Origin of the sequence: Kitasatospora phosalacinea, assembly GCF_000717185.1 — a bacterium.
Taxonomy (GTDB): Bacteria; Actinomycetota; Actinomycetes; order Streptomycetales; family Streptomycetaceae; genus Kitasatospora; species Kitasatospora phosalacinea_A.
Window position 1 is genome coordinate 114,044 of the sequence record NZ_JNYE01000006.1, and the last position, 48,665, is coordinate 162,708.

General features: G+C 72.6%; 56 protein-coding genes and 2 pseudogenes (1 of these 58 cut by a window edge). 53 read left to right on the forward strand and 5 right to left on the reverse strand.

Annotated elements, in window-relative coordinates; genetic code table 11:
• The 23 genes and pseudogenes from rplB to OO57_RS47320 form a co-directional block, all read left to right on the forward strand.
• Positions 1-98: the end of a 50S ribosomal protein L2 gene (gene rplB, locus OO57_RS04370; protein ID WP_033214016.1), read on the forward strand. Its footprint begins 739 nt before the window's first position; only the last 98 of its 837 coding nucleotides appear in the window; the start codon falls outside the window, past its left edge; it ends in the stop codon at positions 96-98.
• An 11-nt stretch (positions 99-109) separates the two neighbouring features.
• Positions 110-391 carry a 30S ribosomal protein S19 gene (rpsS, locus tag OO57_RS04375; protein ID WP_014136283.1) on the forward strand — a complete coding sequence of 94 codons (282 nt, stop codon included), beginning with the start codon at positions 110-112 and terminating at the stop codon, positions 389-391.
• Between the two features lie 67 nt (positions 392-458).
• Complete coding sequence (rplV, locus tag OO57_RS04380) at positions 459-806, forward strand: 50S ribosomal protein L22 (RefSeq protein ID WP_033250909.1); 348 nt, start codon at positions 459-461, stop codon at positions 804-806.
• Entirely contained in the window at positions 806-1,645 is an 840-nt protein-coding gene (rpsC, locus tag OO57_RS04385; protein WP_033250910.1) for a 30S ribosomal protein S3, read from the forward strand. Before rplV ends, rpsC begins: the two co-directional genes overlap by 1 nt.
• 5 nt (positions 1,646-1,650) lie before the next feature.
• Positions 1,651-2,070: a 50S ribosomal protein L16 gene (rplP, locus tag OO57_RS04390; protein WP_014136280.1), complete on the forward strand. Its 420-nt coding sequence runs from the start codon at positions 1,651-1,653 to the stop codon at positions 2,068-2,070.
• The gene (gene rpmC, locus OO57_RS04395) at positions 2,070-2,294 is read left to right on the forward strand and encodes a 50S ribosomal protein L29 (protein WP_014136279.1); all 225 of its coding nucleotides are present in this window, start codon (positions 2,070-2,072) and stop codon (positions 2,292-2,294) included. Before rplP ends, rpmC begins: the two co-directional genes overlap by 1 nt.
• On the forward strand, positions 2,294-2,566 hold the full coding sequence (gene rpsQ, locus OO57_RS04400; RefSeq protein WP_014136278.1) for a 30S ribosomal protein S17: 273 nt from the start codon (positions 2,294-2,296) through the stop codon (positions 2,564-2,566). Before rpmC ends, rpsQ begins: the two co-directional genes overlap by 1 nt.
• 102 nt (positions 2,567-2,668) lie before the next feature.
• Complete coding sequence (rplN, locus tag OO57_RS04405; RefSeq protein ID WP_030300391.1) at positions 2,669-3,040, forward strand: 50S ribosomal protein L14; 372 nt, start codon at positions 2,669-2,671, stop codon at positions 3,038-3,040.
• Between the two features lie 15 nt (positions 3,041-3,055).
• The gene (rplX, locus tag OO57_RS04410; RefSeq protein WP_030457413.1) at positions 3,056-3,367 is read left to right on the forward strand and encodes a 50S ribosomal protein L24; all 312 of its coding nucleotides are present in this window, start codon (positions 3,056-3,058) and stop codon (positions 3,365-3,367) included.
• A complete protein-coding gene (gene rplE, locus OO57_RS04415) occupies positions 3,367-3,936 on the forward strand; it encodes a 50S ribosomal protein L5 (protein ID WP_030457412.1) in 570 nt (189 codons plus the stop codon). The genes rplX and rplE overlap by 1 nt, the downstream gene beginning before the upstream one ends.
• Before the next feature lie 3 nt (positions 3,937-3,939).
• The gene (locus OO57_RS04420; protein ID WP_008747480.1) at positions 3,940-4,125 is read left to right on the forward strand and encodes a type Z 30S ribosomal protein S14; all 186 of its coding nucleotides are present in this window, start codon (positions 3,940-3,942) and stop codon (positions 4,123-4,125) included.
• Positions 4,126-4,391: 266 nt separating this feature from the next.
• Positions 4,392-4,799 carry a 30S ribosomal protein S8 gene (gene rpsH, locus OO57_RS04425; RefSeq protein ID WP_030055831.1) on the forward strand — a complete coding sequence of 136 codons (408 nt, stop codon included), beginning with the start codon at positions 4,392-4,394 and terminating at the stop codon, positions 4,797-4,799.
• A 22-nt stretch (positions 4,800-4,821) separates the two neighbouring features.
• The gene (gene rplF / locus OO57_RS04430) at positions 4,822-5,361 is read left to right on the forward strand and encodes a 50S ribosomal protein L6 (protein WP_033250911.1); all 540 of its coding nucleotides are present in this window, start codon (positions 4,822-4,824) and stop codon (positions 5,359-5,361) included.
• Positions 5,362-5,364: 3 nt separating this feature from the next.
• Positions 5,365-5,748 carry a 50S ribosomal protein L18 gene (gene rplR / locus OO57_RS04435; protein ID WP_014136272.1) on the forward strand — a complete coding sequence of 128 codons (384 nt, stop codon included), beginning with the start codon at positions 5,365-5,367 and terminating at the stop codon, positions 5,746-5,748.
• 48 nt (positions 5,749-5,796) lie between these two features.
• Entirely contained in the window at positions 5,797-6,417 is a 621-nt protein-coding gene (gene rpsE, locus OO57_RS04440) for a 30S ribosomal protein S5 (RefSeq protein ID WP_014136271.1), read from the forward strand.
• Positions 6,417-6,599 (forward strand): 50S ribosomal protein L30, encoded by a 183-nt coding sequence (rpmD, locus tag OO57_RS04445; protein WP_014136270.1) that lies wholly within the window; start codon positions 6,417-6,419, stop codon positions 6,597-6,599. The genes rpsE and rpmD overlap by 1 nt, the downstream gene beginning before the upstream one ends.
• 2 nt (positions 6,600-6,601) lie before the next feature.
• A complete protein-coding gene (gene rplO / locus OO57_RS04450) occupies positions 6,602-7,054 on the forward strand; it encodes a 50S ribosomal protein L15 (RefSeq protein WP_033250912.1) in 453 nt (150 codons plus the stop codon).
• A 162-nt stretch (positions 7,055-7,216) separates the two neighbouring features.
• Positions 7,217-8,380, forward strand: a complete 1,164-nt coding sequence (locus tag OO57_RS38320; RefSeq protein ID WP_234337218.1) for a stealth family protein — start codon at positions 7,217-7,219, stop codon at positions 8,378-8,380.
• Positions 8,344-8,724 (forward strand): stealth conserved region 3 domain-containing protein, encoded by a 381-nt coding sequence (locus OO57_RS45125; RefSeq protein ID WP_234337219.1) that lies wholly within the window; start codon positions 8,344-8,346, stop codon positions 8,722-8,724. Before OO57_RS38320 ends, OO57_RS45125 begins: the two co-directional genes overlap by 37 nt.
• Before the next feature lie 75 nt (positions 8,725-8,799).
• Positions 8,800-10,431 (forward strand): hypothetical protein, encoded by a 1,632-nt coding sequence (locus OO57_RS04460; RefSeq protein ID WP_033250913.1) that lies wholly within the window; start codon positions 8,800-8,802, stop codon positions 10,429-10,431.
• Positions 10,432-11,021: 590 nt separating this feature from the next.
• Positions 11,022-11,522, forward strand: a pseudogene (locus tag OO57_RS47310) (Stealth CR1 domain-containing protein); the annotation flags it as partial.
• 109 nt (positions 11,523-11,631) lie between these two features.
• Positions 11,632-12,012: a stealth conserved region 3 domain-containing protein gene (locus tag OO57_RS47315; protein ID WP_051776545.1), complete on the forward strand. Its 381-nt coding sequence runs from the start codon at positions 11,632-11,634 to the stop codon at positions 12,010-12,012.
• A gap of 665 nt (positions 12,013-12,677) precedes the next feature.
• A pseudogene (locus OO57_RS47320) lies at positions 12,678-14,384 on the forward strand (glycosyltransferase); the annotation flags it as partial.
• Positions 14,385-14,394: 10 nt separating this feature from the next.
• On the opposite strand, the gene OO57_RS04475 reads toward OO57_RS47320, so the two are convergent.
• Positions 14,395-16,509 carry a PIG-L family deacetylase gene (locus OO57_RS04475; protein ID WP_081973446.1) on the reverse strand — a complete coding sequence of 705 codons (2,115 nt, stop codon included), beginning with the start codon at positions 16,507-16,509 and terminating at the stop codon, positions 14,395-14,397.
• 59 nt (positions 16,510-16,568) lie between these two features.
• On the opposite strand from OO57_RS04475, the gene OO57_RS04480 reads away from it, so the two are divergent.
• From OO57_RS04480 to truA, 12 genes are all read left to right on the forward strand, one after another.
• The gene (locus OO57_RS04480) at positions 16,569-18,704 is read left to right on the forward strand and encodes a PIG-L family deacetylase (protein ID WP_051776551.1); all 2,136 of its coding nucleotides are present in this window, start codon (positions 16,569-16,571) and stop codon (positions 18,702-18,704) included.
• A gap of 190 nt (positions 18,705-18,894) precedes the next feature.
• Positions 18,895-20,202, forward strand: a complete 1,308-nt coding sequence (gene secY, locus OO57_RS04485; protein ID WP_033250914.1) for a preprotein translocase subunit SecY — start codon at positions 18,895-18,897, stop codon at positions 20,200-20,202.
• Entirely contained in the window at positions 20,202-20,861 is a 660-nt protein-coding gene (locus OO57_RS04490) for an adenylate kinase (protein ID WP_033250915.1), read from the forward strand. The genes secY and OO57_RS04490 overlap by 1 nt, the downstream gene beginning before the upstream one ends.
• Before the next feature lie 116 nt (positions 20,862-20,977).
• Positions 20,978-21,814, forward strand: coding sequence for a type I methionyl aminopeptidase (map, locus tag OO57_RS04495; protein ID WP_033250916.1), 837 nt, complete (start codon positions 20,978-20,980; stop codon positions 21,812-21,814).
• Positions 21,815-21,922: 108 nt separating this feature from the next.
• Entirely contained in the window at positions 21,923-22,357 is a 435-nt protein-coding gene (mscL, locus tag OO57_RS04500; RefSeq protein ID WP_033250917.1) for a large conductance mechanosensitive channel protein MscL, read from the forward strand.
• 163 nt (positions 22,358-22,520) lie between these two features.
• Positions 22,521-22,742 carry a translation initiation factor IF-1 gene (gene infA, locus OO57_RS04505; protein WP_003956442.1) on the forward strand — a complete coding sequence of 74 codons (222 nt, stop codon included), beginning with the start codon at positions 22,521-22,523 and terminating at the stop codon, positions 22,740-22,742.
• 34 nt (positions 22,743-22,776) lie between these two features.
• A complete protein-coding gene (rpmJ, locus tag OO57_RS04510) occupies positions 22,777-22,890 on the forward strand; it encodes a 50S ribosomal protein L36 (protein ID WP_003956441.1) in 114 nt (37 codons plus the stop codon).
• 178 nt (positions 22,891-23,068) lie between these two features.
• The gene (gene rpsM / locus OO57_RS04515; protein ID WP_033250918.1) at positions 23,069-23,449 is read left to right on the forward strand and encodes a 30S ribosomal protein S13; all 381 of its coding nucleotides are present in this window, start codon (positions 23,069-23,071) and stop codon (positions 23,447-23,449) included.
• 72 nt (positions 23,450-23,521) lie between these two features.
• Entirely contained in the window at positions 23,522-23,929 is a 408-nt protein-coding gene (gene rpsK / locus OO57_RS04520; protein ID WP_014136257.1) for a 30S ribosomal protein S11, read from the forward strand.
• Between the two features lie 133 nt (positions 23,930-24,062).
• The gene (locus OO57_RS04525) at positions 24,063-25,085 is read left to right on the forward strand and encodes a DNA-directed RNA polymerase subunit alpha (protein WP_030457404.1); all 1,023 of its coding nucleotides are present in this window, start codon (positions 24,063-24,065) and stop codon (positions 25,083-25,085) included.
• A gap of 127 nt (positions 25,086-25,212) precedes the next feature.
• Positions 25,213-25,686: a 50S ribosomal protein L17 gene (gene rplQ / locus OO57_RS04530; RefSeq protein WP_033250919.1), complete on the forward strand. Its 474-nt coding sequence runs from the start codon at positions 25,213-25,215 to the stop codon at positions 25,684-25,686.
• Positions 25,687-25,793: 107 nt separating this feature from the next.
• Complete coding sequence (gene truA / locus OO57_RS04535; protein WP_199811193.1) at positions 25,794-26,699, forward strand: tRNA pseudouridine(38-40) synthase TruA; 906 nt, start codon at positions 25,794-25,796, stop codon at positions 26,697-26,699.
• Positions 26,700-26,740: 41 nt separating this feature from the next.
• Here the strand turns inward: truA and OO57_RS04540 are convergent, their stop codons facing one another.
• A complete protein-coding gene (locus OO57_RS04540) occupies positions 26,741-27,817 on the reverse strand; it encodes a hypothetical protein (RefSeq protein WP_033250920.1) in 1,077 nt (358 codons plus the stop codon).
• Positions 27,818-27,922: 105 nt separating this feature from the next.
• Between OO57_RS04540 and OO57_RS04545 the strand changes: the two genes are divergently transcribed.
• The 4 genes from OO57_RS04545 to glmM all read left to right on the forward strand — a co-directional run bounded on the left by OO57_RS04545 (position 27,923) and on the right by glmM (position 32,307).
• Positions 27,923-29,581, forward strand: coding sequence for an ABC-F family ATP-binding cassette domain-containing protein (locus OO57_RS04545; RefSeq protein WP_033250921.1), 1,659 nt, complete (start codon positions 27,923-27,925; stop codon positions 29,579-29,581).
• Between the two features lie 229 nt (positions 29,582-29,810).
• Complete coding sequence (gene rplM / locus OO57_RS04550; protein WP_014136251.1) at positions 29,811-30,254, forward strand: 50S ribosomal protein L13; 444 nt, start codon at positions 29,811-29,813, stop codon at positions 30,252-30,254.
• A 47-nt stretch (positions 30,255-30,301) separates the two neighbouring features.
• Positions 30,302-30,808 carry a 30S ribosomal protein S9 gene (gene rpsI, locus OO57_RS04555; RefSeq protein ID WP_033250922.1) on the forward strand — a complete coding sequence of 169 codons (507 nt, stop codon included), beginning with the start codon at positions 30,302-30,304 and terminating at the stop codon, positions 30,806-30,808.
• A gap of 134 nt (positions 30,809-30,942) precedes the next feature.
• Positions 30,943-32,307, forward strand: coding sequence for a phosphoglucosamine mutase (gene glmM, locus OO57_RS04560; RefSeq protein WP_033250923.1), 1,365 nt, complete (start codon positions 30,943-30,945; stop codon positions 32,305-32,307).
• A 44-nt stretch (positions 32,308-32,351) separates the two neighbouring features.
• Here the strand turns inward: glmM and coaA are convergent, their stop codons facing one another.
• Entirely contained in the window at positions 32,352-33,344 is a 993-nt protein-coding gene (coaA, locus tag OO57_RS04565; protein WP_033250924.1) for a type I pantothenate kinase, read from the reverse strand.
• A gap of 99 nt (positions 33,345-33,443) precedes the next feature.
• On the opposite strand from coaA, the gene glmS reads away from it, so the two are divergent.
• The 7 genes from glmS to OO57_RS04600 all read left to right on the forward strand — a co-directional run bounded on the left by glmS (position 33,444) and on the right by OO57_RS04600 (position 40,764).
• On the forward strand, positions 33,444-35,300 hold the full coding sequence (gene glmS / locus OO57_RS04570; protein WP_033250966.1) for a glutamine--fructose-6-phosphate transaminase (isomerizing): 1,857 nt from the start codon (positions 33,444-33,446) through the stop codon (positions 35,298-35,300).
• Positions 35,301-35,363: 63 nt separating this feature from the next.
• On the forward strand, positions 35,364-35,732 hold the full coding sequence (locus OO57_RS04575; RefSeq protein ID WP_033250925.1) for a holo-ACP synthase: 369 nt from the start codon (positions 35,364-35,366) through the stop codon (positions 35,730-35,732).
• Positions 35,733-35,927: 195 nt separating this feature from the next.
• Positions 35,928-37,367: an NAD(P)H-hydrate dehydratase gene (locus OO57_RS04580; RefSeq protein ID WP_033250926.1), complete on the forward strand. Its 1,440-nt coding sequence runs from the start codon at positions 35,928-35,930 to the stop codon at positions 37,365-37,367.
• A 189-nt stretch (positions 37,368-37,556) separates the two neighbouring features.
• Positions 37,557-38,741, forward strand: a complete 1,185-nt coding sequence (gene alr / locus OO57_RS04585) for an alanine racemase (protein ID WP_051776553.1) — start codon at positions 37,557-37,559, stop codon at positions 38,739-38,741.
• Between the two features lie 3 nt (positions 38,742-38,744).
• Positions 38,745-39,899, forward strand: coding sequence for an alpha/beta fold hydrolase (locus tag OO57_RS04590; RefSeq protein ID WP_033250927.1), 1,155 nt, complete (start codon positions 38,745-38,747; stop codon positions 39,897-39,899).
• 61 nt (positions 39,900-39,960) lie between these two features.
• Positions 39,961-40,473, forward strand: coding sequence for a tRNA (adenosine(37)-N6)-threonylcarbamoyltransferase complex ATPase subunit type 1 TsaE (gene tsaE / locus OO57_RS04595; protein ID WP_033250928.1), 513 nt, complete (start codon positions 39,961-39,963; stop codon positions 40,471-40,473).
• Between the two features lie 102 nt (positions 40,474-40,575).
• On the forward strand, positions 40,576-40,764 hold the full coding sequence (locus OO57_RS04600) for a hypothetical protein (RefSeq protein ID WP_033250929.1): 189 nt from the start codon (positions 40,576-40,578) through the stop codon (positions 40,762-40,764).
• Between the two features lie 43 nt (positions 40,765-40,807).
• Here OO57_RS04600 and OO57_RS04605 read toward each other — a convergent pair whose 3' ends face one another.
• On the reverse strand, positions 40,808-41,377 hold the full coding sequence (locus tag OO57_RS04605; protein WP_033250930.1) for a L,D-transpeptidase: 570 nt from the start codon (positions 41,375-41,377) through the stop codon (positions 40,808-40,810).
• Positions 41,378-41,541: 164 nt separating this feature from the next.
• Between OO57_RS04605 and tsaB the strand changes: the two genes are divergently transcribed.
• The 5 genes from tsaB to OO57_RS04630 all read left to right on the forward strand — a co-directional run bounded on the left by tsaB (position 41,542) and on the right by OO57_RS04630 (position 45,046).
• Positions 41,542-42,189, forward strand: coding sequence for a tRNA (adenosine(37)-N6)-threonylcarbamoyltransferase complex dimerization subunit type 1 TsaB (gene tsaB, locus OO57_RS04610; protein WP_033250931.1), 648 nt, complete (start codon positions 41,542-41,544; stop codon positions 42,187-42,189).
• Positions 42,190-42,258: 69 nt separating this feature from the next.
• Positions 42,259-42,747, forward strand: coding sequence for a ribosomal protein S18-alanine N-acetyltransferase (gene rimI, locus OO57_RS04615; RefSeq protein WP_051776569.1), 489 nt, complete (start codon positions 42,259-42,261; stop codon positions 42,745-42,747).
• Complete coding sequence (gene tsaD, locus OO57_RS04620; protein WP_033250933.1) at positions 42,740-43,828, forward strand: tRNA (adenosine(37)-N6)-threonylcarbamoyltransferase complex transferase subunit TsaD; 1,089 nt, start codon at positions 42,740-42,742, stop codon at positions 43,826-43,828. The genes rimI and tsaD overlap by 8 nt, the downstream gene beginning before the upstream one ends.
• Positions 43,825-44,085, forward strand: coding sequence for a hypothetical protein (locus OO57_RS04625; RefSeq protein ID WP_033250934.1), 261 nt, complete (start codon positions 43,825-43,827; stop codon positions 44,083-44,085). The genes tsaD and OO57_RS04625 overlap by 4 nt, the downstream gene beginning before the upstream one ends.
• 67 nt (positions 44,086-44,152) lie before the next feature.
• Positions 44,153-45,046 (forward strand): polysaccharide deacetylase family protein, encoded by an 894-nt coding sequence (locus OO57_RS04630; protein WP_033250935.1) that lies wholly within the window; start codon positions 44,153-44,155, stop codon positions 45,044-45,046.
• Here the strand turns inward: OO57_RS04630 and OO57_RS04635 are convergent.
• Positions 45,022-46,200: a class I SAM-dependent methyltransferase gene (locus OO57_RS04635; RefSeq protein WP_033250936.1), complete on the reverse strand. Its 1,179-nt coding sequence runs from the start codon at positions 46,198-46,200 to the stop codon at positions 45,022-45,024. The genes OO57_RS04630 and OO57_RS04635 overlap by 25 nt on opposite strands.
• Before the next feature lie 302 nt (positions 46,201-46,502).
• On the opposite strand from OO57_RS04635, the gene groES reads away from it, so the two are divergent.
• Both groES and groL read left to right on the forward strand, forming a co-directional pair.
• Positions 46,503-46,808, forward strand: a complete 306-nt coding sequence (groES, locus tag OO57_RS04640; protein ID WP_014136232.1) for a co-chaperone GroES — start codon at positions 46,503-46,505, stop codon at positions 46,806-46,808.
• Positions 46,809-46,922: 114 nt separating this feature from the next.
• Positions 46,923-48,557 (forward strand): chaperonin GroEL, encoded by a 1,635-nt coding sequence (gene groL / locus OO57_RS04645; protein ID WP_033250937.1) that lies wholly within the window; start codon positions 46,923-46,925, stop codon positions 48,555-48,557.
• Positions 48,558-48,665: the final 108 nt, after the last annotated feature.

Sequence of the window (48,665 nt, forward strand, 5' to 3'; positions counted from 1 at the left end):
TCTCGCCGTGGGGCAAGCCCGAGGGCCGCACCCGTCGCCCGAACAAGGCGTCGGACAAGCTCATCGTGCGCCGCCGCAAGACCAACAAGAAGCGCTAGGAGCAGGTCAGATGCCGCGCAGTCTCAAGAAGGGCCCCTTCATCGACGACCACCTTCAGAAGAAGGTGGACGTGCAGAACGAGGCGGGCACGCAGAACGTCATCAAGACCTGGTCCCGTCGTTCCGTGATCTCCCCGGCCATGCTCGGCCACACGATCGCGGTTCACGATGGCCGCAAGCACGTCCCGGTGTTCGTCACCGAGTCGATGGTCGGCCACAAGCTCGGCGAGTTCGCTCCCACGCGCACCTTCAAGGGGCACGTGAAGGAAGACCGCAAGTCGAAGCGTCGCTAATCGCGATTTGCTCCGCGAGCTGTAGCGCCAGAACGACAAAGTGACTTACTCCATTAAGGGGACAACCATGGAAGCCAGGGCCCAGGCGCGGTACATCCGCGTCACGCCCATGAAGGCCCGCCGCGTGGTGGACCTCATCCGTGGCCTGCCGGCCACGGAGGCCCAGGCGGTCCTGCGTTTCGCTCCGCAGGCTGCCACTGTGCCGGTCGGCAAGGTGCTCAACAGCGCCATCGCCAACGCCTCGCACAACTACAACCACTCCAACGTGGACGACCTCTACATCTCCGAGGCGTACGTTGACGAGGGTCCGACCCTGAAGCGGTTCCGTCCGCGCGCCCAGGGCCGTGCCTACCGGATCCGCAAGCGGACCAGCCACATCACCGTGGTCGTCAGCAGCAAGGAAGGGACCCGGTAATGGGCCAGAAGGTTAACCCGCACGGGTTCCGCCTCGGCATCAGCACGGACTTCAAGTCCCGCTGGTACGCCGACAAGCTGTACAAGGACTACGTCAAGGAAGACGTCGCCATCCGGCGTCTCATGACGAAGGGCATGGAGCGCGCCGGCATCTCGAAGGTGGAGATCGAGCGCACCCGTGACCGCGTCCGCGTGGACATCCACACCGCCCGTCCGGGCATCGTGATCGGCCGCCGCGGCGCGGAGGCCGACAAGATCCGGGGCAACCTGGAGAAGCTGACCGGCAAGCAGGTCCAGCTGAACATCCTCGAGGTCAAGAACCCCGAGCTGGACGCCCAGCTCGTGGCTCAGGGCGTCGCGGAGCAGCTGTCCTCCCGCGTCTCCTTCCGTCGCGCCATGCGCAAGAGCATGCAGTCGACCATGAAGGCCGGCGCCAAGGGCATCAAGGTCCAGTGCTCCGGTCGTCTCGGCGGCGCCGAGATGAGCCGTTCGGAGTTCTACCGCGAGGGCCGTGTGCCGCTGCACACCCTGCGCGCGAACGTCGACTACGGCTTCTTCGAGGCCAAGACCACCTTCGGCCGCATCGGCGTGAAGGTCTGGATCTACAAGGGCGACGTCAAGAACATCGCCGAGGTCCGCGCTGAGAACGCCGCTGCCCGCTCCGGCAACCGTCCGGCCCGTCCCGAGGGCGGTCGTCCCGCCCGCGGTGGCGAGCGCGGTGGCCGTGGTGGCGAGCGCGGCGGTCGCGGCCGTCGTCCCGCCGCTGCTGCCGAGGCCCAGGCCCCGGCTGCCGCGGTGGAGGCTCCGGCTGCTGCCGAGAACACCGGAACGGAGGCCTGACCGCAATGCTGATCCCCCGTCGGGTCAAGCACCGCAAGCAGCACCACCCGAAGCGCCGCGGCGCTTCCAAGGGTGGCACCGAGCTGGCGTTCGGCCAGTTCGGCATCCAGGCCGTGACCCCGGCCTACGTGACGAACCGCCAGATCGAGTCCGCTCGTATCGCGATCACCCGTCACATCCGTCGTGGCGGCAAGGTCTGGATCAACATCTACCCGGACCGCCCGCTCACCAAGAAGCCGGCCGAGACCCGCATGGGTTCCGGTAAGGGTTCGCCGGAGTGGTGGATCGCGAACGTGCACCCGGGTCGGGTCATGTTCGAACTGTCGTACCCGAACGAGAAGATTGCTCGCGAGGCGCTCACCCGTGCCGCGCACAAGCTTCCGATGAAGTGCCGGATCGTTCGGCGCGAGGACGGTGAGAGCTGATGTCGGCCGCTACCAAGGCTGCTGAGCTTCGCGAACTGGACAACGAGGGTCTCGTTGCCAAGCTCCGTGAGGCCAAGGAGGAGCTGTTCAACCTCCGCTTCCAGGCGGCGACCGGGCAGCTCGACAACCACGGACGGCTCCGGCTGGTCCGTAAGGACATCGCGCGGATCTACACCCTGATGCGCGAGCGCGAGCTGGGCATCGAGACGGTGGAGAACGCCTGATGACTGAGAACACCAACGAGACGCGCGGTTTCCGCAAGACCCGTGAGGGTCTCGTCGTCAGCGACAAGATGGACAAGACCGTCGTCGTCGCCGTCGAGGACCGCGTCAAGCACGCGCTGTACGGCAAGGTCATCCGCCGTACCAACAAGCTGAAGGCGCACGACGAGCAGAACGCGTGCGGTGTCGGCGACCGTGTCCTCCTGATGGAGACCCGGCCGCTGTCCGCGACGAAGCGCTGGCGCGTCGTCGAGATCCTCGAGAAGGCCAAGTAACAAGGTTGTTCGCGGTACGGCCGTATGTGCACCAGGCCCCCAGGGGCGCGGGTGTGAGCAGCGGCCGGCCCGTCAACACTTGTTGACGATCAGGAGAAAGCTGTGATCCAGCAGGAGTCGCGACTGCGCGTCGCCGACAACACGGGTGCCAAGGAGATTCTCTGCATCCGCGTTCTCGGTGGCTCCGGTCGCCGCTACGCCGGTATCGGGGACGTCATCGTCGCCACCGTCAAGGACGCGATCCCCGGCGGTTCGGTGAAGAAGGGCGACGTCGTGAAGTGCGTCGTCGTGCGCACCGTCAAGGAGCGCCGTCGTCCGGACGGTTCGTACATCCGCTTCGACGAGAACGCCGCCGTCGTTCTCAAGAACACCGATGGCGACCCCCGCGGTACCCGCATCTTCGGCCCGGTGGGCCGCGAGCTGCGCGACAAGAAGTTCATGAAGATCATCTCGCTGGCGCCGGAGGTGCTCTAACCCATGGCGAACAGCATGAAGATCAAGAAGGGTGACCTGGTCCAGGTCATCACCGGCAAGGACAAGGGCAAGCAGGGCAAGGTCATCCAGGCCATCCCCGCCGACAACAAGGTCCTGGTCGAGGGTGTCAACCGGGTCAAGAAGCACACCAAGCCGGGCCCCGGCACCCAGGGTGGCATCGTGACCGTCGAGGCCCCGGTGCACGTCTCCAACGTCCAGCTGGTCGTGGAGAAGGACGGCAAGAAGGTCGTCACCCGCGTCGGCTACCGCTTTGACGACCAGGGCAACAAGATCCGCGTTGCCAAGCGGACCGGTGAGGACATCTGATGTCTGAGACGACTGTTGAGAAGGTGACCCCCCGCCTCAAGGAGAAGTACCTCTCCGAGGTCAAGGGTCAGCTGCACGAGCAGTTCTCGTACGAGAACGTCATGCTGATCCCCGGCCTGGTCAAGGTCGTGGTCAACATGGGTGTCGGCGAGGCCGCCCGTGACAGCAAGCTGATCGAGGGTGCCATCAAGGACCTGACCGCGATCACCGGTCAGAAGCCGGCCGTTACCAAGGCCCGCAAGTCCATCGCGCAGTTCAAGCTGCGCGAGGGCCAGCCGATCGGTGCTCACGTCACCCTCCGTGGTGACCGCATGTGGGAGTTCGTGGACCGTCTGGTGTCGCTGGCGCTGCCGCGTATCCGTGACTTCCGCGGCCTCTCGCCCAAGCAGTTCGACGGCCGTGGCAACTACACCTTCGGTCTGACCGAGCAGGTCATGTTCCACGAGATCGACCAGGACAAGGTCGACCGTCAGCGCGGTATGGACATCACCGTCGTGACCACCGCTCAGACCGACGATGAGGGCCGGGCGCTGCTGCGCGCTCTGGGCTTCCCGTTCAAGGAGGCGTGAGCCATGGCGAAGAAGGCCCTGATCGCTAAGTCCGAGCGCAAGCCGAAGTTCGGCGTCCGGGCGTACACCCGGTGCCAGCGCTGCGGCCGTCCGCACTCGGTGTACCGCAAGTTCGGCCTGTGCCGTGTGTGCCTCCGTGAGATGGCGCACCGCGGCGAGCTGCCGGGCGTGACCAAGAGCTCCTGGTAATCCCTTACCGCCAGCTCTGACATCAGCGAGCAGTGTGCCCGACCTCGGCCCTTTTGGGTTCCCGCGAGGGATCCCGTAAGGTGTTGGGGTCGGGCCCCTGCTGCGGCGTCCCCTTCGGGCGACCCGCGGCCTTCCTGAGAGGGCTCGCGACACCCAGTCTTACTACGTCGCAGGTCCCCTGCGCTTGTGCCCCTTTCGCACTCCAGCGAGTGCGCGGAGGGGGACCTGGTGCGGAGAAACCACGGCGGGAGAGGCCTGAGGCCACCATGACCATGACCGACCCCATCGCAGACATGCTCACGCGTCTGCGTAACGCGAACTCGGCGTACCACGACTCCGTGGCGATGCCGGCCAGCAAGATCAAGGCGCACGTCGCCGAGATCCTGCAGCAGGAGGGGTACATCTCCTCCTACAAGGTTGAGGAGCCCGTCGAGGGCGAGGTCGGCAAGAAGCTGACCATCGAGCTCAAGTTCGGTCCCAACCGCGAGCGTTCCATCGCCGGCATCAAGCGCATCAGCAAGCCGGGTCTGCGTGTGTACGCAAAGTCCACCAACCTGCCGAAGGTTCTCGGCGGCCTGGGCGTGGCGATCATCTCCACGTCCTCCGGCCTCCTGACCGACAAGCAGGCCGCCAAGAAGGGCGTAGGCGGAGAAGTTCTCGCCTACGTCTGGTAATTCGGGAAACGGAGGTACAGCAATGTCGCGCATTGGACGGCTGCCCATCCAGGTTCCCGCTGGTGTGGACGTCACCATCGACGGCCAGACGGTCACGGTGAAGGGCCCCAAGGGCTCCCTCACCCACGTCGTCGCCGCGCCGATCGAGATCGGCAAGGGCGAGGACGGCACGCTGCTCGTCACCCGCCCCAACGACGAGCGTCAGTCGAAGGCCCTGCACGGCCTGTCGCGCACGCTGGTGGCGAACATGATCACCGGCGTGACCGCGGGCTACCGCAAGTCGCTGGAGATCAGCGGCGTCGGCTACCGAGTCACGGCGAAGGGCTCCGACATGGAGTTCGCGCTGGGCTACAGCCACCCCATCCTGGTCACCGCGCCGGAGGGGATCTCCTTCGTCGTCGAGACGCCCACCAAGTTCCACGTGGACGGCACCGACAAGCAGAAGGTCGGCGAGATCGCCGCGAAGATCCGCAAGCTGCGCAAGCCCGACCCGTACAAGGCCAAGGGCGTCAAGTACGCGGGCGAGGTCATCCGCCGCAAGGTCGGAAAGAGTGGTAAGTAAGCGATGAGCGTCTCTGTCAAGATCGGCAAGGGCAACGCCTACAAGAACGCCGCCCGCAAGCGCCGCGCCATTCGCGTTCGCAAGCGCGTCGTCGGCACCGAGGTGCGTCCGCGCCTCGTCGTGACGCGTTCGAACCGCCACATGGTCGCCCAGGTCATCGACGACGCCAAGGGTCACACCCTGGCGTCGGCGTCCACCCTCGACGTGTCCATCAAGGGCACCGAGGGCGACAAGACCGAGCTGGCCAAGAAGGTCGGGAGCCTGGTCGCCGAGCGCGCCAAGGCCGCCGGCGTCGAGTCGGTCGTCTTCGACCGCGCGGGCAACCGGTACGCCGGCCGCATCGCCGCCCTGGCGGACGCGGCCCGCGAGTCCGGGCTCGACTTCTAAGCCGCTCGTCGACTCTGTCGGCGGACGTAAACGAGAGAGGTAATTCCAATGGCTGGACCCCAGCGCCGCGGTAGCGGCGCCGGCGGCGGCACCGGTGGCGAGCGGCGCGACCGTAAGCGTGACGACCGGGGCGGCGCCCCCGTCGCCGAGAAGACCGCTTACGTCGAGCGCGTGGTCGCGATCAACCGTGTCGCCAAGGTTGTCAAGGGTGGTCGTCGTTTCAGCTTCACCGCGCTGGTCGTGGTGGGCGACGGTGACGGCACCGTGGGTGTCGGTTACGGCAAGGCGAAGGAGGTTCCGGCCGCCATCGCCAAGGGCGTTGAGGAGGCCAAGAAGAACTTCTTCAAGGTCCCCCGTATCCAGGGCACCATCCCGCACCCCATCCAGGGCGAGAAGGCCGCCGGCGTCGTGCTGCTGAAGCCGGCGTCCCCCGGTACCGGTGTCATCGCCGGTGGTCCGGTGCGCGCCGTCCTGGAGTGCGCCGGCGTTCACGACATCCTGTCGAAGTCGCTCGGCTCGGACAACGCGATCAACATCGTGCACGCCACCGTGGCCGCTCTGAAGGGCCTCGTGCGCCCCGAGGAGATCGCCGCCCGTCGTGGCCTGCCCCTGGAGGACGTGGCCCCGGCCGCGCTGCTCCGGGCCCGTGCGGCTGGGGTGAGCGCCTGATGGCTCGCCTGAAGGTCACCCAGACCAAGTCGTACATCGGTAGCAAGCAGAACCACCGTGACACCCTGCGTTCGCTCGGCCTGAAGCGGCTGAACGACACCGTGGTGAAGGAGGACCGCCCGGAGATCCGCGGCATGGTCCACACCGTTCGCCACCTCGTCACGGTCGAGGAGGTGGACTGATCATGTCGGACTCGCCGATCAAGCTCCACAACCTGAAGCCCGCCCCGGGCGCCAAGAAGGACAAGATCCGTGTTGGTCGCGGTGAGGGCTCCAAGGGCAAGACTGCAGGTCGTGGTACCAAGGGCACCAAGGCCCGCTACCAGGTTCCGCAGCGCTTCGAGGGTGGCCAGATGCCCCTCCACATGCGCCTGCCGAAGCTGAAGGGCTTCAAGAACCCGGCCCACAAGCAGTTCCAGGTCGTGAACCTGGACCGCCTGGCCGAGCTCTACCCGAACGGTGGCGAGGTCACCGTGGCCGACCTGATCGAGAAGGGCGCCGTTCGCAAGAACGAGCTCGTCAAGGTCCTCGGCCAGGGCGACATCGCCGTGGCGCTGCAGGTGACGGTCGACGCCGTCTCCGGCTCCGCCGCCGAGAAGATCACCGCGGCCGGCGGTTCGGTCACCGAACTGCTCTGACGCGCGCAGCACCCGGGCCCCGGTCCTCCCGCGAGGGAGGACCGGGGCCTTCTTCGTGCACGGATGTGTTCGGAAGCACACCGTCGCCTGTTCTTCCGGCCGGGGCCGACGGCTAGGATGGGCCGCCGTTGCCGGGGACTGCCCGGCCCGTCCGATGGAGCCGTGACCGTGCTGGGTGCTGTCATCCCCGAGGCACCCGCGCAGCCGCGGGCCGCGGGAGCGTGGGACCTGCCCGGGCACAGCTGGCTCGGGCCGCAGTGGTCGTGGCACCCCGACCGCCCCCGCACCGCCCACACCAAGCCGGAACTGACGCCGCTGGAGGGCCGCGAGGCCAACCACCGGGCGGTCACCGCGCTGCTGGACGCGGCCGGCGTCGAGCACTTCACCGTGCCGGGGGTGGACGACCGCAGCTCGGTGATCGGCGTCCCGGAGCCGCGCCGGGCGGCCGCGCTGGCGGCGCTCGCCGCCGGGACGGACGGCTCCGGCGCCTTCGCCACGGCCGTCCGGCCCGGGCGCCCGCTGGAGCGGCCCCTGCGCCCCGCCGACCGGGCCGACTGGGACCGGTTCGCCGACACCCCGGTGCTGCAGGTGTCCTGGCCGCTGCTCGACCCGACCGGCACCCTGGCGCTCGGTCACGAGTACGGCTGCGCGGTCGAGTTCTGGACGGTGGACGGCGGCCTGCTGCGCGCGCCGCGGGCCAACCGGATCGCCGGCCGGGTCGCCGCCGACGGCCCGCCGGTGGAGCTGCCCGCGCACCTGTTCACCCGGCTGCTGTCCGCGCACGGCACCGACCCGGTCAACCACCGCACGGTGCGCAGCCGGGCGGAGTTCGACCGCACCGGCATCGACGCCATCACCTTCCCCGTGGACCTCGTCTACACCTGGGTGGACGGCACCGACCCCGCCTGGCAGCGGCGCAAGGCCGAGGCCTCCGGCGCGGTCTACCACTCCGAGTCGGCGAGCGACGCCCGCTTCCTCAGCCGCGACGAACTGCGGTACTCGCTGCGCTCGCTGCGGCTCAACGCGCCCTGGGTGCGCAACGTGTACGTGGTCACCGACGACCAGCGCCCGCACTGGCTGGACGAGGACGTCCCCGGCCTGCGGGTGGTCGACCACCGGGAGGTGTTCGCCGACCCGGCGAACCTGCCGACCTTCAACTCGCACGCCATCGAGTCCCAGCTGCACCGGATCGACGGCCGGTCAGCGCCGAGGACACCCCGGTGGACGCGGCCTGCAAGAACAACCGGGTGCTGCTGGAGGAGTGCTTCGGCCGGGTCAACTCCCAGCCGATGGACCACATCCCCTACGCCCTGCTGCGCAGCGTGATGACCGAGATGTCGGAGCGCTTCCCCGCCGAGTGGGCCCGGACGGCGGCCAGCCGGTTCCGCGCCATGACCGACCTGTCGGTGACCTCCTCGCTGCACCACTACTACGCGCTGTTCACCGGGCGGTCGGTGCCGAGTTCACTCCGGTACGGCTACGTTCAGTTGGCCCACCCCGAGCTCGCCCAGCGGCTGGCCCGGATGCTCGCCTGGCGCGACCGGGACGCCATCTGCGTCAACGACGCGTTCTCCGTGCCGGAGGACATGGCGGCCCAGAACGCGGTGCTGGAGCCCTGGTTGGAGGCGTACTTCCCGACCCGCAGCCGCTACGAGCGGGGCCCCCGATGAGCAGGGTCGGCGACGGGAACGGGAAGGACGGGGGGTCCGCACGGCCGTGCGGACGCGAACACAGGGAGACTGCGGATGGCCGCGGACACCACGCACGTCGTCGGTAACACCTACCGGGCGCTGGTGCCCGCCGGCATCCGGCGGCGGGTCAGCACCCAGTTGTCGAAGGACGCCCGCACCAAGATCAAGCGCCGGCTGGCGGTGGCCGCCGGGCCCGCCGACCGCTACCGCACCGAGCGGATCCACCGCCGGCTGCAGCGCACCGCGGAGGGCGCCGAAGCGGTGCGCCGACTGCCCGGCGGACGGCTCGCCCAGGTCCACTCCGGGCTCACGCCGCTCGAAGTGCTGCGCCACAACCTGGAGTTGGTCGCCCGGACGCTGGAGGCCGCGGGCGTCGACTGGTTCGCGGTGCCCGCCGTCAACGACCGGCACGCCGCGCTGGCGGTCGACGCCCGCGACCGGGTCCGGGTGTACCGGGCGCTGGCCGCGGCGTTCCGCGAGGCGCCGGGCACCGTCGAGCAGGTGCTGCCCGCGCCCCGCGGCGGCAGCAAGCCCCGGTACGGGGCGGACGTCCGGTTCGGGCGGCTCGACGGCGCGAAGGTGATCCGGATCGGCTGGCTGCGCTCCGACCCCAGCGGCGGCCTGGTCATCGGCACCAGCGTCGCCGTCGAGATCGAGTTCTGGACCAGGAGGGGCGACCGGCTGACCGGCCCCCGGCACAACCGGGTGATGCGCACCCTGTCCGCCCAGTCGCCGCCCACCACCGCCCCGCTGGGCGTCTTCACCCAGTACGCGGGCACCGCGGACGACGGCGTGCGGCTGCGCACCCGCGCGGAGTTCACCGTCCGCCGCGCCGACGAGGTCGACTTCGACATCGACGCGGTCTGCCTGGACGCGCCCGGCGACGACCCCGAGCTGCTCCGCGCCACCCTGCGCTCGCTGCACCAGTACGCGCCCTGGACGCGCCGGATCCACCTGCTGACGACCCGGGAGGCGCCCGACTGGCTCGCCGAGCACCCCGCCCTGCGGGTGCACCGGGTCGAACTGCCCGCCGGGCACCGGCCCGAGGACGTCCGCGCCGGACTGCACCTGCTGCCCGGACTGGCGGAGCACTTCGTGCTGTTCCCGGCCGGGGCGATGCTCGGCCAGCGCGCCAAGCCGCACCTGTTCTTCACCCCGTTCGGCCACCTGCGGCTGTTCACCGCCGAACCCGACGGCAGCGAGTCCCCGGACGCCCCCTGGCGGGCCGTGCTGGAGGCCGAGTTCGGCCGCACGGTGGCCGGCACCGTGCGCCCCGGGCCGCACGCCCGGCTGCGCTCGCTGTCGGCCCCGTCGGCCGACCGCCTGCCGCCGGGCGCGCCCCGCACCGACGCCGAGCGCTCCGGCCTGGCCGCCGACCCGCACGACTGCCTCCACCAGTACTGGGCGTACGCGGAGGGCCGCGGCCTGCCCGGCGCGGCCCGGCTGCTGGCGCTGCGCGCCGACGCGCCGTTCGCCGCCGCCCGGCTGGCCCGGATGCTCGCCCGGCGGGACGCCGCGCTGCTCCAGTTCGGCGGCCTGAACGACCCCGGCACCCCCGCCGGGGCCGCCGGGGCGGTCCGCGAACTGCTGCGCACGTACTACCCGGTACCCTCCCCGTACGAACGGACCGACCGGTCCGCGGAGAGCGCCGTCGGGAGCGACGGGCAGGAGGTGGCGGGGGAGTGACCGGACACAACCCGGAGGGGTCGAGACTGGTCGGGGTGTACCGCAACGCGCTGTCCCCCTCGGCCCGCAGCGCGCTCGCCAACTCGATACCGGCCGGCGTCCGCAGCCGGGTCAAGCGGGCCGTCGCCGAGGTGCCCAAGCCGCGCAACTTCGCCGGGGCCCGGGCCAGGCGGCTGCTGCGCCAGTGGCCCGAGCTGGCCGGCCGCACCGACGGCGTCCCGCGCGCCACCCTGTTCGGCAACCTGGTGGTGCTGGTGCACCGCCGCCCGCGCCCGGTCGAGCTGCGCGAGCACGTGCTGCGGCTGGTCACCGACGCGCTCACCGACGCGGGGGTGCGGTACTTCGCCCTGCGCGGCCCGTCCGACCTGCGCACCTGCATAGCCGTCCCGGACGGCGAGCGGGCCGCCGCCGAACTCGCGCTGCGCGCCCTGGGCACCCGCACCCCCTGCTACGCGGCCGCCACCGACCGGGCCGGCGAACTCGTCGGGGAACTGCGCGAGATGTCCGAGGAGGGCACCTGGAAGCGGCTGCGCGGCACCCGCACCGTCCGGGTCGCCCAGCTGTGGACCGACCCGGGCGCGAAACTGCTGATGGGCTTCACCTACGGCTGCGAGATCGAGTTCTGGGCCGCCGCCGGGGGCGTGCTCACCGCCCCCCGACCCAACCGTGCCGCGGTCACGGTGCCCGAGCACGGCCGCGAGGAGGAGGTGCCGGCGAACCGGCTGGGCCAGTTCACCGACCCGTACCCGCCCGCCTCCGCCACCGTCCGCACCCGGCCCGAGTTCACCGCCCGCCACCCCGAGGACGTCGACTTCCCGATCGACGTGGTCTACACCTGGGTGGACGGCGCCGACCCCGCCTGGCAGGCCCGGCGCGCCGCCGTCGGCGGCGAGGCCTACCACCGGCAGGCCGCGAACGCCGCCCGCTACCTCAACCGCGACGAACTGCGGTACTCGCTGCGCTCGCTGCACCTGCACGCCCCGTGGGTGCGCCGGATCCACCTGGTCACCGACGGGCAGCGCCCGCACTGGCTGGACGAGGACCACCCGCGGCTGCGGGTGGTCGACCACCGGGAGGTGTTCGCCGACCCGGCGAACCTGCCGACCTTCAACTCGCACGCCATCGAGTCCCAGCTGCACCGGATCGACGGCCAACCGGGAGCTGGTCCGCGGCCGCTTCGGCACGGTCATCACCCAGAAGATGCTGCACGTCCCGTACCCGCTGCGCCGCAGCCTCCTCGCCGAGATCGCCGAGGAGTTCGCCCCGCAGGTGCGGGCCACCGCCGCCAGCCGCTTCCGCAGCATCGGCGACGTCGCGGTGCCGTCCTCGCTGTACCACTACTTCGCCTACCACACGGCGCGCGCCACCCCCGGCGACCTGGCGTACACCTACCTCGACCTGGGACTGCCCAACGTCGAGCGGCGGATGGGCATCCTGCTCGCCGGGCGCGACCGCGACGCCTTCTGCCTCAACGACACCGTCACCGAGCCGGGCACCGCCCGCGACCGCGCCGTGCGCGACTTCCTGGAGTCGTACTTCCCGGTGCCCAGCCCGTACGAGAAGCCCGGAGCCACCCCGTGAGGATCGCCTTCCTCATCAACAACGTCTACGGCATCGGCGGCACCAACCGCACCGTGATCAACCTCGCCCAGGGGCTCTCCGCCCGGCACCGGGTGGAGATCGTCTCGGTCTTCCGCCGCCAGGAGACCACCCGGTTCGAGATCCCGCCCGGGGTCGCCCTCACGCCGCTGGTCGACCTGCGCCCCGGCGGCTCCGGCGCCGACCGCGGCCACCCCCTGCTGGCCGAGCCGACCGAGGAGGTGCCGCCGCAGGAGGAGTTCCACGCCCAGTACAGCAAGCTGTCCGACCAGCGCATCCGCGCCTACCTGGAGGGCACCGACGCGGACGTGGTGGTCGGCACCCGCTCCAGCCTCAACCTGTTCGTCGCCCGCCACGGCCGCGAGGACTGCGTCCGGGTCGCCCAGGAGCACATGACGCACCTGGACATCCCCGCCGAGGTGCGCGCCGAGATGGCCCGCGCCTACCCGCGGCTCGACCTGGTCACCACCGTCACCGAGGCCGACGCCCGCACCTTCCGGGACACCACCCCGGTACCCGGCGTGCCGGTGCTGTGCGTGCCCAACAGCGTCCCCGAGCCGCCCGTCCGGCCCGCCGACCCGGCCGCCCGGCTGGTCGTCGGCGCCGGCCGGCTCGACCCGGTCAAGCGCTACGACCTGCTGGTCCTCGCCTTCGACCGGCTGCGCGAGGAGTTCCCCGACTGGCAGCTGCGGATCTACGGCCAGGGCACCGAGCGCGCCGCCCTGCGCGCCCTGATCAGCGACCTGCGGGCCACCGAGCGGATCCTGCTGATGGGCAGCGCCGCCCCGCTCGACTCCGAGTGGGCCAAGGGCTCGATCGCCGCGGTCACCTCCGAGCGGGAGTCCTTCGGCATGACGGTGGTGGAGGCGATGCGCTGCGGCCTGCCCGTGGTCGCCACCGACTGCCCGGTCGGCCCGCGCGAGATCGTCCGCGACGGCGAGGACGGCCTGCTCGTCCCGACCGGGGACGTCGACGGCATCGCCGCCGGACTGCGCGCCCTGATGGCCGACCCCGCCCGCCGCGCCCGGATGGCCACCGCCGCCCTGGCCAACTCCCGCCGCTACGACCCCGGGCGGATCGCCGAGCGCTACGCCGACCTGTTCCGGGACGCCGCCGGGCGCCGCGGCCTGCACCCCGCCGACGACACCGGCACCGGCACCGCCCCCGCCGCCCCCGCCGACCACCAGCTGGCCCGCGGCACCGTCCGGGCGATGGGCTGGGCCCGCCGCTTCTGGACGCCCGGCACCGTCGGCAAGGGCGGCCTGGCCCTGGTCTCCGTCGCCGCCGGCGCGGCCGTCCGGATCACCGCGGCCACCGCCCACCTCGACCTGACCGACCCCGACCCGCTGCTCGCCGTCGACCTGCCGGCCGACCAGGCCGACGGCCTGACGCTGCTGCTGCGCGAGGTCGGCGACCTGCGCAGCGAACGGCTGCTCGTCCTGCCGGCCGCCCCGGTCGCGGACCCGCCGCCCGGCAAGGCCCGGCTGGCCGTCCGGCTCGGCCCGCAGCTGCGCGAGGCCCTGTACGAGGGGCGCTGGACCGTCGTCCTGGAGACCGCCTCCGGGGTCCGCTCCCGGGTCACCGCCGGGGTGCGCGAGACCCGGCGGCTGATCGCGGACCGCGACCGCCTCCTCGCCGAGCCGGCCGCCCCGCCCGGGGTCGACTGGCTGACGCCCTACGTCACCAAGGAGGGCCACCTGGCCCTCCGCTCCTGGCGCCGGGCCAGGCACGCCGAGTGCACCGCGGTGCGGGTCGCCGACGACGGGCAGCTGGCGGTCGAGGGCGCGGTGGTCGGCGCGGTGCGGCTCGCGGAGCGGCCCCGGCTGCAACTGCGCCGCCGCGGCGCGACCGGCACCGTGCTGGAGTACACCGGCCGCGCGACCGGCCGCCGGTTCCGGTTCGAGCTGTCCGCCGAGGAGCTCGCCCTGGCCCGGCTCAACCGCTGGGAGGACTGGGACGCCTGGCTGCTGCCCGGCCCGGCCGGACCGGGCGGCGGACGCTCGGCCGCCGACGCCGCCCGCACCCTCGACGTCGACACCGGCCTGCGGGCGGGCCTGGACAACCAGACCGCGCCGGTCGACCTCGAAGCCGAGGCGGCCGAGGCGGCCGGAGCCGCCGCGGCGGACGGGACCGCGGCCGCCCCGGCCGCCGAGGACCCGACCGCCCCGCTGCGGATCGCCCGGATCCTGGACGACTTCGCCGACCCCAAGCCGATCCTGGAGTACCCGGCGGCGCTCCTGACCGACGGCGGCGCCCCCGGCTACGCCCTGGTGCTGCCCGCCGCCCGGATCGACGTCCGCCCGTACTGCACCGGCAAGGGCGAACTCTCCTTCCAGGTGGTCGAACGGGACTGACCGGCCGCCCTCACAGCGCCTTCCACTCGCCGAACGCCCCCGCCACCGCGTCGTACGAGGCGACCCGCGGGTGGCCGTCCGCCCCGAGCACCGCCGCCACCGGCACGCCCTCCGGCCCGGTCGCCAGGGCGGCCGAGCGCAGCACGACCAGGTCGCTCGGGCGCGTCCACGGCACCTGCACCCCGGCCGCGTTCCGGGTCAGGGTGTACAGCGACAGGTCGGTGCCGAGCCGGGCCAGCAGCGCGTCCGTGGCGTGGTCGCCCACCCAGACCGCGGCGACCGGGCCGATCCCGTCGCCGCCACCGACCTGCACCGGCTCCTTCGGCCACTTCCCGGTCGGCCCGGACCGGCGCTGCACCTGCACCAGCGCCGTCCTCGCCTCCCGGTAGACCAGCAGCGGACTGCCCTGGGCGTCCTCCAGCGCGGTCACCCGGCCGCTGGCCACCTGCCCGGTCGGTACCGCGCTGCTGCCGCCCAACGCCCCGCCGGGCGCCTGCTGCGTCCAGGACCGGGTGGAGTGCTTGTCCGGCACGAAGACCCGCACCAGCCCGTCCCGGCCGGTGTACGCGGACGGACCGTCCTGCACGGTGGTGCCGCCCAGCTCCGCCCACTCGCCCCAGCTGCCGTCCGCGCCGCGCACCCGCAGGCTCAGGGACTGCGCGAAGTTGCGCACCAGCACGTGCAGCCGCCCGTCGCCGTCCACCGCGGCCGCCGGCACCCCGATCTCGCGCTGCTCCTGCTGCCCGGCGGCGTCCGGGTTGCCCACCGACTCCCAGGCCCCGAACGACTCGGCGCCGCGCTCGCGGACGGCGTGCACCACGTCCAGCACGGCGTCGCCCGCGGCGCCCTCGGTGCGCCGCAGCCCGACCAGGTGCAGCCGCCCGTCCGGGCCGCGCAGCGCGCTGACCACGGGCAGCATCCAGCCCTCGCCGCGCCCCCCGTCGACGGGCTCCGGGCCGGTCCAGTCCCCGCGCCCGGCGGTCCGCTCGCGCCAGCCCACCACCCGGCCCGCCAGGACCGCGAACGCCGCCAGCCGCCCGTCGGCGTCCCGCACCAGCCAGTCCGTGGTCGGCTCGTGCCGCAGCTTGGTGCTGTAGATGTGGGTGGAGCGCAGCGGGTCGGGGCCGAGCTGGTAGTCGCCGCAGTTCTGCTCCGGGCAGGGCCGGCCGTCGGTGCCCGCGTAGGTGTCGACCAGGTCGGCCTTGGCCGCCACGTCCTGCTCGGACAGGTCGTAGGGCCAGAACCGGTTGGCGTAGCCGCGGTAGTGGTCGACGGCCGGCGCGGCGCCGGTGGCGTCCCGGTACCGGGCGACGGCGCGCAGCGAGAACAGGGCGACCGCGGTGTGGTCGCGGTGGTCGGAGGACTCGATGCCGGGCAGCCCGGGGTCGTGCTCCGGGTCCGGGTCGAGGGTGCGCACCACGTGCGGGCGGTGCCGGACGAGCAGGTCGGACAGGGCGGCGACGACCTGGTCGCGGTTGACCGCCTGCACGTCGCGCACCGGCGAGCCGGGCACCGGCAGGGTGTTCATGGTCTCCGCCGCGCCCGACCACAGCTCCAGCACGCCCCGGTAGGGGTCCTCCTGCTTGCGGATGTTGAGGAAGTAGAGGTGCAGGTCCGGCCGGTCGGGCAGGGTGCAGTGCTCGGCGACCAGCCCGCCGTCCAGCGCGAGGGCCTCCGACGTCCAGGCCGCGTCCGCCGAGCCGGTCGCCATCCGGGCGTACGCCGCCCGGTGGCCGTTGTGCCGGGCCGCGCTGTAGCCCGCGTAGTCGACCGGCGCGGCGGTGCGGCCCGGGTCGTCGGTGTCGACGTTGATGCCGTCGCCCTCGCCGGCCGTGACGATCACGGTGGCCAGCTTGCAGCCGCGCGCGATCGCCTGCTGCATACCGGGGTTGACGAAGTACAGGTCGTCGTCCGGGTGCGCCACTATCTGGAGGAAGGAGAGCCGGGCGGCGTCGGGGAACGGACCGCTCTCCTGCGCCGCGGCGGGAACCGCCGGGGCCCGGCCGCCCTCCTTACGGTGGGTCAACGCCCAACCCGCCCACTCCAGCACGCCCACTGACCCCAGGCCGACGATCGATGCGGCGAGGACCTTGCGGCGGGTGGTGGTGAGGCGGAGAAAATCCATGGGACGGAATCTTAAGCAGTCACCCGAACGGGGTGCCGAGGCGAGGGAGCTGACGGGCGATGAACGAACCGCGGGACGGGGAGCGGACACCCCTGCGCGGGCGGCTGAGCCGGATGCTCGGCGCCCGGCCGGACGGCCGCGGGTCCGGCCCCGGCGCCGGCCCCGGCACCGGCCCCGCGGCCGGATTCGCCGCCGGCCCCGCGGCCGGACCCCACGCACCGGCGCCGGGCGGCGAGCGCCGCCGCCCCGACCCGGGCTCGGTGCTCCAGGTCGTCGCGCACCCCGACGACGACCTCTACTTCATCAACCCGGACGCGGCCCGCTCGGTGGGCAGCGGCGCCGAACTGCTCACCGTGGTGCTGACCGCCGCCGAGGGCGACGGCCGCAACCTCGACACCGGCTACTGGGCGCGCGAGAAGTCCCCGCAGGACCACGCGGGCTACAGCGCGGCCCGGCACAACGGCCTGCGCCGGGCGTACGCGCGGATGGCGGGCGCCGACGCCGCCTCGCCCTGGCACCGGGAGGCGGTGCGGCTCCCCGGCGGGCTGGTCGCCGAGGTCGACACCCTGCTGGCCGCGCAGCACGTGCGGCTGTGCTTCCTGCAGACCGCCCACCAGGTCACCGACGAGCGGCGCACCCCGCGCGGCCTGCGCCAGCTGTGGCTGGGCGAGGTGGAGCGGGTCCGGAGCCTGCCGGTGCCCGGCTCGCCGGTGCGGGAGGTGCAGGAGTTCGACCGCGAGCAGCTGATCGAGGCCCTGGCCGGGCTGATGGCGGACACCGCGCCCACCGTGGTGCGCACCCTCGACCCGGACCCGGAGCACGACGGCGGGAAGTCCGAGCACACCTGCTCCGACCACCACGAGCACGCCGTCGCCGCGCAGTTCACCCTCGCCGCCGTCCAGCGCCACGCCGAGCGCACCGGCGCCGCCCCGGCCGTCGACCACTACCGCGGCTACGCCAACCGCTACTGGGCGTTCAACCTGAGCCGGGCCGCCGCCGCGGAGAAGGCCGACCTGCTGCACACCTACGCCGGCGCCGACGGGGTCCCCGACCCGGGCGGCGACCTCGGGGACTTCCAGCTCGGCACCAACCCGTACCGCTCCACCCACCTGCTCTCCACCGCCCCGCGCCACGCCCCCGGCACCGGGCGGCTGCTGCGCCGCTCCGACGGGACGCTGCTGGCCTGGGCGGTGCTGGCGGGGCAGGCCGTGGTGTGGGAGCAGCACCCCGACGCGGAGCGCTGGACGGGCCCGGCCCGGCTGGAGGGCGGCTGGCTGGTCCCGGCGCTGGCCGCCGCGGCCGGCCCGGACGGCTCCGCGCACCTGGTGGGGCTGCGCCGCCGCGAGCTCCCGGAGGGCCCGGAGCTCGACCTGGTGCACGCCTGCTCGCCGGGCCCCGGTGAACCTTTCGGCCCGTGGGCCTCGCTGGGCAACCCGGACGCCGAGCGCCCCGACGCCAGGACGCGCCGCGAGCCGGGCGTGCCCGCCGCCGCGGTGGACGGCCGCGGCGTGCTGCACGTCTTCGCCCGCGACTACGCGCAGGGCCTGGCCCACCGGACGGCCGGCCCCGACGGCACGTGGGAGTCGCTGGGCGGCGACTACCTGCAGGACTCGCCGGTGGCGCTGACCACCGCGAGCGGCCGGGTGGAGGTGTACGTCCCCGGGAAGCAGACGGTGCGCCGCTGGTTCCAGAAGAGCCCGGGCGCCGGGTTCACCCGGGACTTCTCGCTCACCACCATGCACCCGGCCAGCGGCGGGATCACCGCCGTCGAGGGCGAGCCCGACCGGGTCACCCTCTACCTGCGCCAGCCGGGAACGGCGCAGGTCATGGCCTACCGGCAGCACCCGCGCGGGGCCGGCTGGCCGGACCGGCCGGCCGGGCTGGGCGGCCACGGCGGCACCGGCCCGGTCGCCGCCCTGCCGGTGCCCGGCCGGGGCGCGGGCGACGTGCTGCTGGCGCACCGCAACGAGGCGGGCGCGCTGTCGGTGTCGCTGCCGCCGGGGGAGGGGAAGCCGGGCCGCCCGTCCCCGGAGTGGTTCCGGCTCGGCGGCGAGCTGCTGCACGCGCCGTCCGCGGCGGTGGACCGGCACGGCCGCCGGGTGCTCGCGGTGCTCGGCCCGGACGCCCGGCTGCACCTCTCCCGTCAGCGCGAGGCCGCTCCGGACTCCCCGTTCGGGCCCTGGCAGACGCTGTGATTCCGGCGGGCCCGCCCCGGCCGGTCCCGCGTTCCGGTGAAATCGGGGCAAGCCGTACCTCGTGAGTGGGGGAGGCGTTGCGCACGCTTCTGCGGAACGGCTGCTCACTGTTAGAGTCCGTGGAGTTCGCTACCCCCCTTATCAGGACCGACCCTTCCGCCGACGACGCGCGGGAGGCGCAGGAGGCACCGTGCTCAGTGCGTTCGCGCGGGCGTTCCAGACGCCCGACCTGCGCAAGAAGCTGCTGTTCACGCTGGGCATCATGGTGCTGTTCCGGCTGGGCGCCCACGTTCCGATGCCCGGGATCAACTTCCAGGCCGTCCACGAGTGTGTGAAGCAGCAGAACGAAGGACTGTTCGGGCTGGTCAACCTGTTCAGCGGCAACGCGCTGCTGCAGCTGACCATCTTCGCGCTCGGCATCATGCCGTACATCACGGCGAGCATCATCCTGCAGCTCCTCACCGTGGTCATCCCGCGCCTGGAGGCCCTGAAGAAGGAGGGGCAGGCCGGCACCGCGAAGATCACGCAGTACACCCGCTACCTGACCATCGCCCTCGCCGTGCTGCAGGGCACCGGCATCCTGGCGACCGCGTCCAGCGGCGCGCTGTTCTCCGGCTGCCCGCAGGGCAACAACATCGTGCCGGACCAGTCGGTCTTCCGGATCGCCACCATGGTCATCATCATGACCGCGGGCACCACCGTGATCATGTGGCTGGGCGAGCTCATCACCGACCGCGGCATCGGCAACGGCATGTCGATCCTGATCTTCACCTCGATCGCGGCGGGCTTCCCCGGCTCGATGTGGGCGATCAAGCAGTCCGGCAAGCTGCTCGACGGCTGGGGCGAGTTCGCCTCCGTCATCGCGGTCGGCATCATCGTGGTCTGCCTGGTCATCTTCGTCGAGCAGGCCCAGCGCCGGATCCCGGTGCAGTACGCGAAGCGCATGGTTGGTCGCCGTTCCTTCGGCGGCACCTCGACCTACATCCCGCTGAAGGTCAACCAGGCGGGCGTGATCCCGGTCATCTTCGCCTCCTCGCTGCTGTACATCCCCGCGCTGGTGGTGCAGCTGACCAACTCGCAGGCGGACTGGGCGATCTGGATCAAGAACCACTTCGTCAAGGGCGACCACCCGGTCTACATGGCCACCTACTTCGTGCTGATCGTCTTCTTCGCCTTCTTCTACGTCGCGATCTCCTTCAACCCCGAAGAAGTTGCCGACAACATGAAGAAGTATGGTGGCTTCATCCCGGGCATCCGGGCCGGCCGGCCGACGGCCGAGTACCTGAACTACGTGCTCACCCGCATCACGTGGCCGGGTTCCCTCTACCTGGGTCTCATCGCGTTGATCCCGATGGTCGCCCTGGTCGCCTTCGGGCAGCAGACCAACTTCCCGTTCGGCGGCACCTCCGTGCTCATCGTCGTCGGCGTCGGACTCGAAACTGTTAAGCAGATCGAGAGCCAACTCCAGCAGCGCAATTACGAAGGGTTCCTCCGCTGATGCGAATCGTCCTCGTCGGACCCCCCGGGGCCGGGAAGGGTACTCAGGCGCACGTCCTGGCCAAGACCCTGTCCATTCCCCACATCTCCACCGGTGACCTGTTCCGTGCCAACATCAGCCAGGGCACCCCGCTGGGTGTCGAGGCGAAGTCCTACATGGACGCCGGGCGCCTGGTGCCCGACGAGGTCACCATCGGGATGGCCAAGGACCGCATGCTCCAGCCGGACGCCGCAGGCGGCTTCCTGCTGGACGGCTTCCCGCGCAACCTGGGCCAGGCGGAGGCGCTCGACGCCATCCTGGCCGAGAACGGGATCGCGCTGGACGGCGTGCTGGACCTTGAGGTCCCCGAGGACGAGGTCGTCAAGCGGATCGCCGGTCGCCGGCTGTGCCGCAACGACGGCGCCCACGTGTTCCACGTGGTGTACAACCCGCCGAAGACCGAGGGCGTCTGCGACGAGTGCGGCGGCGAGCTGTACCAGCGCTCGGACGACACCGAGGAGGCCGTGCGGGTCCGGCTGGAGGAGTACCACTCCAAGACGGAGCCGATCATCGGCTACTACCAGGAGCAGGGCCTGCTGGTCACCATCTCCGCCCTCGGCAAGGTGGACGAGGTGACCGAGCGCGCGGTCGCCGCCCTGGAGAAGAACAAGAACGCCTGACGCCACGACGCGTCGCGAGAGACGGCCGGGTCGCCCCGAAGCGGGCGCCCCGGCCGTCTCGTGCGTCGTACGGTGGAGGGCAGTCCCAGATTCAGAACGTGGAAGGCGTTGACCAGATGGTGGAGATCAAGACCCCCGAGCAGATCGCCAAGATGCGGGCGGCCGGGCTGGTCGTCGCCGAGGCGCTGAAGGCCTGCCGCGAGGCGGTCGCCCCGGGGGTGACCACCGGGGAGCTGAACGACGTCGCGGACGCGGTCATCGCCAAGCACGGCGCCACCTCCAACTTCCGCGCCGACCACGGCGGCCTGTGGTTCCCGGGCGTGATCTGCGCCTCGGTGAACGAGGAGGTCGTGCACGGCATCCCCGGCGAGCGGGTGCTCAGGGAGGGCGACCTGATCTCGATCGACTGCGGGGCGATCCTGGACGGCTGGCACGGCGACGCGGCGATCACCGTCGCGGTCGGCGCGACCGCCGCCGAGAACACGATGCTGTCGCGGGTCACCGAGGGCTCGATGTGGGCCGGCATCGCCCAGATGAAGAAGGGCAACCGGCTGGTCGACGTCTCCCGGGCGATCGAGGGCTTCATCCGCCGCCAGCCGCTGCCGCCGAAGGGCAAGTGGGGCATCACCGAGGGCTACGGCGGCCACGGCATCGGCACCGCGATGCACATGGAGCCGCACGTGCTGAACTACGTGGCGGGCCGCGGCAAGGGCATGAAGCTCGTCCCGGGCACCGTGCTGGCGATCGAGCCGATGGTCTCGCTCGGCACCCCGCACACCGAGGTGCTGGCGGACGACTGGACGGTCGTCACCACCGACGGGACGTGGGCCTCGCACTGGGAGCACTCGGTGGCCGTCACCGAGCAGGGCCCGCTGGTGCTGACCGCCTTCGACGGCGGCCGGGCCGAACTCGCCAAGCTGGGCGTCACCGCGGCGCCGGACCCGCTGGGCTGACCCGGCCGGAGTGAGTGCCTTCTCTCAGAGGGGCCCGGGGGTTTGGACCTCCGGGCTCCTTGTCCTATTTTCATCAGCTGACACCTGCAGCTATCCAGGGGAGAGACAGTGCTCAAGGGCTTCCGCGACTTCATGATGCGCGGCAACGTCATCGACATGGCCGTCGGTGTGGTCATCGGTGCCGCGTTCACCGGCGTGGTCACCGGCTTCGTCACCGCCTTCCTCACCCCGGTGCTCGGCGTGGTGGTCGGCGCGGCCGGCGACTTCAGCGCCTACAAGTTCCACGTGGCCGACGTCACCTTCCCGTACGGCCAGTTCCTGAACGTGCTGATCGCGTTCGTGCTGACCGCCGCGGTGCTGTACTTCTGCGTGGTGCTGCCGGTCTCCAAGGCCACCGCCCGCTACCTGCCGAAGAAGCCCGCGGTGCCCAAGCGCCCCTGCCCGGAGTGCCTGACCGACATCCCCGAGGCGGCCCGCCGCTGCGCGGCCTGCACCGCCGTGGTGGAGCCGGTCATCCCCGTCCAGGTCGCCGCGAAGCGCTGATTTCGCTCCGGTGCGGTGCTTGGTTTACGATGGTGCGTCGGCTCTCTCGTAGCGTGTTCCCGCACGCCCTCAGTCCAGGGGCAACCCCGGATCGAGGTGAAGCCTGGTTCGCACGAGCGTTCCGCATACGGTAGCCGGACCCGAAGGGTGGATCTCGCAGTTCATGGCTAAGAAGCAAGGCGCCATTGAGATCGAGGGCACCGTGATCGAGTCTCTTCCGAACGCGATGTTCAAGGTCGAGCTGCAGAACGGTCACAAGGTCCTCGCGCACATCAGCGGCAAGATGCGCATGCACTACATCCGCATCCTCCCGGATGACCGGGTCGTGGTGGAGCTCAGCCCCTACGACCTGACCCGCGGCCGGATCGTCTACCGCTACAAGTAACAACGCCAGATCTAGACCCCGGAGAACCTGAATCATGAAGGTCAAGCCGAGCGTCAAGAAGATCTGCGACAAGTGCAAGGTGATCCGCCGCCACGGCCGGGTCATGGTGATCTGCGACAACCTGCGCCACAAGCAGCGCCAGGGCTGAATCACCCCCCAGCATTTCTCGTAGTACCTTCGCGCGACGCGCACCAACGTCATAAGCGGGCCGCCCGATCCGTCCGGAAGGACGGACTGCCACCCCCGGTCAGAGGCCGGGGCTCCCTGTCGAGAGACAGCGAGTAGGCGGCGCGTCAGACCTCTGAGAAGAACCACAGGAGCCTTGAATGGCACGCCTTTCCGGCGTTGATCTCCCCCGCGAGAAGCGGATCGAGATCGCCCTCACCTACGTCTACGGCATCGGCAAGACCCGCGCCCAGCAGGCGCTCGCCGAGACCGGCGTGAGCGGTGACATCCGCGTCCGTGACATCAGCGAGGACGACCTCGTCAAGCTGCAGAAGTTCGTCGACGCGAACTTCGAGGTCGAGGGTGACCTCCGCCGCCAGGTCGCCGCCGACATCCGCCGCAAGGTCGAGATCGGCTGCTACGAGGGCCTGCGCCACCGCCGCGGCCTGCCCGTCCGCGGCCAGCGCACCCACACCAACGCGCGTACCCGCAAGGGCCCGCGTCGCGCGATCGCCGGCAAGAAGAAGCCGGGCAAGAAGTAGTCCGTCCCGTCACCGGACATCCCTCCGGCCCGCGGGTCAGCGGACCGACCACCTCAGTAGGAGAACAGACTTATGCCCCCCAAGGGTCGTCAGGCTGCCGGCGCGAAGAAGATCCGCCGCAAGGAGAAGAAGAACGTCGCTCACGGGCACGCCCACATCAAGAGCACGTTCAACAACACCATCGTTTCGATCACCGACCCCTCGGGCAACGTGATCTCGTGGGCCTCCGCCGGCCACGTCGGTTTCAAGGGCTCGCGCAAGTCCACCCCGTTCGCCGCGCAGATGGCCGCCGAGGCCGCTGCCCGTCGCGCGCAGGAGCACGGCATGCGCAAGGTCGACGTCTTCGTCAAGGGTCCGGGCTCCGGCCGTGAGACCGCGATCCGCTCGCTCCAGGCCACCGGCCTGGAGGTCGGCTCGATCCAGGACGTCACCCCCACCCCGCACAACGGCTGCCGTCCGCCGAAGCGCCGCCGCGTCTGACGCGACGCCTGGGTTCACCAGGCGGCCGGTGTTTTAAACCTCGTACGGGCTCCCGTTTGTCGCGGGAGCCCGTACGCTTGAGTTCTATCGGCATCAAATAGTGGGTGCCGAAGACAACTGGAGGATCCAGAACATGCTGATCGCTCAGCGTCCTTCGCTGACCGAAGAGGTCGTCGACGAGTTCCGCTCGCGGTTCGTGATCGAGCCGCTCGAGCCGGGCTTCGGCTACACCCTCGGCAACTCGCTCCGCCGCACGCTCCTCTCCTCGATCCCGGGTGCCGCCGTCACCAGCATCCGGATCGACGGCGTCCTGCACGAGTTCACCACCGTGCCGGGCGTCAAGGAGGACGTCACCGACCTCATCCTGAACATCAAGCAGCTGGTCGTCTCCTCGGAGCACGACGAGCCGGTCGTGATGTACCTGCGCAAGCAGGGCCCGGGTGTGGTCACCGCCGCCGACATCGCGCCCCCGGCCGGTGTCGAGGTGCACAACCCCGAGCTGGTCCTCGCCACGCTGAACGGCAAGGGCAAGCTGGAGATGGAGCTGACCGTCGAGCGCGGTCGCGGCTACGTCTCCGCCGTGCAGAACAAGGCCTCGGGCCAGGAGATCGGCCGCATCCCGGTCGACTCCATCTACAGCCCGGTGCTCAAGGTCACCTACAAGGTCGAGGCGACCCGTGTCGAGCAGCGCACCGACTTCGACAAGCTGATCGTCGACGTCGAGACCAAGCCGGCCATGCGTCCGCGCGACGCGATGGCCTCGGCGGGCAAGACCCTGGTCGAGCTGTTCGGCCTGGCCCGCGAGCTGAACGTCGACGCCGAGGGCATCGACATGGGCCCGTCCCCCACGGACGCCGCCCTGGCCGCGGACCTGGCGCTGCCGATCGAGGAGCTGGAACTCACCGTCCGCTCCTACAACTGCCTCAAGCGCGAGGGCATCCACACCGTGGGTGAGCTCGTCGCCCGCTCGGAGGCCGACCTGCTCGACATCCGCAACTTCGGTGCGAAGTCGATCGACGAGGTCAAGGCGAAGCTGGCCGGCATGGGCCTGGCCCTCAAGGACAGCCCGCCCGGGTTCGACCCGACCGCCGCCGCCGACGCCTTCGGCGCCGACGACCTGGACGACCAGGGCTACGCGGAGACCGAGCAGTACTGAGTTTCGACACCGGGGGCAGCCCTTCGCCGGGCCGCCCCCGGTGGCGTGAGAAGTCGTGCGGACGCGGTGTCCGCACGCCCGCTGCGGTACCTGGTACGGCCGTAGTCGGAGATACAAGGAGCTGAACATGCCCCGTCCCACCAAGGGTGCCCGTCTCGGCGGCGGCCCGTCCCACGAGCCGCTGCTGCTGGCCGGCCTGGCCCGCGAGCTGTTCCAGTACGGCCGCATCACCACCACCGAGGCCAAGGCCCGCCGCCTGCGCCCGCTGGCGGAGAAGCTGATCACCAAGGCGAAGAAGGGCGACATCCACAACCGTCGCCTGGTGCGCAAGACCATCACCGACGTGTCGGTGCTGCACACCCTCTTCACCGAGATCGCCCCGCGGTTCGAGAACCGCCCCGGCGGCTACACCCGCATCACCAAGATCGGCAGCCGTCGCGGCGACAACGCCCCGATGGCCGTGATCGAGCTGGTCGAGGGCGAGATCGCCACCAAGGCGACCGTCGCCGAGGCCGAGGCCGCTGCCAAGCGCGCCGTCAAGGAGGCCGAGCAGGCCGCCGAGACCAAGGCCGACGAGGCCGCCGAGACCACCGAGGCCTGAGCCTCCGCGTAGGTCTTCGTCCGGGCCCGTTCTCCCGCTCGTCGGGGGAGCGGGCCCGTTCGCATCTCAGCCACGAGGCATCTCAGCTACGGGACAGGGGAGTTGGAGTGGTGAACGACTGCGCGGAGCTGCCGCCGGTGAAGGACGGCCCGGCGGACGGGCACACCCGGGTCAGGCTGGACCTCGCCTACCACGGCGCGGAGTTCTCCGGCTGGGCCCGGCAGCGCGAACGGCGCACCGTGCAGGGCGAGCTGGAGGACGCGCTGCGGATCGTGCTGCGCAGCGAGGAGAACTTCCCGCTGACCGTCGCGGGCCGCACCGACGCCGGGGTGCACGCCCGCGGCCAGGTCGCGCACGTCGACCTGCCGGACGCGCTGTGGGCCCAGCACGGCGCGAAGCTGCTGCGCCGCCTGGCCGGGCGGCTGCCCGCCGACGTCCGGGTGTACCGGGTCTCCGAGGCCCCGCACGGCTTCGACGCCCGGTTCGCCGCGGTCTGGCGCCGCTACGCGTACCGGGTGGCCGACCACCCGGGCGGGGTCGACCCGCTGCTGCGCGGGCACGTGCTGTGGCACGACCGGCCGCTCGACCTGGAGAAGATGAACGAGGCGGCCCGGCTGCTGGTCGGCGAGCACGACTTCGCGGCGTACTGCAAGAAGCGCGAGGGCGCCACCACCATCCGCACCCTGCTGGAGCTGTACTGGGAGCGGGTGCCGATCGACCCGTACGCGGCCCAGGAGGGTTCGCTGGCGGTGGCCACCGTGCGGGCGGACGCGTTCTGCCACAACATGGTGCGCTCGCTGGTCGGCGCGATGCTGCTGGTCGGCGACGGGCACCGGCCGGTGGAGTTCCCGGGGGAGGTGCTGGCGGGCGGGGTGCGGAACTCGGCGGTCAACGTGATCCGGCCGCACGGCCTGACGCTGGAGGAGGTCGGCTACCCGGCCGACGAGCTGCTCGCCGAGCGCAACCGGGTCTCGCGCCGGCTGCGGACGCTGGGGGAGCCGGCCGCCGGCTGACGCCCCGGCCGGGCCCGGAGCGGGCCCGGCCGGGGGCGGGGTCAGTGCGCGGAGGGGCTCGCGGCGGCCGAGGGCCCCGGGCTCGCCGAGCTGCCGGGGGAGGCCGCGGCCCCGCCCTGCAGCTCCGCCAGCGCCTGCTGGCCGCGGGCCAGCAGGACGGCCTGGGCGTACTCGGCGATGTCGCGGGCGGCCTGCGGCGCGGCGGTGTCGCCGGACGCGACCGGGGTGTTGCCGAGCGGACCGGCCACCGTCAGGTACAGGTAGCGCCCGTACACGGCCTGGTTGGTGACGCAGGTGACGTTCTGGCAGAACGGCTGCTTGGTGGCGGTCAGCGAGAGCACGCTGCCCGCCCCGGCCTCCCGCGAACGGTCGGCGGCGGCCTTGTCCGGCAGGTCGGCGATGGCGACGGTGACGCCGAGGTTGCCGCTGGTGTACGTCGCCCGGTGGATGTGCAGGCACTTGTTGGTCACCAGGATCTGGCCGATGTCCGGGGTGACCGCCTCCTCGCAGTGGCCGAGCTTGGTGTTGCTGGTCACCGTCTTGACGTACGTCCGGCCGTTGAGGGTGATCTGGTCCTGCGGGAAGAACGCGGCGGAGTTGATCGGCGCGGTGTCGTACTTGGTGTTGCTGAGCACGTCGACGGCGGTGGCGGGCAGCGTCTCGCTCGGCGAGGGCGAGGCGGTCACGCTCGGCGTCGGGTCGGCCACCGGGTCCTTGTCGCCCTTGGAGACCAGCACGGTGGCGGTGACGATGCCGCCCACCACGAGCACCGCCAGGACGCCGCCGATGACCAGCTGCATCCGCTTGCGCCGCCGCCGGGCGTTCTCGTTGCCCTCCGCGAGGGCCTGCCAGTCCGGCCCGCTCGGGTTGATCGGGTTGATCGGGGCGACCGGCTGCTGGAACTGCCCGGCCGGGTAGCCGTAGCCGTCCTGCGGCGGGTACCCGTAGCCGGCGCCGCCCTGCGGCTGGTGCTGCTGCGGGTGCGGTTGGCCTGCAGGCGCGTAGGGCTGCTGGTACGGCGCAGCGCCTTGCTGCGGGAACTGCGGGAACTGTTGCGCAGCGGGCTGCTGCGGCGGTTGTTCGCCGGACTCGGGGAGGTTCGCCGACCCATCGCTCATAGGCGCGAATAATAGGGCATCGCCGCCGGGCGGCTGCGGGGTGTGTGCCGTATCGATGCGTAAACGGCTTGGGCCGGGGCGGAACGCTTGGCACAATCCGTAGACATGGGACATGTCGAGATCTCGCACCTTGAGTACTACCTGCCGGACGGGCGGGTGCTGTTCGACGACGCGTCCTTCCGGGTCGGCGAGGGCGCGGCCGTCGCGCTGGTCGGCGCGAACGGCGCCGGCAAGACCACGCTGCTGCGGATGATCGCGGGCGACACGCAGCCGCACGGCGGCTCGGTGACGGTCACCGGCGGGCTGGGCGTGATGCGCCAGTTCGTCGGCACCACCGGCCGGGAGAGCACCGAGGAGGCCCCGGGCGCGCTGCCCGCCGACGCCTCGGTGCGCGACCTGCTGGTCTCCGTCGCCCCGAAGCGGATCGCCGACGCGGCCCGCGCGGTGGACGCCGCGGAGCTCGCGATGATCGCCCAGGACGACGAGAAGTCGCAGATGGCCTACGCCCAGGCGCTGTCCGACTGGTCGGACGCCGGCGGCTACGAGTACGAGGCGGACTGGGACGTCTGCACGGTGGCCGCCCTCGGCGTGCCCTTCGAGCGGGCCCAGTGGCGCGGCCTGAACACGCTCTCCGGCGGCGAGCAGAAGCGGCTGGTGCTGGAGGCGCTGCTGCGCGGCCCGGACGAGGTGCTGCTGCTCGACGAGCCGGACAACTACCTGGACGTGCCGGGCAAGCGCTGGCTGGAGGAGGCCATCCGGGCCACCTCCAAGACGGTGCTGTACATCTCGCACGACCGCGAGCTGCTCTCCCGCACCGCCGAGAAGATCATCGCGGTGGAGTCCGGCGCGACCGGCTCCAGCGTCTGGGTGCACGGCGGCGGCTTCGACACCTTCCACGAGGCCCGCAAGGCCCGCTTCGAGCGCTTCGAGGAGCTGCGCCGCCGCTGGGACGAGGAGCACGCCAAGCTGAAGAAGCTGGTGGTGACCCTCCGCCAGGCGGCCGCGGTCAGCCACGAGATGGCCTCCCGGTACGCCGCCGCGCAGACCAGGCTGAGGAAGTTCGAGGAGGCCGGCCCGCCCGAGGCGCCGCCGCGCGAGCAGTCGATCACCATGCGGCTCAAGGGCGGCCGCACCGGCGTGCGGGCCTTCACCATGCAGGGCCTGGAGCTGTCCGGCCTGATGCAGCCCTTCGACCTGGAGGTCTTCTACGGCGAGCGGGTCGCGGTGCTGGGCTCCAACGGCTCCGGCAAGTCGCACTTCCTGCGCCTGCTGGCCGGGGACGGGTCGGTGCGGCACGGCGGCGAGTGGAAGCTCGGCGCCCGGGTGGTGCCGGGCCACTTCCGGCAGACCCACGCCCACCCGGAGCTGCTCGGCCGCACCGTCCGCTCGATCGTCGAGGAGGAGCACGCGCTCTCCCGCGGCGCGGCGATGTCCGCGCTGCGCCGCTACGAGCTGGACCGGCAGGAGGAGCAGAAGTTCGAGTCGCTGTCCGGCGGGCAGCAGGCCCGGCTGATGATCCTCAAGCTGGAGCTGTCCGGCTCGACGGCGCTGCTGCTGGACGAGCCGACCGACAACCTGGACCTGGAGAGCGCCGAGGCCCTCCAGCAGGGCCTGGAGGCGTTCGACGGCACGGTGCTGTGCGTCACCCACGACCGCTGGTTCGCCCGCAGCTTCGACCGCTTCCTGGTGTTCGGCTCGGACGGCCGGGTCTACGAGGCCCCGGAGCCGGTCTGGGACGAGGCCCGGGTCGTCCGGGACCGCTGAACCGCGGGCCGTCACGCCGGGCCGGTTTGGATTCCGCCCCACCGGCCCGGTAAGGTTGGCGGCTGTTGTGCGTATTGGCTCGCTCTATCTCACGTGAGAGGTCGGTACGCCGGAGACGACAGGCCGAACTCCAGCGGCTGCCCGAATTGCGTCCGGGCGGATCGGTTGGAGGCCCCGGGCCTTGGTGCTCCTGTCAGGACCCACTCACTGAAAAGCGAAGGCTACGACCGTGCGTACGTACAGCCCCAAGCCCGGCGACGTCCAGCGTCAGTGGCACGTCATCGACGCGACCGACGTCGTGCTCGGCCGCCTGGCCTCCCAGGCCGCCAACCTCCTGCGGGGCAAGCACAAGGCGATCTACGCGCCGCACGTTGACACTGGTGACTTCGTCATCATCATCAACGCCGACAAGGTGCACCTCTCGGGCAACAAGAAGACCCAGAAGCTGGCCTACCGCCACAGCGGCTTCCCGGGCGGTCTCCGCTCGGTCCGCTACGACGACCTGCTCGCGAACAACCCGGAGAAGGCCGTCGAGAAGGCCATCAAGGGCATGGTTCCGAAGAACAGCCTGGGCCGTCAGATGCTCTCGAAGCTGAAGGTCTACTCGGGCGACCAGCACCCGCACGCTGCGCAGCAGCCGGTGCCGTTCGAGATCACCCAGGTCGCGCAGTAATTCCGGCCACCCACACCCCAACTGACGTAGAAGAGCTGAGGAACACCGTGGCCGAGACTGCCATCGAGAGCACCCTCGAGGTCGAGTTCGACGACGAGAACGTCGACGAGTACACCACCGAGACCGAGTACACCACCGAGTCGCTGGCCGGCCGCTTCGGCGAGGCCGTTCCCGGCGCCGGCCTCGGCCGCCGCAAGGAGGCGATCGCCCGCGTGCGCATCGTCCCCGGCACCGGCCAGTGGAAGATCAACGGTCGCACCCTGGAGAACTACTTCCCCAACAAGGTGCACCAGCAGACCGTGAACGAGCCCTTCAAGCTCCTGGAGCTGGACGGCCGTTACGACGTCATCGCCCGCATCGCCGGCGGCGGCGTCTCCGGCCAGGCCTACGCGCTGCGCCTCGGCGTCGCCCGTGCGCTGAACGAGGCGGACGTGGACAACAACCGCGGCCCGCTCAAGAAGGCCGGCTTCCTGACCCGCGACTCGCGCGCCGTCGAGCGCAAGAAGGCCGGTCTCAAGAAGGCCCGCAAGGCGCCGCAGTACAGCAAGCGCTAATCGCACCCTTCATGCGATCCTCGCCCCGGAGCACTCTGTGCTCCGGGGCGTTGTGCCTCCCGGACCGGTGCGGAGTCCGCGGGGCGGCACCACCCGAGCCCACCACCGGCGCGACAGGACGGACGAACGCGAACATGGCACGACTCTTCGGTACGGACGGGGTGCGCGGGGTGGCCAACGAGGGCCTGACCGCCGAACTGGCGCTCGGCCTCTCGGTGGCCGCCGCGCATGTGCTCGGGGACGCCAACGCGTTCGAGGGGCACCGGCCGGTGGCCGTGGTCGGCCGCGACCCCCGGGCGTCCGGAGAGTTCCTGGAGGCCGCGGTGATCGCCGGCCTGGCCAGCGCCGGGGTGGACGTGCTGCGGGTCGGCGTGCTGCCCACCCCCGCGGTGGCGTACCTGACCGGCGCGCTGGGCGCCGACTTCGGCGTGATGCTCTCCGCCAGCCACAACGCGATGCCCGACAACGGCATCAAGTTCCTCGCCCGCGGCGGCCACAAGCTGGACGACGCGCTGGAGGACGCCATCGAGGCGCACCACCGCCGCTACGGCGCCGGCGAGGAGACCTGGAAGCGCCCCACCGGCGCGGCGGTCGGCCGGGTCCGCCAGTACAACGAGGGCTTCGACCGGTACGTGGCGCACCTGGTCGCGGTGCTGCCGAACCGGCTCGACGGGGTGCGGGTCGTCATCGACGGCGCGCACGGCGCGGCCGCCCGGGTCGCCCCGGAGGCGTTCGCCCGGGCCGGGGCCGAGGTGGTGTTCACCCTGGGCACCGAGCCGACCGGCCTGAACATCAACGACGGCGTCGGCTCCACCCACCTGGACAAGCTGCGCGCCGCGATGAAGGAGCACCGCGCCGACCTGGGCATCGCCCTGGACGGCGACGCCGACCGCTGCCTGGCCGCCGACGCGGACGGCAACGAGGTCGACGGCGACCAGATCATCGCGATCCTGGCGGTCGCCATGAAGGAGGCCGGCACGCTGCGCCGCAACACCGCCGTCGCCACCGTGATGTCGAACCTGGGCTTCACCCTGGCGATGGAGCGCGAGGGCGTCGAACTGGTGCGGACCGCGGTCGGCGACCGGTACGTGCTGGAGGAGATGAAGCAGCACGGCTACGCGCTGGGCGGCGAGCAGTCCGGCCACGTCATCCTGCTGGACCACGCCACCACCGGCGACGGCACCCTGACCGGCCTGATGCTGGGCGCCCGGCTGGCCGCGACCAAGCAGCCGCTGGCGGACCTGGCCGCGGTGATGACCCGGCTGCCGCAGGTCATGATCAACGTCAAGGGCGTGGACAAGAACCGGGTGGAGTCCTGCGCCGAGCTGCAGGCCGCGGTCGCCGCGGCGGAGGCCGAGCTCGGCACCACCGGCCGGGTGCTGCTGCGCAAGTCCGGCACCGAGCCGCTGGTGCGGGTGATGGTCGAGGCGGTCGGCCACGAGCAGGCGCAGGACGTCTGCCAGCGGCTCGCCGACGCGGTGCGGCTGCACCTGGGCTGAGTCCGCCCCGGGGGGGAGGGGCCCGCCCTCCCCCCGACGCGGGCTCAGAGCTTGCGCAGCAGCGCCCGGCGGACCTTGTGGTCCTGGCCCTTCTGCAGCACCAGGGTGGCCCGGCCGCGGGTCGGCAGCACGTTCTCCAGCAGGTTGGGGCGGTTGATGGTCCGCCAGACCTGGCGGCCGTAGTCCATCGCCTCCTCCTCGGGCACCTCGGTGAAGCGCCGGAAGTAGGAGTTCGGGTCCTGGAAGGCGGTCTGCCGCAGCTTGCGGAACCGGTCCAGGTACCAGGCCTCGATGTCGTCGGTGCGGGCGTCGACGTAGATGGAGAAGTCGAAGTAGTCGGCGACCGCCATCCTGGTCCGGCCGTCGGTGCCGGGCAGGGCGGGCTGCAGCACGTTCAGGCCCTCGACGATCAGGATGTCGGGGCGCTCCACCACCAGCCGCTCGTCCGGCACGATGTCGTACACCAGGTGCGAGTACACCGGCGCGGTGACCCGGTCCTTGCCCGCCTTCACGTCCGCGACGAAGCGCATCAGCGCCCGCCGGTCGTACGACTCGGGGAAGCCCTTGCGGGCCATCAGGCCGCGGCGGCGCAGCTCCGCGTTGGGCAGCAGGAAGCCGTCGGTGGTGACCAGCTCGACCCGCGGGTGCTCGGGCCAGCGGGCCAGCAGCGCCTGCAGCAGGCGGGCGGTGGTGGACTTGCCGACCGCGACGGACCCGGCCACGCCGATGATGAACGGCGTGCGGACCCGCTCGGTGTCGGGCGTGTCGAGGAAGCTCCCGATCGCGCCGCGCAGCTCGTGGGTGGCGTGCACGTACAGGTTCAGCAGGCGCGACAGCGGCAGGTAGACGTCCCGGACCTCGTCGAGGTCCAGGGCGGTGCCGAGGCCGCGCAGGCGCTCGACCTCCTCGGCGGTCAGCGGCAGCGGGGTGCGCTCGCGCAGCGCGCTCCACTCGGCGCGGTCCAGATCCACGTACGGGGAAGGGGTGGGCGCGGGGGGCGCACCCTTCGTACAGAGTTCGGTCAGCACGGTGTCCATTGTGGGCCGTCCGCCGGGTACCGGGGGCTGTGGTGTCGGTCACCCGGTGTGGTCATCCGACCGCTCGGGGGTCGAACGTCCGCACATATGCTGGCGCACATGTGCGGAATTGTTGGATATACCGGGCCCCAGGAGGCCCTCGACGTGGTCATCGCCGGGCTGCGGCGGCTGGAGTACCGGGGCTACGACTCGGCCGGCGTCGCGGTCCAGACCCGGGGAGCCGACGGGCAGTGGCTCCTCGCCACCGACAAACGGGCCGGGAAGCTCGTCAACCTGGAGAAGTCGCTGGCCGAAACCCCCCTCGCGGCCGGCACCACGGGCATCGGGCACACCCGGTGGGCCACCCACGGCGGCCCCACCGACGCCAACGCCCACCCCCACCTGGACGACCACCGCAAGGTCGCGGTCGTCCACAACGGCATCATCGAGAACTTCGCCAAGCTGCGCGCCGACCTCGCCGACCGGGGCCACACCCTCCGCTCCGAGACCGACACCGAGGTCGTCGCCCACCTGCTCGCCGAGGCCTACGACGGCGACCTGGCCGGGGCCATGCGCGCCGTCTGCCGCCGGCTCGACGGCGCCTTCACCCTCGTCGCGGTGCACGCCGACGCCCCCGGCACGGTGGTCGGCGCCCGCCGCAACTCCCCGCTGGTGGTCGGCGTCGGCGACGGCGAGAACTTCCTCGCCTCCGACGTCGCCGCGTTCATCGCGCACACCCGCGAGGCGATCGAGCTCGGCCAGGACCAGGTCGTCGAACTGCGCCCCGACGGCGTGACCGTCACGAACTTCGACGGCACGCCCGCCGAGGTCCGCGAGTACCACGTCGACTGGGACGCCTCCGCCGCCGAGAAGGGCGGCTACGACTACTTCATGCTCAAGGAGATCGCCGAGCAGCCGAAGGCCGTCGCCGACACCCTCCTCGGCCGGATCGGCACCGACGGCCGCCTCACCCTCGACGAGCTGCGCATCCCCGACCAGGTGCTGCGCGAGGTCGACAAGGTGGTGATCGTCGCCTGCGGCACCGCCTTCCACGCCGGGATGATCGCCAAGTACGCGATCGAGCACTGGACCCGGATCCCCTGCGAGGTCGAGGTCGCCAGCGAGTTCCGCTACCGCGACCCGATCCTGGACGACCGCACCCTGGTCGTCGCCATCTCGCAGTCCGGCGAGACCATGGACACCCTGATGGCGCTGCGGCACGCCCGCGAGCAGGGCGCGAAGGTGCTGGCGATCTGCAACACCAACGGGTCGACCATCCCGCGCGAGTCCGACGCCGTCCTCTACACCCACGCCGGGCCCGAGGTCGCGGTCGCCTCCACCAAGGCGTTCCTCACCCAGCTGGTCGCCTGCTACCTGGTCGCCCTCTACCTGGGCCAGGTCCGCGGCACCAAGTGGGGCGACGAGATCACCTCCGTCATCCGCGAGCTCGGCGACGCCCCCCGCCAGGTCGAGCAGGTGCTCGGCACCATGGAGCCCGTCCGCGCCCTGGCCCGCTCGCTGGCCGACGCCCGCTCGGTGCTCTTCCTCGGCCGGCACGTCGGCTACCCCGTCGCCCTCGAAGGCGCGCTCAAGCTCAAGGAGCTCGCCTACATGCACGCCGAGGGCTTCGCCGCCGGCGAGCTCAAGCACGGCCCGATCGCCCTGATCGAGGAGGGCCTGCCGGTGGTCGTCGTGGTGCCCTCGCCGCGCGGCCGCTCGATCCTGCACGACAAGATCGTCTCCAACATCCAGGAGATCAGGGCCCGCGGCGCCCGGACCATCGTGATCGCCGAGGAGGGCGACGAGGCCGTCGTCCCCTACGCCGACCACCTGATCCGGATCCCCGCCACCCCCACCCTGCTCCAGCCCCTGGTCTCTACCGTCCCGCTCCAGGTCTTCGCCTGCGAGCTGGCCACCGCCAAGGGCCACGAGGTCGACCAGCCGCGCAACCTCGCCAAGTCCGTCACGGTCGAGTAGCCCGCGTATCGTCCATCCCCGGGGCGGGCCTTCCGCCCCGGGGACGGACGAGGGAGTACGAGGGTGATCATCGGGGTCGGCATCGACGTGGCGGACATCGGACGGTTCGAGCAGTCCTTGGAACGCACCCCCGGGCTCGCCGAACGCCTCTTCACCCCCGCCGAACTCACCCTCCCCTCCGGCCAGCGCCGCGGCACCGCCTCCCTCGCGGCCCGCTTCGCCGCGAAGGAGGCCGTCGCCAAGGCCCTCGGCGCCCCGCCCGGCCTGCGCTGGGAGGACGCCGAAGTCCGCGTCGAGGACTCCGGCCGCCCCGTCCTCCGCATCACCGGCACCGTCGAAGCCCGCGCCGCCGCGCTCGGCGTCACCTCCTGGCACCTCTCCCTCAGCCACGACGCGGGCGTCGCCTCGGCGGTGGTCGTCGCGGAGGGGTAGTGCAATCAGGGGCCCGGGGAACGGCGGGTCCGTGCTGCTGCCGGTCGGAGCCCATCGAAGGTCCGTGCTGCTTCGGGCCGTACGAACAGAACCCGAAGCACCGGCACGCCACGTCAGTGAACCCGCAGCAGCCCCGAGCCCGCCGTTCCCCGGGCCCCTGATTGCACGGTCCGTCCGCCCAGAATGGAGCACCGCATGCGCCACGCCCACACCGTCGAGCAGGTCCGTTCCGCCGAAGCCGCGCTGATGGCCGGGCTGCCGGAGGGCGCGCTGATGCAGCGGGCCGCCGCCGGGCTGGCCGCGGTCTGCGCCGGGCTGCTGCCCCGGGTGTACGGGAGCCGGGTGCTGGTGCTGGCCGGGTCGGGGGACAACGGCGGGGACGCCCTCTTCGCGGCCGCGCGCCTGTCGCGTCGCGGGGCCCGGGTCGAGGCGCTGCTGCTGGACCCGGCGAGGGCGCACGCCGGGGGCCTGGCCGCCCTGCTCGCCGCCGGGGGCCGCCCCACCGCGGACCGGGACGCCTTCACCCGGGCCGACCTGGTGCTGGACGGCATCGTCGGGATCGGCGGCCGCGGCCCGCTGCGCCCGGCCGCCGCCCCGTTCGCCGAACTGCCGCGCCGCGGCCGCCTGGTCGCCGTGGACGTCCCGTCCGGCGTCGACCCGGACACCGGCGAGGTCGCCGGGCCCGCGCTGCGCGCCGACGCCACGGTCTGCTTCGGCACCCACAAGCCCGGCCTGCTGATCGACCCCGGCGCGCAGTACGCGGGCGTCGTCCACCTGGTCGGCCTCGGGCTCGACCTGCCGCCCGCCCCCGTCGAGGCGCTCCAGCACGCCGACGTGGCCGCCCTGCTGCCGGTGCCCGGCGCGGAGAGCGACAAGTACCGGCGCGGGGTGGTCGGCGTCGCCGCCGGGTCGGCCCGCTACCCGGGCGCGGCGGTGCTGGCCGTCGCGGGGGCGCTGCACGGTGGGGCCGGGGCGGTGCGCTACACCGGGCACGCGGCGGCGGAGGTGGTCCGCCGCCACCCCGAGACGCTGGTCACCGAGGACGGCCCGGCCCGGGCCGGGAGGGTCCAGGCGTGGGTGGTCGGCCCGGGCGGCGGCGCGGACGCCGAACGGACGCTGCGCGAGGCGCTGGACACCGGGATGCCCGTCCTGGTCGACGCCGACGCCCTCACCGAACTCGCCCGCCTCGGCCCGTCCGCGCTCTCCGGCCGCCCCGCCCCCGTCCTGCTCACCCCGCACGCGGGCGAGGCCGCCCGCCTGCTCGCCGGGCTCGGCGAGGACACCGACGCCGCGGCCGTCGCCGGACGGCGGCTGCGCACCGCCCGGCGGCTCGCCGCGGGGTACGGCGCGACCGTGCTGCTCAAGGGCTCCACCACGGTCGTCGCCGACCCGGACGGCCGGGCCCGGGTCAACTCCACCGGCACCGGCTGGCTCGGCACCGCGGGCAGCGGCGACGTCCTCTCCGGCCTGGCCGGCTCCCTGCTCGCCACCGGCCTCTCCCCGCTGGACGCCGCCTCCGCCGCCGCCCACCTGCACGGCCTCGCGGGCCGCCTCGCCGCCGCCCCGGGCGCCCCCGTCACCGCCCTCGACCTCGCCGCCGCCCTCCACCGCGCCTGGGCGTCCCTCGTGGCGTAGCGGAAGGGGCGCGTACCCAGGCGCCCTGACGTGGTCCTCGCCGTTCCCGCCCGCCGCCGGAACCGGAGGGCGCGCCACCGCGTGGAAGCACCCGGAGCGGCTGTCTGGGCGGGGCGGGCGGGTGAGGAGGGCCCGGTCGGCCGTGCCCCTGATGGGGGGACCGGCCGCTGTCTGGGAGACTGATACGCGATGACGACTGCGAACACCACCGGGACGCCCGCCCTGGCCCAGGGGGCACGGGCCGAGGCGACCGTCGACCTGGCCGCGCTGCGCGACAACCTGGCCGCGCTGCGGGCCCGCACCAACGGGCCCGAGCTGATGGCCGTGGTCAAGGCGGACGCCTACGGCCACGGTGCGCTGCGCTGCGCCCGGGAGGCCGTCGCGGCCGGGGTCGGCTGGCTCGGGACGGCGACCCCGGAGGAGGCACTCGCGCTGCGGGCCGCCGGGATCGGCCCGGAGCAGGCCCGGATCCTGTGCTGGCTGTGGACGCCGGGCGGGCCGTGGGCCCGGGCGCTGCGCGAGTCGGTGGACATCTCGGTCAGCGGCCAGTGGGCGCTGGACGAGCTGCTCGCCGCCGTCCGCGAGACCGGCGTCCCGGCCCGGGTGCACCTGAAGGCCGACACCGGCCTGGGCCGCAACGGCTGCCAGCCGCACGACTGGCCGGACCTGGTGGAGAACGCCGTCAAGGCGCAGGCCGACGGCATGCTGCGGGTGGTCGGCGTCTGGTCGCACTTCGCGGCCGCCGACGAGCCCGGCCACCCCTCGATCCAGGCCCAGCTGGACTCCTTCGCGCAGGCCCTGGCGTTCGCCGAGCGCTCCGGCGTCGACCCCGAGGTGCGCCACCTGGCGAACTCCCCGGCGACGCTGCTGCTGCCGCAGTCGCACTACGACCTGGTCCGGCCCGGCCTGGCGATGTACGGCCTGTCGCCCGTCCCGGACGTCGGCGGACCCGCCGACTTCGGGCTGCGCCCGGTGATGTCGCTGGCGGCCCGGCTGGCGCTGGTCAAGCGCGTCCCCGGCGGCCACGGCATCTCGTACGGGCACCACTACACGACGCCGGGCCCGACCACGCTGGGCCTGGTCCCGCTCGGCTACGCGGACGGCGTGCCGCGGCACGCCAGCAACACCGGCCCGGTGCAGATCGGTTCGACCTGGTACCGGGTGGCCGGGCGGGTCGCGATGGACCAGTTCGTCGTCGACCTCGGCGGGGACGTGCCGGAGGTCGGCGAGGAGGTGCTGCTGTTCGGCGCGGGCGAGCGGGGCGAGCCCACCGCCGAGGACTGGGCGCGGGCCTGCGGCACCATCGCGTACGAGGTCATCACCCGGATCGGGGGCCGGGTCCCGCGACGCTACGTCGGCGGGCTGCGGGGGTGACGGATGGCTGAGGAGTCCTCCTCCGGCGGGGTGTCCCGGGCCGGGCTGATCGGCATCTCGCTGGGCGTGCTGGCGGCCGGGGCCGCCGCCGGGGTGGCGATCGAGCGGCTGACGGTCGGCCGGGCGATGCGCAGGCGGGCCCGGGCGGAACTGGACGCGGCCGCCGCCTTCGGGACGCTGCGCGGCACCGCCGTGACGGTGCCCGCCGCGGACGGCACCGGCCTGTACGCCGAGGTCGACGAGGCGCAGGGGGCGCCCGGGCCCACCGTGGTGTTCTGCCACGGCTACTGCCTGAACCAGGACAGCTGGCACTTCCAGCGGGCCGCGCTGCGCGGCGTCCTGCGCACCGTGTTCTGGGACCAGCGCAGCCACGGCCGCTCCGAGCGCTCCCGCTCGCACCTGGCCGGCGAGCCCGCCTCGATCGACCAGCTCGGCGCCGACCTGGAGGCGGTGCTGGACGCGGTCGTCCCCGAGGGGCCGGTGGTGCTGGTCGGGCACTCGATGGGCGGGATGACGGTGATGGCGCTCGCCGACCGGCGCCCCGAGCTGTTCGCCCCCGGCGGCCGGGTGGCCGGCGTCGCGCTGCTCGGCACCCTGGCGGGCGACTGGGACGCGGTGCCGCTGGGCCTGCCCGCGGTCGGCGCCAAGGTGGTCAAGCGGGTCGCGCCCGGGGTGGTGCGGGCGCTGGGCCGCCAGGTCGAACTGGTCGAGGCCACCCGCCGCTGGGGCTCCGACCTGGCCGCGGTGTTCTACCGGCGGTTCTCCTTCGGCAGCAGGGACGTCGACCCGTCGGTCGCCCGGTTCGCCGACCAGCTGCTGGACGCCACCCCCATCGACGTGGTCGCCGAGTTCTACCCGACGTTCTCCGCGCACGACAAGCGCGCCGCGCTGGCCGCCATGGCCGACCTGCCCGTCCTCGTCCTGGCCGGGACGAAGGACCTGCTGACCCCGCCCGAGTACTCCGAGGCGATCGCCGCCGAGCTGCCCGGCGCCCGGCTGGTGCTGGTCGAGGGCGCCGGGCACCTGGTGATGCTGGAGCGCCCCGGCACCGTCGACCGCGAGCTCGCCGCGCTGCTGGAGCGCGCCGCCGGGCACGCCGGGACGGGCCCGCTGCCGGACGCGGTGCGGGAGCTGGCGCAGGAGCAGCCGGAGGGCTGAGCCGGGCGCCCCGCGCGGTGTGGCACCTTAGGGGAGGCCGCAACGATCGAAGAAGGACGCCATGGGTTCGCAGACCACTCTGACCGTCGAAACCGCGGAGCGGATGACCGGCCTCGGCCGGCGCCTGGCCGCCCTGCTGCGCCCCGGCGACCTGGTGCTGCTGTCGGGGGAGCTGGGCGCGGGCAAGACCACGCTGACCCGCGGCCTGGGCGAGGGCCTGGGCGTGCGCGGCGCGGTCACCTCGCCGACCTTCGTGATCGCCCGGGTGCACCCCTCGCTGACCGGCGGCCCCGCCCTGGTGCACGTGGACGCGTACCGGCTGGGCGGCGGGCTGGAGGAGATGGAGGACCTCGACCTGGACGTGTCGCTGCCCGAGTCGGTGGTCGTCGTCGAGTGGGGCGAGGGCAAGGTCGAGGAGCTCTCCGAGGACCGGCTGGAGGTCCGGATCGAGCGGACCCTCGGCGGCGAGGCGGTGGAGGCGCCGGACGGGGAGTCGGACGGGCGGCGGGTCACCTTCACCGGGCTGGGCGGTCGCTGGGACGGTGCGGACCTCACCGGATTGGGTGAGAACTGACCCGGGTTTCCGACACCGTGTCGGGAAACGGTTGCGGCGCACCGCGCGGGCGTGATGGGATGGCCGCAGCAGGTTAGGTATGCCTAACTAGGGAGGCGCCCGATGCCGAGCACACCCCCCACCGACACCGAGGACCGCCCGGAGCGGGCCCGGGCCCAAGCCCCGGCTCCGGCTCCGGCCGCCGCGCCGGAACGCGCTGCTGCCGCCGCGCCCGTGCCGATGCGCGCCCTGCTGGCGTCCTGCCGGGCCGCCGAGGCCGTCTCCACCCCGCCGGAGCGCACCGCCGCGTAGCCGCCCGGGGCGGGGGCGTCGGGGGCCGCGGGGGCGTGGGGGCTCAGGCGACCACGACCACCCGGGTGCCGTTCGGCGCGAAGTCCCAGAGCAGCTGGCCGTCCGCCCGGGTGGCCCGGACGCCGCCGGTCTTCGTCCTCGGGTCCAGCGACGGGGCCGGGGCCCTCTCGTCCACCAGCGCGCTGAAGCCGAAGACCGTGCCCGACTGCTGGGCGAACCGCACCACGTGCTCGATCTGCCGCCCGTCCGTGCCGGTGCCCGCCGCGGTCCGGCTGGCGACGCTGTACGTGCCCGCGGCCGGGAGGGTGTTGCCCGGCACCACCTTGAACGAGGCCACCACCGGGTTCGGCTTCTTCGGGTCGACCAGCCACACCTGCTGCTGCTCCAGCGAGTACACCACCCGCAGGCCCGAGCCGGACTCGGCGGGCAGCGGCGGCGCGGTCGGCCGACCGCTCTCCGGCGCGGAGGCCGAGGGGGCGGCGCTCGACGCGGACGGCACGGCCGCGACCGCGCGCGAGGCCGCGCCGTTCGCCTGGAAGGCCAGCAGCCCCACCACCGCCAGGGCGCCCAGGGTCAGCCCGCCGACCACCGCACCAGGACCCAGCTTCGCCACGTCAGCTCCTCAACGCTCCGCGCCGCACCGTATCGACCTCAGCGAAGCCCATCGTGCCAGGTGCGGTCCGCCGTTCCGGCCTCTTGGCGGTCGTGTGTTCCCGGCCGGGGCTCCGCACCGGGCGCGGTGCGGGCCGCCGCGCCGGACCCTCTAACCTTGAACCCGTGCTCCTCCTCGCCTTCGACACCGCCACCCCCGCCGTCACCGCCGCCGTCCACGACGGCGAACGGGTGCTCGCCGAGTCCTACGAGGTCGACGCCCGGCGGCACGGCGAACTGCTGCTGCCCACCGTCGCGGCCGTGCTGCGCACCGCGGGCGTGGACAAGCGCGACCTCACCGACATCGCGGTCGGCGTCGGCCCCGGCCCGTACACCGGCCTGCGGGTCGGCCTGGTCACCGCCGCCGCCCTCGGCGACGCGCTCGGCCTGCCCGTGCACGGCGTCTGCACCCTCGACGCGATCGCCCACCAGGCCCGCACCGAGGGCCTGGACGGGCCGTTCGCCGTCGCGACGGACGCCCGCCGCAAGGAGGTCTACTGGGCCTCCTACGCCGCCGACGGCGCCCGGCTGAGCGGCCCCGCGGTGGACCGCCCGGCCGAGATCGAGCCCGGGGAGCGGACGGTCGGCGCGGGCGCCCTGCTGTACGCGCTGCCCGCGGCGAGCGGCCCCGAGCACGTCTCGGCGGGCGCCCTGGCCGACTTCGCCGTCCGCGAGCTGGCCGCGGGCCGCGCCCTGCTGCCGAACGCGCCGCTGTACCTGCGGCGGCCGGACGCGCAGGTGCCCGCGGGTTACAAGGCGGTGCTCCCGGCATGACCGCAGGTGCGCACCGCGCCGCCGCCGGAAGGACCGGTCCGCGGCGTGGCTAGGTACGCGTTGCGTCCCATGCGGTGGTGGGACGTCGAGCCGGTCATGGTGCTGGAGCACCAGCTGTTCCCCGAGGACGCCTGGTCGCGGGGGATGTACTGGTCGGAGCTGGCGGAGGCGCACCCGGGCGGCAGCCGGCACTACGTGGTGGCCGTCGACGGCGGCGGGGCGGTCGTCGGGTACGCCGGGCTGATGACGGTCGGGGCGGACGCCGACGTGCAGACCATCGCGGTGGCCCCGGGGCACCAGGGGGCGGGGCTCGGGGCGGTGCTGCTGGCGGAGCTGACGGGGGAGTCGGTCCGGCGCGGCTGCGCGGAGACGCTGCTGGAGGTGCGGGTCGACAACCTGCGCGCGCAGCGGCTGTACGAGCGGTTCGGGTTCGAGCCGGTCGGGATCCGGCGGGGCTACTACCAGCCCGCCAACGTGGACGCACTGGTGATGCGTCTGGACCACCAGGCAAGTGACGCAAGTGACGCAAGCGATCTGAAGGATCATCACAATGGCTGACGAACCCCTCGTCCTCGGCATCGAGACCTCCTGCGACGAGACCGGCGTCGGCATCGTCCGCGGCACCACGCTGCTGGCCGACGCGGTCGCCTCCAGCGTCAACGACCACGCCCGCTTCGGCGGCGTCGTGCCGGAGATCGCCAGCCGGGCGCACCTGGAGGCGATGGTCCCGACCATCCGGCGGGCGCTGGACACCGCCGGGGTGAGGGCGAGCGACCTGGACGGCATCGCCGTCACCGCGGGCCCGGGCCTGGCGGGCGCGCTGCTGGTGGGCGTGAGCGCGGCCAAGGCGTACGCGTGGGCGCTGGACAAGCCGCTGTACGGGGTGAACCACCTGGCCTCGCACATCTGCGTGGACCAGCTGGAGCACGGGCGGCTGCCGGAGCCGACGATGGCGCTGCTGGTGTCGGGCGGGCACTCCTCGCTGCTGCTGAGCAGCGACATCACCTCCGACGTGCGGCCGCTGGGCGCGACCATCGACGACGCGGCGGGCGAGGCGTTCGACAAGGTGGCGCGGGTGCTCGGCCTGGGCTTCCCGGGCGGGCCGGTGGTGGACCGGATGGCCCGGGAGGGCGACGGGAAGGCGATCGCGTTCCCGCGCGGCCTGAACAACGCGGGGGACCCGGCGTACGACTTCTCGTTCTCCGGGCTGAAGACGGCCGTGGCGCGCTGGGTGGAGGCCAGGCGGCGGGCCGGGGAGCCGGTGCCGGTGGCGGACGTCGCGGCGTCCTTCCAGGAGGCGGTCACCGACGTGCTGACCCGCAAGGCGGTGCGGGCGTGCAAGGACAACGGCGTCGACCACCTGATGATCGGCGGCGGCGTGGCGGCCAACTCGCGGCTGCGCGAGATGGCGCAGCAGCGCTGCGACAAGGCGGGCATCGTGCTGCGGGTGCCGCGGCCGGGCCTGTGCACCGACAACGGCGCGATGGTGGCGGCGCTCGGCGCCGAGATGGTGTGGCGCGACCGCGCCCCGTCCTCCTTCGACCTGTCGGCGGACTCCTCGCTGCCGGTCACCGAGACCCACGTCCCGGGCGCGGAGCACGGGAGCGTCCACGCGCACGCGCACGAGGCGCTGAAGTGACCCTGGCGGCGATGTGGGAGGCCCGGGCGGTGGACGGCCGGGGCGGTGAACTGCACGCCTGGGCGCGGCAGTTCGCACTGCCCGCGGTGCGCGGGGCGGCCGGTCTGGAGCGGGTGGAGCTGTTCACCGCGCCGGGCGAGCGGGTGCTGCTGATCGCGCTGTGGGCGGGCGAGCCGGTGCCGGTGCCGGAGCCGCCCGCCGGGCTGCTGGCCCGTCCGGTGCACCGCTGGACCTTCACCCGCACGGACGCGGGGTAGCAACCGAGCACCCCAACCCGATCGTCCTATTATCGACACGCGTGTCGAGGACGAGCGGGGGACATCGGTGAGGCAGCGGGGACGGGTCGGGTACGGGGCGGGTGCTCTGGCGGTGCTGCTGGCGGCGAGCGGGTGCAGCAGCGGCCCGGAGCCCGCCGACCCCCGGGCCGTCCCGGTCAGGCCGGTCGCCGCCGCCTCCCCGGCCGCCTCCGCCTCCGCCGTCGGCCCGTCCCCGTCGTCCGCCCAGGACGCGGTGCCCGAGGCCGCCTGGGCCAAGTGGGGCGCCAAGCCGCTGCCGAAGGCGCCCGCGCCGCCCGCCGACCGGCCGATCAAGCTCACCGGGACCGGCCCCGTACCGGTGTTCAGCGAAGTCCCGACCACCGACAAGGTCGTGTTCATCACCATCGACGACGGGGCCGAGAAGGACCCGCAGTTCGTCGAGATGCTCACCGAGCTGAAGGTGCCGATCACGATGTTCCTGACCGAGGACATCGTCAAGAACGACTACGCCTACTTCAAGCCGCTGCAGGCGCTGGGCAACAGCATCCAGAACCACAGCGTCAGCCACCCGGTGATGAGCAAGCTCCCGCCCGCCCAGCAGAAGTCGCAGATCTGCGACGACCAGGCGGCCCTCACCGAGCAGTACGGCACCGCCCCGTACCTGTTCCGCCCGCCCTACGGCGACGGCGCCCACAGCGCCGCCCTGAACACCGCCGTCCAGGAGTGCGGGCCGCGCGCCGTCGTGCTGTGGCGGGAGTCCATGCAGATCCACGACATGCAGTACCAGGCCGCCGACAAGAAGCTCAGGAACGGCGACATCATCCTCGCCCACTTCCGCGGCCCGTCCGAGCTCAAGGGCGAGACCATGACCCGGATGTTCGCCGAACTGCTCTCCCGGATCCAGGAGCAGGGCTTCGCCGTCGCCCGCCTCGACGACTACGTCGCCGCGCCCACCGGCTGACCCAGCATCATCACCGGGCCGGCCGCGGTGCGGGCCACGATCACCGTCACCGCGTTCGGCCCGGCCGGCTTCACCTGCCGCCGCAACTCCTCCGGCACCACCGACGCCCCGCGCTTCTTGACCACCAGGGTGCCGATCCGGCGCTCCTTCACCAGCGCCTTCAACCGCTTGACCTGGAACGGCAGCACGTCGGTCAGCTCGTACGCCTGCGCGTACGGGGTCGGCCGCAGCTCGTCCGAGGTGACGTACGCGATCATCGGGTCGATCAGCCGGCCGCCCACCGCCGCCACCACCTCCGCCACCATCCGGCCCCGGATCACCGCGCCGTCCGGCTCGTACAGGTAGCGCCCGACCGGCCCCACCGGCGGGGCGGGCAGCGCGCCGCCGGACAGCGAGTGCGGGCCCGGCAGCAGCGTCGCCCGGTACGGCTCGGCGGCGGCCGTGCCGAACCACAGCACCGCCTCCTTCACCTCACCCCGGTCCGACACCCACTCCGCCTCGGCACCCTCCGGCACCAGCTCGTGCGGGATGCCCGGCGCCACCTTCAACGCCCCGAACGGGGCGCTGCGGGCCGCCTCCACCGCCCAGGACAGCGGCGGCGAGTACGCCTCGGGGTCGAACACCCGGCCGCGCGAGGTGCGCCGCGCCGGGTCGGTGAACACCGCGTCGAAGCCCGCGGTGTCCACGTCCGCGACGTCCGCGCGGCGCACCTCCACCAGCTCCGCCACGCCCAGCGCCGCCGCGTTCGCCCGCGCCACCTCGCAGGTCAGCTCGTCCCGGTCCACCGCCAGCACCGCGATCCCGGCCCGGGCCAGCGCGACCGCGTCCCCGCCGATGCCGCAGCACAGGTCGGCCAGCCGCCGCACCCCCAGCGCCGCGAACCGGCCCGCCCGCCACTCGGCCACCGAACGGCGGGTCGCCTGCTCCACCCCGTGCTGGGTGAAGTACATCGCGGCGGCGTCCGCCCCGAACTTCGCCTCCGCCCGCTGCCGCAGCCGGGCCTGCTCGAACGCCGCCCGCACCAGCTCCGCCGGGTACTCCCGCCGCAGCCGGGTCGCCAGCGCCAGCTCCTGCGCCGCCGTGAACCCCCGCAACTCGGCCAGCAGCGCCTGCCCCTGCTCGGTCAGCAGCGCCCGGAACGATTCGATCTCCACCGCACCATTGTCCCGGCTCGGGACGGGTGCCCGGCCGCGCGGGGTGCCCGGAGCACCCGTCGCGCTCGGGGCGCCGTCACGGGCCGAGACCCGGCCCGCGGGGGTGTCGGGCCGAAAACCCGACACGACGTCGTTGGCACTCTGGTTGACTGAGTGCTAACGGCGTCCTAAGGTCGTCTCTGGCACTCCCCCCAGGGAGAGTGCTAACGCGATGAAGCGCGTCCGACCCCCGCGACGGCGGCCGCGAACACTCGCCACCTACCTGTAAGACAACCCCGTAATCTCCGAAGGGGAGCTCGGACGTGACCACCAGCAGCAAGGTTGCCATCAAGCCGCTCGAGGACCGCATCGTGGTCCAGCCGCTCGACGCCGAGACCACCACCGCCTCCGGCCTGGTGATCCCGGACACGGCCAAGGAGAAGCCCCAGGAGGGCGTCGTCCTGGCCGTCGGCCCGGGTCGCTTCGAGGACGGCCAGCGTCTGCCGCTCGACGTCGCCGTCGGTGACATCGTCCTGTACTCGAAGTACGGCGGCACCGAGGTGAAGTACCAGGGCGAGGAGTACCTCGTCCTCTCGGCCCGCGACGTCCTCGCGATCATCGAGAAGTAAGACGTCCGCGCAGTAAGACGTCCCAGCCCGCCCCGGATCCGTGTCGCACCGACAGGGGCCCGGGGCGCGGTTGTTGCTCCACGCACGCAGACCTACCCCTGAGGAAACGGGACCATGGCGAAGACCCTGCAGTTCGACGAGGACGCCCGCCGCTCGCTGGAGCGCGGTGTCAACAAGCTGGCCGACACCGTCAAGGTGACCATCGGCCCCAAGGGCCGCAACGTCGTCATCGACAAGAAGTTCGGCGCCCCGACCATCACCAACGACGGTGTGACCATCGCCCGCGAGGTCGAGCTCGACGACCCGTACGAGAACCTCGGCGCGCAGCTGGTCAAGGAGGTCGCCACCAAGACCAACGACGTCGCGGGCGACGGCACCACCACCGCCACCGTGCTCGCCCAGGCCCTGGTCAACGAGGGCCTGCGCAACGTCGCCGCGGGCGCCGGCCCGGCCGCCCTGAAGAAGGGCATCGACAAGGCCGTCGCCGCCGTCTCCGAGCACCTGCTCTCGGTGGCCCGCGAGGTCGAGGGCAAGGACGACATCGCCGCCGTCGCCTCCCTCTCCGCCCAGGACACCCAGGTCGGCGAGCTGATCGCCGAGGCGATCGACAAGGTCGGCAAGGACGGTGTGATCACCGTCGAGGAGTCCAACACCTTCGGCGTCGAGCTCGAGTTCACCGAGGGCATGCAGTTCGACAAGGGCTACCTGTCGCCGTACTTCGTCACCGACGCGGAGCGCCAGGAAGCCATCCTGGAGGACCCGTACGTCCTGATCAACCAGGGCAAGATCTCCTCCATCCAGGAGCTCCTGCCGCTGCTGGAGAAGGTCCTGCAGGCCGGCGGCTCCCGCCCGCTGCTGATCATCGCCGAGGACGTCGACGGCGAGGCCCTCTCCACCCTGGTGGTCAACAAGATCCGCGGCACCTTCAACGCGGTCGCGGTCAAGGCCCCCGGCTTCGGTGACCGCCGCAAGGCCATCCTCGGCGACATCGCCACCCTCACCGGCGGCCAGGTCGTCTCCGAGGAGGTCGGCCTCAAGCTCGACCAGGTCGGCCTGGACGTGCTCGGCACCGCCCGCCGCATCACCGTCACCAAGGACGAGACCATCGTCGTCGACGGCGCCGGCGACTCCTCCGAGGTCGCGGGCCGGGTCGCCCAGATCAAGGCCGAGATCGCCAACACCGACTCCGACTGGGACCGCGAGAAGCTCCAGGAGCGCCTCGCCAAGCTGGCCGGCGGCGTCTGCGTGATCAAGGTCGGCGCGGCCACCGAGGTCGAGCTCAAGGAGCGCAAGCACCGCCTGGAGGACGCCATCTCGGCGACCCGCGCCGCGGTCGAGGAGGGCATCGTCGCCGGCGGCGGCGCCTCGCTCGTCCACGCCGCGAAGGTCCTGGCGGACGGCCTCGGCCTGTCCGGCGACGAGGCCACCGGTGTCGCCGTCGTCCGCAAGGCGCTCGCCGAGCCGCTGCGCTGGATCGCCCAGAACGCCGGCCTGGAGGGCTACGTCATCACCTCCAAGGTCGCCGACCTGGAGCCCGGCCAGGGCTACAACGCCGCCACCGGCGAGTACGGCGACCTGGTCAAGGCCGGCGTCATCGACCCGGTCAAGGTCACCCGCTCCGCCCTGGAGAACGCCGCCTCCATCGCCTCCCTGCTGCTCACCACCGAGACCCTCGTGGTGGAGAAGAAGGAAGAGGAGGAGGGCGCGGGCCACGGCCACTCGCACGGCGGCCACGGCCACAGCCACTGAAGCGCTAGCCGCTAGACGAGTAGTTCCGAAGTGGGTCAGTGGTCGTAGGCGATGAGTGATCGGGTGACGGGTTGGCCGGTGGTGCGGTTGTGCCAGATCGCGCAGGTC

Bases quoted from the DNA above. Each gene is read 5' to 3' on its own strand.
- rpsS (WP_014136283.1), top strand. From the start codon at position 110: ATGCCGCGCAGTCTCAAGAAGGGCCCCTTCATCGACGACCACCTTCAG.
- rplV (WP_033250909.1), top strand. From the start codon at position 459: ATGGAAGCCAGGGCCCAGGCGCGGTACATCCGCGTCACGCCCATGAAG.
- rpsC (WP_033250910.1), top strand. From the start codon at position 806: ATGGGCCAGAAGGTTAACCCGCACGGGTTCCGCCTCGGCATCAGCACG.
- rplP (WP_014136280.1), top strand. From the start codon at position 1,651: ATGCTGATCCCCCGTCGGGTCAAGCACCGCAAGCAGCACCACCCGAAG.
- rpmC (WP_014136279.1), top strand. From the start codon at position 2,070: ATGTCGGCCGCTACCAAGGCTGCTGAGCTTCGCGAACTGGACAACGAG.
- rpsQ (WP_014136278.1), top strand. From the start codon at position 2,294: ATGACTGAGAACACCAACGAGACGCGCGGTTTCCGCAAGACCCGTGAG.
- rplX (WP_030457413.1), top strand. From the start codon at position 3,056: ATGAAGATCAAGAAGGGTGACCTGGTCCAGGTCATCACCGGCAAGGAC.
- rplE (WP_030457412.1), top strand. From the start codon at position 3,367: ATGTCTGAGACGACTGTTGAGAAGGTGACCCCCCGCCTCAAGGAGAAG.
- OO57_RS04420 (WP_008747480.1), top strand. From the start codon at position 3,940: ATGGCGAAGAAGGCCCTGATCGCTAAGTCCGAGCGCAAGCCGAAGTTC.
- rpsH (WP_030055831.1), top strand. From the start codon at position 4,392: ATGACCATGACCGACCCCATCGCAGACATGCTCACGCGTCTGCGTAAC.
- rplF (WP_033250911.1), top strand. From the start codon at position 4,822: ATGTCGCGCATTGGACGGCTGCCCATCCAGGTTCCCGCTGGTGTGGAC.
- rplR (WP_014136272.1), top strand. From the start codon at position 5,365: ATGAGCGTCTCTGTCAAGATCGGCAAGGGCAACGCCTACAAGAACGCC.
- rpsE (WP_014136271.1), top strand. From the start codon at position 5,797: ATGGCTGGACCCCAGCGCCGCGGTAGCGGCGCCGGCGGCGGCACCGGT.
- rpmD (WP_014136270.1), top strand. From the start codon at position 6,417: ATGGCTCGCCTGAAGGTCACCCAGACCAAGTCGTACATCGGTAGCAAG.
- rplO (WP_033250912.1), top strand. From the start codon at position 6,602: ATGTCGGACTCGCCGATCAAGCTCCACAACCTGAAGCCCGCCCCGGGC.
- OO57_RS45125 (WP_234337219.1), top strand. From the start codon at position 8,344: ATGGACCACATCCCCTACGCCCTGCTGCGCAGCGTGATGACCGAGATG.
- OO57_RS04460 (WP_033250913.1), top strand. From the start codon at position 8,800: ATGGCCGCGGACACCACGCACGTCGTCGGTAACACCTACCGGGCGCTG.
- OO57_RS47315 (WP_051776545.1), top strand. From the start codon at position 11,632: ATGCTGCACGTCCCGTACCCGCTGCGCCGCAGCCTCCTCGCCGAGATC.
- OO57_RS04475 (WP_081973446.1), bottom strand. From the start codon at position 16,509: ATGGATTTTCTCCGCCTCACCACCACCCGCCGCAAGGTCCTCGCCGCA.
- OO57_RS04480 (WP_051776551.1), top strand. From the start codon at position 16,569: ATGAACGAACCGCGGGACGGGGAGCGGACACCCCTGCGCGGGCGGCTG.
- OO57_RS04490 (WP_033250915.1), top strand. From the start codon at position 20,202: ATGCGAATCGTCCTCGTCGGACCCCCCGGGGCCGGGAAGGGTACTCAG.
- map (WP_033250916.1), top strand. From the start codon at position 20,978: ATGGTGGAGATCAAGACCCCCGAGCAGATCGCCAAGATGCGGGCGGCC.
- infA (WP_003956442.1), top strand. From the start codon at position 22,521: ATGGCTAAGAAGCAAGGCGCCATTGAGATCGAGGGCACCGTGATCGAG.
- rpmJ (WP_003956441.1), top strand. From the start codon at position 22,777: ATGAAGGTCAAGCCGAGCGTCAAGAAGATCTGCGACAAGTGCAAGGTG.
- rpsM (WP_033250918.1), top strand. From the start codon at position 23,069: ATGGCACGCCTTTCCGGCGTTGATCTCCCCCGCGAGAAGCGGATCGAG.
- rpsK (WP_014136257.1), top strand. From the start codon at position 23,522: ATGCCCCCCAAGGGTCGTCAGGCTGCCGGCGCGAAGAAGATCCGCCGC.
- OO57_RS04525 (WP_030457404.1), top strand. From the start codon at position 24,063: ATGCTGATCGCTCAGCGTCCTTCGCTGACCGAAGAGGTCGTCGACGAG.
- rplQ (WP_033250919.1), top strand. From the start codon at position 25,213: ATGCCCCGTCCCACCAAGGGTGCCCGTCTCGGCGGCGGCCCGTCCCAC.
- OO57_RS04540 (WP_033250920.1), bottom strand. From the start codon at position 27,817: ATGAGCGATGGGTCGGCGAACCTCCCCGAGTCCGGCGAACAACCGCCG.
- OO57_RS04545 (WP_033250921.1), top strand. From the start codon at position 27,923: ATGGGACATGTCGAGATCTCGCACCTTGAGTACTACCTGCCGGACGGG.
- glmM (WP_033250923.1), top strand. From the start codon at position 30,943: ATGGCACGACTCTTCGGTACGGACGGGGTGCGCGGGGTGGCCAACGAG.
- coaA (WP_033250924.1), bottom strand. From the start codon at position 33,344: ATGGACACCGTGCTGACCGAACTCTGTACGAAGGGTGCGCCCCCCGCG.
- glmS (WP_033250966.1), top strand. From the start codon at position 33,444: ATGTGCGGAATTGTTGGATATACCGGGCCCCAGGAGGCCCTCGACGTG.
- OO57_RS04580 (WP_033250926.1), top strand. From the start codon at position 35,928: ATGCGCCACGCCCACACCGTCGAGCAGGTCCGTTCCGCCGAAGCCGCG.
- alr (WP_051776553.1), top strand. From the start codon at position 37,557: ATGACGACTGCGAACACCACCGGGACGCCCGCCCTGGCCCAGGGGGCA.
- OO57_RS04590 (WP_033250927.1), top strand. From the start codon at position 38,745: ATGGCTGAGGAGTCCTCCTCCGGCGGGGTGTCCCGGGCCGGGCTGATC.
- tsaE (WP_033250928.1), top strand. From the start codon at position 39,961: ATGGGTTCGCAGACCACTCTGACCGTCGAAACCGCGGAGCGGATGACC.
- OO57_RS04600 (WP_033250929.1), top strand. From the start codon at position 40,576: ATGCCGAGCACACCCCCCACCGACACCGAGGACCGCCCGGAGCGGGCC.
- rimI (WP_051776569.1), top strand. From the start codon at position 42,259: ATGCGGTGGTGGGACGTCGAGCCGGTCATGGTGCTGGAGCACCAGCTG.
- tsaD (WP_033250933.1), top strand. From the start codon at position 42,740: ATGGCTGACGAACCCCTCGTCCTCGGCATCGAGACCTCCTGCGACGAG.
- groL (WP_033250937.1), top strand. From the start codon at position 46,923: ATGGCGAAGACCCTGCAGTTCGACGAGGACGCCCGCCGCTCGCTGGAG.